This is a genomic window from Mycobacterium sp. PDNC021, from assembly GCF_048282635.1.
Lineage (GTDB): Bacteria > Actinomycetota > Actinomycetes > Mycobacteriales > Mycobacteriaceae > Mycobacterium > Mycobacterium llatzerense.
The window spans coordinates 2,057,041-2,112,882 of record NZ_CP182502.1 but is presented as its reverse complement, the minus strand read 5'-3'; the positions used below and the strand labels follow the sequence as shown (position 1 = coordinate 2,112,882).

General features: G+C 66.4%; 55 protein-coding genes and 1 pseudogene (2 of these 56 cut by a window edge). 23 read left to right on the top strand and 33 right to left on the bottom strand.

All coding sequences use genetic code 11. From position 1 onward, the window contains the following. The 6 genes in view from ACNO8X_RS09885 to hypE are tightly spaced (at most 16 nt apart) and all read left to right on the top strand, a layout consistent with a single transcriptional unit that may run on beyond the window. On the top strand, positions 1 to 315 hold the 3' portion of the coding sequence (locus tag ACNO8X_RS09885; protein WP_418005124.1) for a hydrogenase maturation protease. 213 nt of this gene lie to the left of the window's left edge; the window shows 315 of its 528 coding nt (coding positions 214-528); its start codon lies beyond the left edge, outside the window; the stop codon is at positions 313 to 315. A gap of 3 nt (positions 316 to 318) precedes the next feature. Further along, positions 319 to 567: a HypC/HybG/HupF family hydrogenase formation chaperone gene (locus tag ACNO8X_RS09880; RefSeq protein WP_418005123.1), complete on the top strand. Its 249-nt coding sequence runs from the start codon at positions 319 to 321 to the stop codon at positions 565 to 567. Continuing rightward, positions 564 to 2,852 (top strand): carbamoyltransferase HypF, encoded by a 2,289-nt coding sequence (gene hypF / locus ACNO8X_RS09875; RefSeq protein WP_418005122.1) that lies wholly within the window; start codon positions 564 to 566, stop codon positions 2,850 to 2,852. The genes ACNO8X_RS09880 and hypF overlap by 4 nt, the downstream gene beginning before the upstream one ends. Positions 2,853 to 2,868: 16 nt before the next feature. Beyond that, entirely contained in the window at positions 2,869 to 3,186 is a 318-nt protein-coding gene (locus tag ACNO8X_RS09870) for a HypC/HybG/HupF family hydrogenase formation chaperone (RefSeq protein WP_418005121.1), read from the top strand. After that, positions 3,183 to 4,283, top strand: a complete 1,101-nt coding sequence (gene hypD, locus ACNO8X_RS09865; RefSeq protein ID WP_418005120.1) for a hydrogenase formation protein HypD — start codon at positions 3,183 to 3,185, stop codon at positions 4,281 to 4,283. The genes ACNO8X_RS09870 and hypD overlap by 4 nt, the downstream gene beginning before the upstream one ends. Further along, the gene (gene hypE / locus ACNO8X_RS09860; protein ID WP_418005119.1) at positions 4,276 to 5,331 is read left to right on the top strand and encodes a hydrogenase expression/formation protein HypE; all 1,056 of its coding nucleotides are present in this window, start codon (positions 4,276 to 4,278) and stop codon (positions 5,329 to 5,331) included. Before hypD ends, hypE begins: the two co-directional genes overlap by 8 nt. Here hypE and ACNO8X_RS09855 read toward each other — a convergent pair. After that, positions 5,328 to 6,824 carry a potassium/proton antiporter gene (locus tag ACNO8X_RS09855; protein WP_418005118.1) on the bottom strand — a complete coding sequence of 499 codons (1,497 nt, stop codon included), beginning with the start codon at positions 6,822 to 6,824 and terminating at the stop codon, positions 5,328 to 5,330. The genes hypE and ACNO8X_RS09855 overlap by 4 nt on opposite strands. A 95-nt stretch (positions 6,825 to 6,919) precedes the next feature. Here ACNO8X_RS09855 and ACNO8X_RS09850 point away from each other — a divergent pair, with 95 nt between their 5' ends. Then, positions 6,920 to 7,579 carry a potassium channel family protein gene (locus ACNO8X_RS09850; protein WP_418005844.1) on the top strand — a complete coding sequence of 220 codons (660 nt, stop codon included), beginning with the start codon at positions 6,920 to 6,922 and terminating at the stop codon, positions 7,577 to 7,579. Here the strand turns inward: ACNO8X_RS09850 and ACNO8X_RS09845 are convergent. Together ACNO8X_RS09845 and ACNO8X_RS09840 are read right to left on the bottom strand one after the other, a co-directional pair. Then, positions 7,576 to 8,247 carry a hypothetical protein gene (locus tag ACNO8X_RS09845; RefSeq protein ID WP_418005117.1) on the bottom strand — a complete coding sequence of 224 codons (672 nt, stop codon included), beginning with the start codon at positions 8,245 to 8,247 and terminating at the stop codon, positions 7,576 to 7,578. The genes ACNO8X_RS09850 and ACNO8X_RS09845 overlap by 4 nt on opposite strands. Positions 8,248 to 8,251: 4 nt before the next feature. Further along, positions 8,252 to 8,725 carry a nuclear transport factor 2 family protein gene (locus ACNO8X_RS09840; RefSeq protein ID WP_418005116.1) on the bottom strand — a complete coding sequence of 158 codons (474 nt, stop codon included), beginning with the start codon at positions 8,723 to 8,725 and terminating at the stop codon, positions 8,252 to 8,254. A 92-nt stretch (positions 8,726 to 8,817) separates the two neighbouring features. Here ACNO8X_RS09840 and ACNO8X_RS09835 point away from each other — a divergent pair, with 92 nt between their 5' ends. Further along, positions 8,818 to 9,423, top strand: a complete 606-nt coding sequence (locus ACNO8X_RS09835) for a TetR family transcriptional regulator (protein ID WP_418005115.1) — start codon at positions 8,818 to 8,820, stop codon at positions 9,421 to 9,423. Here ACNO8X_RS09835 and ACNO8X_RS09830 read toward each other — a convergent pair. The 5 genes from ACNO8X_RS09830 to ACNO8X_RS09810 all read right to left on the bottom strand — a co-directional run bounded on the left by ACNO8X_RS09830 (position 9,420) and on the right by ACNO8X_RS09810 (position 13,070). Beyond that, positions 9,420 to 10,007, bottom strand: coding sequence for a DNA-3-methyladenine glycosylase I (locus ACNO8X_RS09830; RefSeq protein WP_418005114.1), 588 nt, complete (start codon positions 10,005 to 10,007; stop codon positions 9,420 to 9,422). The genes ACNO8X_RS09835 and ACNO8X_RS09830 overlap by 4 nt on opposite strands. Before the next feature lie 23 nt (positions 10,008 to 10,030). Continuing rightward, entirely contained in the window at positions 10,031 to 10,669 is a 639-nt protein-coding gene (locus tag ACNO8X_RS09825; protein ID WP_418005113.1) for an FMN-dependent NADH-azoreductase, read from the bottom strand. A 14-nt stretch (positions 10,670 to 10,683) separates the two neighbouring features. After that, positions 10,684 to 11,631, bottom strand: a complete 948-nt coding sequence (locus ACNO8X_RS09820; RefSeq protein WP_418005112.1) for an aldo/keto reductase — start codon at positions 11,629 to 11,631, stop codon at positions 10,684 to 10,686. 40 nt (positions 11,632 to 11,671) lie between these two features. Further along, entirely contained in the window at positions 11,672 to 12,379 is a 708-nt protein-coding gene (locus tag ACNO8X_RS09815) for a cysteine hydrolase (protein WP_418005111.1), read from the bottom strand. A gap of 100 nt (positions 12,380 to 12,479) precedes the next feature. Continuing rightward, a complete protein-coding gene (locus ACNO8X_RS09810) occupies positions 12,480 to 13,070 on the bottom strand; it encodes a TetR family transcriptional regulator C-terminal domain-containing protein (protein ID WP_418005110.1) in 591 nt (196 codons plus the stop codon). An 84-nt stretch (positions 13,071 to 13,154) separates the two neighbouring features. Between ACNO8X_RS09810 and ACNO8X_RS09805 the strand changes: the two genes are divergently transcribed. After that, complete coding sequence (locus ACNO8X_RS09805) at positions 13,155 to 13,535, top strand: nuclear transport factor 2 family protein (RefSeq protein WP_418005843.1); 381 nt, start codon at positions 13,155 to 13,157, stop codon at positions 13,533 to 13,535. A 24-nt stretch (positions 13,536 to 13,559) separates the two neighbouring features. Further along, the gene (locus ACNO8X_RS09800; RefSeq protein WP_418005109.1) at positions 13,560 to 14,003 is read left to right on the top strand and encodes an OsmC family protein; all 444 of its coding nucleotides are present in this window, start codon (positions 13,560 to 13,562) and stop codon (positions 14,001 to 14,003) included. Here ACNO8X_RS09800 and ACNO8X_RS09795 read toward each other — a convergent pair. Both ACNO8X_RS09795 and ACNO8X_RS09790 read right to left on the bottom strand, forming a co-directional pair. After that, entirely contained in the window at positions 14,000 to 15,100 is a 1,101-nt protein-coding gene (locus ACNO8X_RS09795) for a ferritin-like domain-containing protein (RefSeq protein ID WP_418005108.1), read from the bottom strand. The genes ACNO8X_RS09800 and ACNO8X_RS09795 overlap by 4 nt on opposite strands. A gap of 79 nt (positions 15,101 to 15,179) precedes the next feature. Then, positions 15,180 to 15,953, bottom strand: a complete 774-nt coding sequence (locus ACNO8X_RS09790; RefSeq protein WP_418005107.1) for an enoyl-CoA hydratase — start codon at positions 15,951 to 15,953, stop codon at positions 15,180 to 15,182. A gap of 80 nt (positions 15,954 to 16,033) precedes the next feature. Here ACNO8X_RS09790 and ACNO8X_RS09785 point away from each other — a divergent pair. After that, positions 16,034 to 16,865 (top strand): annotated as a pseudogene (locus ACNO8X_RS09785) (mycofactocin-coupled SDR family oxidoreductase). Here ACNO8X_RS09785 and ACNO8X_RS09780 read toward each other — a convergent pair. Further along, the gene (locus ACNO8X_RS09780; RefSeq protein ID WP_418005106.1) at positions 16,806 to 18,143 is read right to left on the bottom strand and encodes an adenylate/guanylate cyclase domain-containing protein; all 1,338 of its coding nucleotides are present in this window, start codon (positions 18,141 to 18,143) and stop codon (positions 16,806 to 16,808) included. The pseudogene ACNO8X_RS09785 and the gene ACNO8X_RS09780 sit on opposite strands and share 60 nt — an antisense overlap. Before the next feature lie 344 nt (positions 18,144 to 18,487). On the opposite strand from ACNO8X_RS09780, the gene ACNO8X_RS09775 reads away from it, so the two are divergent. The 4 genes from ACNO8X_RS09775 to ACNO8X_RS09760 all read left to right on the top strand — a co-directional run bounded on the left by ACNO8X_RS09775 (position 18,488) and on the right by ACNO8X_RS09760 (position 22,059). Beyond that, the gene (locus ACNO8X_RS09775; RefSeq protein WP_418005105.1) at positions 18,488 to 18,658 is read left to right on the top strand and encodes a hypothetical protein; all 171 of its coding nucleotides are present in this window, start codon (positions 18,488 to 18,490) and stop codon (positions 18,656 to 18,658) included. A 176-nt stretch (positions 18,659 to 18,834) separates the two neighbouring features. Next, a complete protein-coding gene (locus ACNO8X_RS09770; protein WP_418005104.1) occupies positions 18,835 to 19,398 on the top strand; it encodes a TetR/AcrR family transcriptional regulator in 564 nt (187 codons plus the stop codon). Between the two features lie 94 nt (positions 19,399 to 19,492). Next, positions 19,493 to 21,112, top strand: a complete 1,620-nt coding sequence (locus tag ACNO8X_RS09765) for a bifunctional 3-(3-hydroxy-phenyl)propionate/3-hydroxycinnamic acid hydroxylase (protein WP_418005103.1) — start codon at positions 19,493 to 19,495, stop codon at positions 21,110 to 21,112. Continuing rightward, entirely contained in the window at positions 21,109 to 22,059 is a 951-nt protein-coding gene (locus ACNO8X_RS09760; protein ID WP_418005102.1) for an SDR family oxidoreductase, read from the top strand. The genes ACNO8X_RS09765 and ACNO8X_RS09760 overlap by 4 nt, the downstream gene beginning before the upstream one ends. Positions 22,060 to 22,121: 62 nt before the next feature. On the opposite strand, the gene groL is transcribed toward ACNO8X_RS09760, so the two are convergent. From groL to ACNO8X_RS09730, 6 genes are all read right to left on the bottom strand, one after another. Next, a complete protein-coding gene (groL, locus tag ACNO8X_RS09755; RefSeq protein ID WP_418005101.1) occupies positions 22,122 to 23,741 on the bottom strand; it encodes a chaperonin GroEL in 1,620 nt (539 codons plus the stop codon). 80 nt (positions 23,742 to 23,821) lie between these two features. Then, positions 23,822 to 24,124, bottom strand: a complete 303-nt coding sequence (gene groES / locus ACNO8X_RS09750; protein ID WP_029367666.1) for a co-chaperone GroES — start codon at positions 24,122 to 24,124, stop codon at positions 23,822 to 23,824. A 229-nt stretch (positions 24,125 to 24,353) separates the two neighbouring features. Next, a complete protein-coding gene (locus tag ACNO8X_RS09745) occupies positions 24,354 to 25,136 on the bottom strand; it encodes a universal stress protein (protein ID WP_418005100.1) in 783 nt (260 codons plus the stop codon). A gap of 24 nt (positions 25,137 to 25,160) precedes the next feature. Beyond that, positions 25,161 to 26,582, bottom strand: a complete 1,422-nt coding sequence (locus ACNO8X_RS09740) for a hypothetical protein (RefSeq protein ID WP_418005099.1) — start codon at positions 26,580 to 26,582, stop codon at positions 25,161 to 25,163. 34 nt (positions 26,583 to 26,616) lie between these two features. Then, complete coding sequence (locus tag ACNO8X_RS09735) at positions 26,617 to 27,723, bottom strand: Abi-alpha family protein (protein ID WP_418005098.1); 1,107 nt, start codon at positions 27,721 to 27,723, stop codon at positions 26,617 to 26,619. A gap of 184 nt (positions 27,724 to 27,907) precedes the next feature. Next, positions 27,908 to 29,176 (bottom strand): PucR family transcriptional regulator, encoded by a 1,269-nt coding sequence (locus ACNO8X_RS09730; protein WP_418005097.1) that lies wholly within the window; start codon positions 29,174 to 29,176, stop codon positions 27,908 to 27,910. 167 nt (positions 29,177 to 29,343) lie between these two features. On the opposite strand from ACNO8X_RS09730, the gene ACNO8X_RS09725 reads away from it, so the two are divergent. Genes ACNO8X_RS09725 through ACNO8X_RS09710 form a run of 4 tightly spaced genes read left to right on the top strand, consistent with a single transcriptional unit; the run spans position 29,344 to position 34,313 of the window. Further along, the gene (locus tag ACNO8X_RS09725; RefSeq protein ID WP_418005096.1) at positions 29,344 to 30,588 is read left to right on the top strand and encodes a cytochrome P450; all 1,245 of its coding nucleotides are present in this window, start codon (positions 29,344 to 29,346) and stop codon (positions 30,586 to 30,588) included. Further along, positions 30,585 to 31,559, top strand: coding sequence for a PDR/VanB family oxidoreductase (locus tag ACNO8X_RS09720; RefSeq protein WP_418005095.1), 975 nt, complete (start codon positions 30,585 to 30,587; stop codon positions 31,557 to 31,559). The genes ACNO8X_RS09725 and ACNO8X_RS09720 overlap by 4 nt, the downstream gene beginning before the upstream one ends. Further along, positions 31,556 to 32,587 carry a Rieske 2Fe-2S domain-containing protein gene (locus ACNO8X_RS09715; RefSeq protein WP_418005094.1) on the top strand — a complete coding sequence of 344 codons (1,032 nt, stop codon included), beginning with the start codon at positions 31,556 to 31,558 and terminating at the stop codon, positions 32,585 to 32,587. Before ACNO8X_RS09720 ends, ACNO8X_RS09715 begins: the two co-directional genes overlap by 4 nt. A gap of 10 nt (positions 32,588 to 32,597) precedes the next feature. Then, positions 32,598 to 34,313: a GMC oxidoreductase gene (locus ACNO8X_RS09710; protein ID WP_418005093.1), complete on the top strand. Its 1,716-nt coding sequence runs from the start codon at positions 32,598 to 32,600 to the stop codon at positions 34,311 to 34,313. Between the two features lie 15 nt (positions 34,314 to 34,328). Here the strand turns inward: ACNO8X_RS09710 and ACNO8X_RS09705 are convergent, their stop codons facing one another. The 11 genes from ACNO8X_RS09705 to ACNO8X_RS09655 all read right to left on the bottom strand — a co-directional run bounded on the left by ACNO8X_RS09705 (position 34,329) and on the right by ACNO8X_RS09655 (position 44,629). Then, positions 34,329 to 35,276, bottom strand: a complete 948-nt coding sequence (locus ACNO8X_RS09705) for a DMT family transporter (RefSeq protein WP_418005092.1) — start codon at positions 35,274 to 35,276, stop codon at positions 34,329 to 34,331. Further along, on the bottom strand, positions 35,273 to 35,704 hold the full coding sequence (locus tag ACNO8X_RS09700; RefSeq protein ID WP_418005842.1) for a nuclear transport factor 2 family protein: 432 nt from the start codon (positions 35,702 to 35,704) through the stop codon (positions 35,273 to 35,275). Before ACNO8X_RS09700 ends, ACNO8X_RS09705 begins: the two co-directional genes overlap by 4 nt. A 5-nt stretch (positions 35,705 to 35,709) precedes the next feature. Further along, positions 35,710 to 36,735: a tRNA (adenosine(37)-N6)-threonylcarbamoyltransferase complex transferase subunit TsaD gene (tsaD, locus tag ACNO8X_RS09695; RefSeq protein ID WP_418005091.1), complete on the bottom strand. Its 1,026-nt coding sequence runs from the start codon at positions 36,733 to 36,735 to the stop codon at positions 35,710 to 35,712. Then, the gene (rimI, locus tag ACNO8X_RS09690; RefSeq protein ID WP_418005090.1) at positions 36,732 to 37,232 is read right to left on the bottom strand and encodes a ribosomal protein S18-alanine N-acetyltransferase; all 501 of its coding nucleotides are present in this window, start codon (positions 37,230 to 37,232) and stop codon (positions 36,732 to 36,734) included. Before rimI ends, tsaD begins: the two co-directional genes overlap by 4 nt. Further along, on the bottom strand, positions 37,229 to 37,852 hold the full coding sequence (gene tsaB, locus ACNO8X_RS09685) for a tRNA (adenosine(37)-N6)-threonylcarbamoyltransferase complex dimerization subunit type 1 TsaB (RefSeq protein WP_418005089.1): 624 nt from the start codon (positions 37,850 to 37,852) through the stop codon (positions 37,229 to 37,231). Before tsaB ends, rimI begins: the two co-directional genes overlap by 4 nt. Beyond that, positions 37,849 to 38,310 carry a tRNA (adenosine(37)-N6)-threonylcarbamoyltransferase complex ATPase subunit type 1 TsaE gene (gene tsaE, locus ACNO8X_RS09680; protein WP_133759674.1) on the bottom strand — a complete coding sequence of 154 codons (462 nt, stop codon included), beginning with the start codon at positions 38,308 to 38,310 and terminating at the stop codon, positions 37,849 to 37,851. The genes tsaB and tsaE overlap by 4 nt, the downstream gene beginning before the upstream one ends. After that, positions 38,303 to 39,394, bottom strand: a complete 1,092-nt coding sequence (locus ACNO8X_RS09675) for an alpha/beta fold hydrolase (RefSeq protein ID WP_418005088.1) — start codon at positions 39,392 to 39,394, stop codon at positions 38,303 to 38,305. Before ACNO8X_RS09675 ends, tsaE begins: the two co-directional genes overlap by 8 nt. Positions 39,395 to 39,399: 5 nt before the next feature. Beyond that, positions 39,400 to 40,545: an alanine racemase gene (gene alr / locus ACNO8X_RS09670; protein ID WP_418005087.1), complete on the bottom strand. Its 1,146-nt coding sequence runs from the start codon at positions 40,543 to 40,545 to the stop codon at positions 39,400 to 39,402. Positions 40,546 to 40,643: 98 nt separating this feature from the next. Further along, positions 40,644 to 42,023: a glutamate decarboxylase gene (locus ACNO8X_RS09665; RefSeq protein ID WP_418005086.1), complete on the bottom strand. Its 1,380-nt coding sequence runs from the start codon at positions 42,021 to 42,023 to the stop codon at positions 40,644 to 40,646. Between the two features lie 19 nt (positions 42,024 to 42,042). Further along, positions 42,043 to 43,455 carry an NAD(P)H-hydrate dehydratase gene (locus ACNO8X_RS09660; RefSeq protein ID WP_418005085.1) on the bottom strand — a complete coding sequence of 471 codons (1,413 nt, stop codon included), beginning with the start codon at positions 43,453 to 43,455 and terminating at the stop codon, positions 42,043 to 42,045. Positions 43,456 to 43,555: 100 nt separating this feature from the next. Next, a complete protein-coding gene (locus ACNO8X_RS09655; RefSeq protein WP_418005084.1) occupies positions 43,556 to 44,629 on the bottom strand; it encodes a zinc-dependent dehydrogenase in 1,074 nt (357 codons plus the stop codon). Positions 44,630 to 44,917: 288 nt separating this feature from the next. Here ACNO8X_RS09655 and ACNO8X_RS09650 point away from each other — a divergent pair, with 288 nt between their 5' ends. Continuing rightward, positions 44,918 to 46,825: a PTS mannitol transporter subunit IICBA gene (locus tag ACNO8X_RS09650; protein ID WP_418005841.1), complete on the top strand. Its 1,908-nt coding sequence runs from the start codon at positions 44,918 to 44,920 to the stop codon at positions 46,823 to 46,825. Positions 46,826 to 46,849: 24 nt separating this feature from the next. Further along, positions 46,850 to 47,608 (top strand): DeoR/GlpR family DNA-binding transcription regulator, encoded by a 759-nt coding sequence (locus tag ACNO8X_RS09645; protein ID WP_418005083.1) that lies wholly within the window; start codon positions 46,850 to 46,852, stop codon positions 47,606 to 47,608. Between the two features lie 9 nt (positions 47,609 to 47,617). Here ACNO8X_RS09645 and ACNO8X_RS09640 read toward each other — a convergent pair whose 3' ends face one another. Together ACNO8X_RS09640 and glmS are read right to left on the bottom strand one after the other, a co-directional pair. Further along, complete coding sequence (locus ACNO8X_RS09640; RefSeq protein WP_418005082.1) at positions 47,618 to 48,721, bottom strand: GGDEF domain-containing protein; 1,104 nt, start codon at positions 48,719 to 48,721, stop codon at positions 47,618 to 47,620. Positions 48,722 to 48,909: 188 nt separating this feature from the next. Further along, positions 48,910 to 50,778: a glutamine--fructose-6-phosphate transaminase (isomerizing) gene (gene glmS, locus ACNO8X_RS09635; protein ID WP_418005081.1), complete on the bottom strand. Its 1,869-nt coding sequence runs from the start codon at positions 50,776 to 50,778 to the stop codon at positions 48,910 to 48,912. Positions 50,779 to 50,863: 85 nt separating this feature from the next. Between glmS and ACNO8X_RS09630 the strand changes: the two genes are divergently transcribed. After that, positions 50,864 to 51,715, top strand: coding sequence for a dienelactone hydrolase family protein (locus tag ACNO8X_RS09630; RefSeq protein ID WP_418005080.1), 852 nt, complete (start codon positions 50,864 to 50,866; stop codon positions 51,713 to 51,715). Positions 51,716 to 51,822: 107 nt separating this feature from the next. Here ACNO8X_RS09630 and ACNO8X_RS09625 read toward each other — a convergent pair whose 3' ends face one another. Beyond that, a complete protein-coding gene (locus ACNO8X_RS09625; RefSeq protein ID WP_418005079.1) occupies positions 51,823 to 53,187 on the bottom strand; it encodes a hypothetical protein in 1,365 nt (454 codons plus the stop codon). A gap of 2 nt (positions 53,188 to 53,189) precedes the next feature. Beyond that, the gene (locus ACNO8X_RS09620; protein WP_052506479.1) at positions 53,190 to 53,447 is read right to left on the bottom strand and encodes a hypothetical protein; all 258 of its coding nucleotides are present in this window, start codon (positions 53,445 to 53,447) and stop codon (positions 53,190 to 53,192) included. 221 nt (positions 53,448 to 53,668) lie between these two features. On the opposite strand from ACNO8X_RS09620, the gene ACNO8X_RS09615 reads away from it, so the two are divergent. Beyond that, complete coding sequence (locus tag ACNO8X_RS09615; RefSeq protein WP_418005078.1) at positions 53,669 to 54,244, top strand: hypothetical protein; 576 nt, start codon at positions 53,669 to 53,671, stop codon at positions 54,242 to 54,244. Between the two features lie 11 nt (positions 54,245 to 54,255). On the opposite strand, the gene ACNO8X_RS09610 is transcribed toward ACNO8X_RS09615, so the two are convergent. After that, positions 54,256 to 55,842 carry the 3' portion of a putative nucleotidyltransferase substrate binding domain-containing protein gene (locus tag ACNO8X_RS09610; RefSeq protein WP_418005077.1) on the bottom strand. 267 nt of this gene lie beyond the right edge of the window, so only the last 1,587 of its 1,854 coding nucleotides appear in the window; its start codon lies off the right edge, out of view; it ends in the stop codon at positions 54,256 to 54,258.

Below are 55,842 nucleotides of genomic sequence, written 5' to 3'. Positions count from 1 at the left end.
GCGCTGGTGCTGGTCGACGCGATTCCGTGCCGCGACGCGCCGGGGACGGTACACGCCTTCGAGGCCGACCACCAAACACTCACGGCGGCAGTCGGTCTGGACGCGCACGCGATGGACCCTGCCACAGTGTTCGCGAGCCTCAACGCACTCGGTGGAGTCGCTCCCCATACCGTGGTGGTGGGGTGCGAAGTGGCCGATGTCGAGGATCGGATGGGCCTTTCCGATGCGGTGGCGGCCGCTGTCCTCGTTGCGGCCCGCGCCGTCGAAAGCGTTGTCGCAGAACTACTCAGCCGCACTCCGGTTCGGGAGGGCTGAGCGATGTGCCTGGGTATACCGGGGCAGGTCATCCGGATGTTGGACGGTTACGGCGACCAGCTCGCACTCGTCGACGTCGCCGGCGAACCACGCAAGGTGAACGTCGGGATGCTGCCAGACGAGACCTTCGACGCCGGCGACTGGGTGATCATCCACATGGGGTTCGCGCTCGAAAAGACCGACGCGGCAGGAGCCGCGGCGGCGCTCGACGGTTTGAAGTTGATGGGCAACAGTGGCGGAGCAGGGCCATGACCCGCCGACGACTACGCGTCCGCGCACACGGCGTCGTCCAGGGCGTCGGCTTCCGGCCGTTCGTGTACACGAGTGCCGCGGCCCTCGGACTGAGCGGCTCGGTGCGCAATGACAGCTCCGGGGCCATCATCGAGGTCGAAGGTGACACCAACGCCATCGGCGAGTTCCTCGACCGACTGGCGAACCATCCACCCCCACTTGCCGTCATCGAATCTGTTCAGACACAGGACATTCCGGTTCGCGGAGGCACCGGATTCGCCATTACTGACACGTCGCATTCAGCCGGTGGTCGTACCCTGGCCTCCCCCGATGTCGCGATGTGCAACGACTGCGCGGCCGAGCAGCGCGATCCGGCGAACCGGCGGTACCGGCACCCCTTCGTCAACTGCACGAACTGCGGACCCCGTTTCACCATCATCGCGTCGCTGCCCTATGACCGGGCCGCCACCACCATGGCGAATTTCCCGATGTGCCCCGACTGCGCGCGCGAATACTCTGACCCGGCCGACCGTCGCTTCCACGCACAGCCCGTCTGTTGCCCGCAGTGTGGGCCGACGCTGACCTTCCGGGATCACGACGGCGAGACGATAGACGGCGAAGCAGGCCTACTCAAGGCACGGAAACTGTTGCTCGAAGGCGGAATCCTCGCGGTCAAGGGCATCGGCGGCTACCATCTGGCCTGCGATGCCGGCAACGCAGCTGCCGTGCAAATGCTGCGCCGGCGCAAGCGCCGCGGTGACAAACCGTTCGCGGTGATGGTACCCGACCTGGCGACATCACGCGAAATCGCCGAGGTGGACGAGCCTGCAGCGCAGCTGCTTTCGGGCATCCAACGCCCGATAGTGTTGCTGACCAGACGAACATGTTCAGCGGTATCCGATCTTGTCGCACCGCATAACCCCGACATCGGCATCATACTGGCATACACCCCACTGCACGCCCTGCTGTTCGGGTTGCCGGGCGACGAACCGGGCCCACCGGTCCTGGTGATGACTTCGGGAAATCTTGGCGGTGAACCGATCTGCTTCACCGACGCCGATGCCACGGACCGCCTCGACCGGCTCACCGACGCCTGGCTGCTGCACAATCGGGCGATCCTGGTGCCGTGCGACGACTCTGTCGTCCGGATGGTGAACCAGTGCGAGGTGCCCATCCGGAGATCCCGCGGCTACGCGCCGCTTCCTGTCGCGCTACCAGTACCCGTCGCACCCACCTTGGCGGTCGGCGCCGACCCGAAGAACACTCTGGCCGTCGCCGAGGGCAAGTACGCGTGGCTGAGTCAGCACATCGGCGACATGGACGACCTGGCCACCCTGTCGGCATTCGAAGCGGCAGAGCGGCACCTGCAGGAACTGACGGGAGTGGCCCCTGAGAATCTTGTCGCCGACGCGCACCCCGGTTACCGCTCCACCGCATGGGCGCGCCGCAATGCCGACGGGCGACCGGTCCGGACGGTGCAACACCACCACGCCCACATCGCCGCCGTCATGGCCGAACACGGCCTGGACGGCAACCGTCACGTTCTTGGATTCGCTTTCGACGGAACCGGTTACGGCCCAGACGGCGCCATCTGGGGTGGCGAGGTGTTGGTCGCCGACTACAAGGGCTACCAGCGGGTGGCTCGGCTACGATACGTGCCGCTGGCCGGCGGGGATGTCAGCGTGCAGCGCCCGTACCGCATGGCACTCGCGCACCTCTGGGCCGCCGGCCTGCCCTGGAGTGCCGACCTGGCGCCCGTGCGGGCCTGCCCCGACGATGAGCGCGGGGTCCTGGCGCACCAGTTACAGACCGGACTCGGGTGCGTCCCCACCTCCAGCATGGGTCGGCTGTTCGATGCGGTGGCCGCCCTGGCCGGGGTACGGCAGACCGCCGACTACGAAGCACAGGCCGCCATCGAGTTTGAAGGACTATCACGCGGGATGGATTGTGGCACAGTCATGTACGCCTTCAACATCATTGCGGATGACCCGGCGCTGGTCGACCCAGCGCCAGTGCTCCGCGCCGTCATCGCCGACCATCGCGCCGCCATTCCGCCCGCCGTGATCGGGGCACGGTTTCACCGGGCAGTGGCGGACGTCGTCGTACGGCTCGCCGAACTCGAGTCAAAAACGGCGGGCGTACGTGTCGTCGCGTTGTCCGGCGGCGTGTTCCAGAACGCCCTGCTGCTGCAGCTGACGCTGAGCGGCCTGCACGCCAAGGGTTTTGAAGTGATCACCCACCGCCATGTCCCACCCAACGACGGCGGTATCGCGCTCGGCCAACTACTGGTGGGCAATTCGAACTGAGAAGAGGAGCACTCCTATGTGTCTGGCAGTTCCAGGGAAAATCCTGAGCCTGTCCGAGCGCGACGGCACGCTGATGTCACTCGTCGACTTCGGAGGTATCCAGAAAGACGTTTGCCTGCAGTACATCCCAGACGCGGCAGTCGGCGAGTACGTCGTCGTCCACGTGGGATTCGCCATCCAGCGGCTCGACGAAGAATCGGCCATCAAGACTCTGACCGAGTTCGAGCACCTCGGCGTGCTCAACGAGGAATTCGGGGACGGGTTCGCGATCGCGGCACGACAAGCCGGCCTGACCACACCGACAGACAGCGCGACAACCGAGGTGACACCATGAAGTATCTGGATGAGTTCAGCAATCCCGAGCTGGCAGGCAAGCTCGTCGACCAGATCCGGGCGGCCACCAGCAGACGCTGGGCGATCATGGAAGTGTTTGGCGGGCAGACACATTCGATCATCCGGCACGGTATCGACCAGCTGCTGCCCGACGAGATCGAGATGATCCACGGCCCTGGTTGCCCGGTGTGCGTGACGCCGTTGGAGATGATCGACAAGGCACTCGAGATCGCGTGCCGCCCTGAAGTGATCTTCTGCTCGTTCGGCGACATGCTGCGGGTGCCGGGCAGTTCGAAGGACCTGTTCCGGGTGAAGAGCGAAGGCGGCGACGTCCGGGTGGTGTATTCACCGCTGGATGCGTTGACGATCGCACGGGAGAACCCGGACCGGCAGGTGGTGTTCTTCGGCATCGGGTTCGAAACCACCGCGCCCGCCAACGCCATGACGGTGTACCAAGCCAAACGTCTTGGTATCAAGAATTTTTCACTACTGGTGTCACACGTGCTGGTGCCACCGGCGATCGCGGCGATCATGGAGTCGCCCACGTGTCGGGTACAGGCGTTCCTCGCCGCCGGGCACGTGTGCACCGTGATGGGAACCGACGAATATCCGGCGCTGACCGAAAAGTACGGAATCCCCATCGTGGTCACCGGATTCGAACCGCTGGACATCCTCGAAGGTATCCGGCGCACGGTGATTCAACTGGAGGCCGGCCGGCACGAGTTGGAGAACGCGTACCCGAGAGCCGTTCAGGCGCAGGGCAACACCGCGGCCAAGGCGATGCTGGAGGACGTCTTCGAGGTAGGCGACCGCGCGTGGCGCGGTATCGGCATGATCCCGAACAGCGGATGGCGCCTCTCCCCCACCTACCGCGAGTTCGATGCGGAATATCGGTTCTCGGTCACCGGAATTCACACCGCCGAGTCCGTCGTATGCCGTTCAGGCGAAGTCCTGCAGGGCTTCATCAAGCCGCACGAGTGCGCTGCTTTCGGCAAGGAATGCACACCGCGTAACCCGTTGGGCGCGACCATGGTCTCCTCGGAGGGCGCGTGCGCCGCCTACTACCTCTACCGGCGACTCGAGGTGACACATGCCTGAGATCGACATCGAGTCGTGGGTCTGCCCGACTCCCCTGCGCGACGCGCCGAACATCGTGATGGGACACGGTGGCGGCGGGGCGATGTCTGCCGAACTGATCGAGCATCTGTTCCTGCCGGCCTTCGGCCCGGCAGCCGAAGCCGCTATGGCCGACTCGGCCGTCATCGAGGTCGGCGGTGCGCGGCTGGCGTTCTCCACCGACTCGTTCGTGGTCAAGCCGTTGACGTTCCCCGGCGGCAGTATTGGCGACCTCGCGGTCAACGGAACCATCAACGACCTCGCAATGGTGGGTGCGCAACCACTGGCGCTGTCGACGGCATTCATCCTCGAGGAGGGCACCGCGCTGCAGGAGATCGCACATGTCGCGCAGGCCGTCGGCACGGCCGCGCTCGCGGCTGGAGTCAAGTTGGTGACCGGCGATACCAAGGTGGTCGATTCCGGCCACGGCGACGGCGTGTTCATCAACACCGCGGGGATCGGCATCGTGGACCCGCGTGTCGATATCCGTCCGCAGCGGGCCGCCCCCGGTGACGTGGTGATCATCAGCGGCGACATCGGCGTACACGGCATCGCGGTGATGAGCTGTCGCGAAGGGCTGACCTTCGCGACAGCGGTGGCCAGCGATACCGCGCCCCTGCACGGCCTCGTGGCCGCCATGATCGAAACCGGCGCGGACCTGCATGTGCTGCGCGATCCCACGCGCGGCGGCGTGGCCGCAACGCTCAACGAGATCGCGAAGACGGCGCAGGTCGGGATGGCCCTCGACGAACGCAGCTTCCCGATCCCGGCCGAGGTGCGGGACGCGTGCGGGCTCCTCGGGCTGGACCCTCTGCAGGTTGCCAACGAGGGCAAGCTGTTAGCCGTCGTGCCCGCCGACGATGCCGAGCGGGTGCTTGCCGCTATGCGCAGCCACCCGCTCGGCACCCGCGCCGCGGTGATCGGTCACTGTGTCGCCGAACATCCGGGCATGGTGGTCGCGCGAACGGCGCTCGGTGGCACCCGTGTGGTCGACCTGCCCATCGGCGAGCAACTCCCCCGAATCTGCTAGTCCGGCTCACCGTATTCGTCGAACCAATAGGCCAGTTTCCCGCGGCGGCTCACCGCGCGCAGTCTGCGTTCGGTGGCCTCGCGGGTGGTGCTGGTACTGACGATCAGCAGTTCATCACCGGCTTCCAGGCGGGTGTCGGGCTGCGGCACAAAGGTATTGCCCTTGCGGATGATCAACGTGATCACGCTCGGATCGGGCAGCCGCAGTTCCAGCACCGTCACGTTGTGCAGCCGCGACTGCGGCAGCACCGTGAGGGTCAGCAGCTCCGCGTCGAGCACGTCCAATGGCGCCGCTTCCACCTGAATCTCGCGGGTGACGTCGCGGCGGATGAGCCCGAGCCGGTGCGCGACCGGCTTCAGGCTCGGGCCCTGCACCAGGGTGAACACCACCACCAGTACGAACACGATGTTCAGCAGCCGCTGACTGTCGGGCACCCCGGTGACGATCGGATAGGTGGCCAGCACGATCGGCACCGCGCCGCGCAATCCAGCCCAGGACAGAAACACCTGCTCGCGCCAGGGCACGCGGAAGCCGATGAGCGACAACACCACCGACAACGGCCGCGCCAACAGCAGCAGAACCAGGCCGATGACGACGGCGGGCAGCAGGTCGTCGCCGAGCTGGCTGGGCGTGACCAGCAGCCCGAGCAGAACGAACAGCCCGATCTGCGCCAGCCAACCGAGCCCCTCGGCGAATGACCGAGTGGCTGCGCGGTGCGGCAGTCCCGAGTTCGCCAGCACCAGGCCGGTCAGGTAGGCCGCGAGGAACCCGCTGGCGTGCGTGATCCCACACGCTGCGAAGGCCACCGTGCCCAGGCCGAACGTGGCCAGGGGATACAGCCCGGACGCCGGTAGCGCGATGCGGCGCAGCGTGACGGCGCCGAGGTAGCCGCACAACACGCCGATCGCCGCACCGACCGCCAGCTCATAGACCAGGTTGACCAGGCCGTGCCCTGGATCGAAGGCCAGCGGAACCACGCTGAACATCAGGACCAGGATGACGGCGGGCGCGTCGTTCAGGCCGGACTCGGCCTCCAGGAGACCGGCCAGCCGCCGCGGCAACGGCAGCACCCGCAGGACGGAGAACACCGCAGCGGCGTCGGTGGACGACACGATGGCGCCGAGGAGCAGCGCCAGTTGCCAGTCCATGCCCAACAGCAGATGCGCACCCGCCGCGGTGACGGCCGTACTGACGGCCACGCCGACAGTGGCCATCACGGCGGCCGGCGCCAGGCTCTTGCGGACGTCGCTGAACTTGGTGGTGAGACCACCTTCGATGAGGATGATCGCCAGCGCCGCGGTGCCCAGGTCCCGGACCAGGGCGACGTCGTCGAACCGCAGGCCGATGCCGTCTTCACCGACCAGCACCCCGAGGCCGAGGAATAGCAGCAGACTGGGCAGGCCGACGCGGGTCGCGAGCCTGGTGGCCACGATGCTGGCCAGTAGCACCAGCGCGCCGATGAGCAGCACCTGGTTCAGCTGCTCCAGCGTCATCCACGTCCTCATTCCGATCGGCGGCCGAAGCAAATGTATCTGGGAACCTGCTGCGGGCTGCGGTAGGCGACAATGACTGCGTGAGCACCCGGGGCATGCGAGTCGCGATCGCCGGCGCCGGCGCGGTGGGCCGGTCGGTGGCGCAGGAACTCGTCGCCAACGGCCACAAGGTCCTGCTGATCGAGCGAGACATCCAGAAGTACGAGCCGCCGACGGTGCCCGAGGCCGACTGGCTGTGGGCCGACGCCTGCGAGGTGGCGTCCCTGGAGGAATGCAGCATCGACATGTGCGACGTCGTGATCGCCGCGACGGGCGACGACAAGGCGAACCTCGCGATGGCACTGTTGGCGAAAACCGAGTTCGGCGTGCCGCGGGTGGTCGCGCGCGTGAACAACGTGGCCAACGAGTGGTTGTTCACCGACGACTGGGGTGTCGACGTCGCGGTGTCGACGCCGCACGCGATGGCCGCCGGGGTCGAGGGCGCCATCGACGTCGGCCACCTGGTGCGGCTGATGGGCCTACGTCAGGGGCACGCGAACCTGACGAAGTTCACGCTGCCGCCGGACAGCCCGTTGATCGGACGCACCATCAGGGACCTGACCCTGCCGCCGAACACACTGTTGGTGACGGTGCAGCGCGGCAGCAGGATCATCGTGCCCAAGTCCGGAGACAGCTTCGAGGACGGCGACGAATTGCTGTTCGTGGCAGACGAATCCGTCGACGGCGACATCCGCGGCCTCATCCACGGCAGTTAGAGCGCGTAGCAGTACCTGCTGGTCGGCACCGAGTCGAGATTGGTGTGGGCGCCGAAGCGCATCACGCTCTCGACCATGAGAGTCATGCGGCGCTGCAGTTCCGCATAGTCGCCCCCGCTGCCGTAGAACGCGTGCACGTCGGTCATGGCCGCCATGTGGAACAGTTCCTCGACGACGGCGTCGACCCGCTCGGTGCCGTGCACCGTGCGCAGGACCCGGTTCTGCACGTAGCCGAACGTGTCCTGGGTGTCGATGGCGACGCTGGTGTGTTGCCCCTGCCAGATCTGGAGCCAGTCCGCCGGATCGAGATCCGCCGGGATCCGCAGGAAGCCGATCTGAGCCAATGCCGTTGTCCGAACACCGTTTTCCACGTCGGGCGGGACCAGTCGCACCGTCTCCTCGACTTCCCAGCCGGCACTGCGCGCAGAGATCGCGGCCAGCAGGTCGGAAATGGAGTCCGGATCGACGCCGGCGTCGGTCCACACACTGACCACCGCCGGCACCGGGTTGTCGAAGGTGGTGATACGCAACATCGCCGCTTCGACATCGGCGTCGTCGACGTTGATCTGCAACCGGTCCACCCCCGCGGCCTGCAGCAGTACATGTAATTGGGTCGACTGCAGGGCGGTGTCCAAACCCGAGCCCCACAGGGCGTAGATCAGCTTCACGACGTCAGCCGTGCTTCGCAGCCATGGGCGCGGCCTGCATGACACCACCGGCCTGCAGCCACTCACCCACGGCGCGCGGCGCGTCACGCACAGGGTTGTAGACGTCCTCCTCCGAGGAGAACAGGTTGTCCCCGGCGTAGACGAGGCGGGTGATGTTGGGGAAACCGAACACCTTGCCCGGCTCGGTGGGATGGTCGAGGGCATTGATGATCTCGGTGACGATCGCACCGTTCTCCTCGTCGATCGCGACCCAGGTGTGCGGGAATCGCATGTGCGGGAACGGCTTCATCACGCCGATGATCCACTCGCGGACCGCCTCGCGGCCGTGCATCTCGCCATAGGCGTGCTCGATGTAGTGCACGTCCTCGGTGAACAGATCGGCGAACGGGCCCCAGTCCCCGGTGCTCGAACAGACCTCGACGACCTTGGTGTAGTGATCGAGCGCGGCCATCAGCTCGTCCCGGGTGAAGCGTGGCATGTCCAAACCTCCAAGAGGACTAGAATCAATTTCAGTTTTGGGACTCTACCCAACATCTAGAATTCGTTCCAGACCCAAAAAGGAGCTGCAACGTGGCAAGAATCGCCGAACCGCGCCCCGCCGCCGAGCCCAGCTCGGCCGTGCAGCAGCAGCGTCGTGCCGCGATCCTGCAGGCCACCGCGGCCCTGGCGGCACAGAAGCCGGCCGACCAGGTCCAGATGAACGAGGTCGCGCGCGCAGCCGGGGTCGCGCTGGGCACCCTGTACCGGTACTTCCCCTCCAAGACCCACCTGTTCGTCGGCCTGATGGCCGACCGGGTGGACCGGATGCAGGACGGTATCCGTCGCCGGAAGGTACCGGCCGGGACCGCCGCCGATCGCGTCTTCGATGTCCTGTCGCGCGCCACCCGCCCGATGCTGCGTCAGCCTCACCTGACCGCCGCCATGCTCAACTCGCTGAACACCGCCGACGCGACGGCCGTGGTCGAGGTAGGGCACATCGACCGCCAGGTCCGCAGCATGTTGCTGACCATCTGCGGGGTGGATGATCCAGGGCCCCAGGATATTTCGTTGATGCGACTGGTTCAGCACACCTGGCACGGCATCCTGCAGTCCAGCCTCAACGGACGAATCTCCGCGGACGAGACGGAAGACGAGATTCAGCTGGCGTGCCGCTTGATCCTCGCTCCGCTCACCTAGGCCCGGAAGCAACCTTCGAAATGGCCGTTCTCGATTCCCGCGGTCTGCAGGTACGAATGTGCGACGACCGGACCGACCAGGTGAAACCCGGCCTCCCGCAACGTCGCTGACAGCCGAATGGACTCCGGGCTCGTCATCCGGCCGTCATCCCAGCTCCTGAGTCGGTGACGCTCCCGCGGTTCATGCTGCCAGGACAATCGCGAGAGCGAGTGTCTCGCCAGCAGCCGGGCATTGTGCACGGTGGCCTCGATCTTTCGCCGATTGCGAATGATGCTGGTGTCAGCCATCAATCGCTCTACGTCATCGGCGGTCATCGCGGCCACGGACGCCGGCACGAATCCACCGAACGCGTTACGCAGGCTGTTCCGCTTGTCGAATACCGCCGCCCACGACAACCCATTCTCGAAGTATGTCAATGCAAGTAACTCGAACAAGGCAGTGTCGTCGCGGGTCGGCACACCCCATTCCCGATCGTGATAGGCCCGCAAATCCCGGCCGGTCTCGGTCGCCCACCGGCACCTGGCGACGCCATCCGAAGCGGTGACCACAGTGGGTAGCGCCGCCGACATCCCGACACCGGCCATGGCCCTCACGTCACGGCCCGTCGTCAGACGTAGCCATGAGTCGCCGCAAGCTTTTCCGCATCCTCAAGTGCCTGTGCCAGATCGCCGGTCGGATTGTCGGTCAGCATCGTGGGCTGAAATCGCAACTCATCGACCTCTTGAATCCCGGCTTGATTGAGCCACATGCGCAGGTATGCCGCGTGGTGGTCAACTCCGAATGCCGGTTCGGCGACACCGTGTGCGTACACACCAGAGGTGAGGGACAGGGTGGCATGCTTGCCTGTGAGGAGCCCCCGGTAGCCGGCCTGCGGGTCCAGACTCCACAGAATCCCTGGCTGATGGACCAGATCGATGAAATGCTTGAGCCGGTACGGAATTCCGGAATTCCACATCGGCGAAGCGATGAGATACCGATCGGCGGACTTGAAGCGGTCGGCGATTGCCACGATCTCGTCCCAGGCCGACTGTCCGGCGCCATCTTGCCCGGCTCCTTTGATGACGTTCATCTTCGCGGCCGCTTTGTCGCCGTCGAATGCAGGGAGTTCTCTGTCCCACAGATCGAGGATATCGATCTCGAGGTGCGGGTTGGCCGCCGTCAGCGCGTCGAGATACGCCGTGGCGATCTGGCTCGACTTGGAATCACTTCCGCGCGGAGACGCTTGGAGGTAAAGCAATTTCGTCATGTCCAGACTTCCTTTCAGCGATCCGAAGGCACTTCGGTAAACCCGGGTTCTCCCCCGTCGACGACGGAGTTGAATCGAATACGGGTTTCCAGGCGCTCGTCGATCTCCTCGATCGCGTCGTCGGGAAGTGCTGTGACATCGAAGTTTTCCGCGATCCGGGAAGGTGTGACCGATGCCGTCAGGACTGCGCTGCCGCGTTGGATTCCCCAGGCCAGCAGGACCTGCGCGGGCGCCTTACCGAACTGCCGTGCCATCGAGACAATGAGCGGATCGTCGAGCAGTCGTGGTTCGAGGGCATGGCCGAGCGAAGCGAACGCCAACAAGATGGCGCCATGACTCTTGGCCAGCTCGTACAGTTCCCACTGCGGGTGGTACGGATGCGACTCCACCTCGACAACGGCCGGCTTGATCCGCGCGAAATCCAGGACTTCCCTGGTTCTTTCGGCACTGATGTCAGAAAGTCCGATCGCGCCGACAAGCCCTTCGTCGACGAGCTGCTCCATGGCAGCCCAGGTCTCAGCCAGGGTGACGCCGTTGTCGTAGATCACGTTCCCATGCACATCCCGAGGATCCTGATCGTCGCCGGGCTGGAATGCGAACGGCGTGTGCACCAGGTACAGGTCGAGAGTGTCCAATCCCAACCGGTTCAGGCTCGCCTGCAGCGCGGGCCTGACCCGTTCCGGGCGGTGGTTGTTGTTCCACAGCTTGGTGGTCACGAACAGGTCTTCGCGGCGGACCGTCCCGTTGGCGAACAGTTCCTTCAATGCCGCACCGACCTGCGCTTCATTGCGGTAGCGCTCGGCGGCATCGAGGTGGCGGAATCCAGCTTCGACCGCTGCGATCACCGCGGCCTCGGTCTTGGTGTTGTCGGACAGCGAGGTCCCGAACCCGAGGGCCGGGATCGCGCCGCTGCCGTTGTTCAACGGGAAGCGTCGCTGCCGCAAATCGTCGTTGAGTGTCATGATCTTTGTCTCCTTGTTCACTGACGTTGGTTCACGGAAATCATTCGGGGGCAATGTGTTCGACCGCCTCAGCGGTGGTCCATACCGCGCTGGCCAGGTAGCGGAAGTTCACCAGCGCAGCCAGGTAACCGTCGCCTTCGGGCAGGCGCGGACCCGCCGTGGCGTCCTTGACCACAGCCACCTCGAAGCCCTGTTCGACGAGTTCGCGCAGGTGCCCTTCGACGCACAGGTTGGCGGCCATGCCGGCCAGGATCACCTGCGTCACGCCGCGCTTGCGCAATTGCAGCACCAGGTCGTTCGATTCGGGACCCACGATCTTGTGGGGTGAGGTGATAACGGTGCGGCCGTCATGGATGTGGTGCCGGTACGCGGGCAGGAAGTCCGCGCCGGACCCCGCGAAGCCGTCCAGCGTGTAGGCGCCGGCGCGCGCGAACATGCCGACACCGCCCATGAACTGCTCGAGCGGGTCACCGAACTGCCACTGTCCATCGGTTGGATAGAAGTAGTGCGGCGAGACCACGACCGTGAGTCCGGCACGCTTGGCCGCATCGAACAGCTCGCCGATATGCGTCACGGTGTTGTTTTCTTGGACGCTTGCGCCGAACACCGACCATGCCACGCCGCCGGAACTGAGGAAATCGATCTGCGGATCAGTGACGACGAGCGCCGTATGCGGGTGATCGAGCGCGAAACCCGAACTCGGCAAGGCGGGGTGCCGTGGTTCGGCGTAGTTGGGGTGGTCTGCCATGGCACAGCCTTCGAGCTAGGGAACGTTGATACCGTAAGAATAGATGACCGGTCGTCTATACATCAAGAGTCGCCAAACGTGTCCTGCGCAACAGCTCGGATCAGCGCAACAACGCCGGCAGCGTGACCGTTTCAAACCGGTCGTACGGCGCGCGGCTACGGGTGACCTTGCCCCGCAACGCCGCACCCTCCCAGGCCTCGATCAACACCGAGGCCAGCTCGGATGCGCCGAGGTCTGCGGCGATGTCACCAGCACTGCGCTGCCCGGATCGCACACAGCCCGCAAGCGCCTCGTCCCAGCGATCGAGGATGCGCGTCAGTTCGGCGCGCACCGGTTCGCTCGACCCGCCGAGCTCCAGCGACATGTTGCCGACCAGGCAGCCCAGCAGGAAGTCCGCGGATTCATGTTCGTCGGCAAGCGCATGGAAGAACCGGCTGATCCGCTGACGGGCCAGACCATCAGCGTCCAACAGCGGCAGGAGCCGCTGCTCGATATCCGACCAGTAGTGCTCGAGGATCGCCGCCGCGAATGCTTCCTTACTGGGGAAATACGCGTAGAACGAACCTTTCGGCACACCCGCCGCGTCGGTGATGTCCTTCACCCCACTGGCGGCGAATCCGTGCGCATGCACCAGATCGAGCCCCGCAGCGAGCAGTCGCCTGCGGACTTCGGGATTGGCTGGACGCGGCATCCCACAATATTAGCCGACCGGTCGGCTATATTTGCTGCGAAACCGTCGGCCCACGGCTAACGTCATCGCCGAGGCGGGGAGAACATCGATGCGCGACGACGACGTGGAGGCCGCCCTGCGGGGCACTGGGCGGCATCCGACGCCAACGACTTCGCAGCAGAACACGAAATCTACCGAGACGACGCGGTTCTCGAGTATCCGCAGTCGGGCGAGCGAATCCGCGGACGGCACAACATTCAGGCATCGAGGTCCGCCCAGCCGAACGTGAAGCACTTCGCGGTACGGCGCATCGTCGGCTCAGGCGATCTGTGGCTCACCGAGTTGGTGATGACGTATGACGGGCAACCGTTCTACACGGTGAGCATCATGGAATTCTCGGGTACCGAAGTTGTGCGCGAAACCCAGTACTTCGCGGAAGCGTTCGAACCTGGCACATCTCGCGCCCAATGGGTCGAACGAATGTGATGCTGACCAGATGAGGAGACGTCCATGACCACCCCGAACGAAGGCACCGTCACCGTGGCCGAGAGCGGCGCGGGAACCTACACGCAGGAGATCATCGCCGGCGGGCACCGGTTGATCGCCGACGAGCCCCGCCCGTTCGGCGACGACGCGGGACCGTCACCCTATGACCTGCTGCTGTCGGCCCTGGGTGCGTGTACCTCGATGACGGTGCGGATGTATGCCAACAAGAAGGGCTGGCCGCTGGAGCAGGTGCGAGTGTCCTTGCGGCACGCGAAGATTCACGCGAAGGACTGTGCTGACTGCGAAACCGAGCAGGGCATGATCGACCACATGGACCGCGAGATCGAATTGATCGGCGACCTCGACGATGACCAACGGGAGAAGTTGCTGTCCATCGCCGAACGCTGCCCCGTGCACCGGACACTGACCTCGACGGTGCACGTCTCCACGACGTTGCGGCCGGCCTAGCTCGCCGCCTGCGTGATGATGTGGTCGACTTCCGCAGCGCGCACGGCCATCTCGGCGTGGGCCTCGTCGAGTGCTTCGGCCTGATCCTCGTCGGCCTTCATCATCCCCTCGATGTCGAAGCCGGCCATGTCCAGCACGCCCATGTCCGCGAACGCCTTCTGCACCTTGGGACCCCACAGCCCAATGTCCTTGACAATCGGCACGATTCGGCTGAACAGGTGTGAACGGAACTGGCTCAGCATGGGCGCTGTCTCGACCCAGTCGACACACGCTTGGACGTCAAGGCCGAGCGCCTCGTAGACCTCGTCGCCCCGGAGCCGGTCGCGCATGAGGTAACAGGCCTCCACGACGAACTCTTCGCGCTCGTTCCGCTCGGCGTCACTGATCTGGGAGTAATAGTCCTTCAACGAGATTCGGCCGAAGGCGACGTGTCGAGCCTCGTCTTGCATGACGTAGGCCAGCACCTGCTTGGCCAGCGAGTTGGGCGCCGCCAGGTCGCGCTGCACCCCGAACGCGGCGAGCGCGAGGCCTTCGATGAGCACCTGCATGCCGAGATAGGGCATGTCCCAGCGTGAGTCGCGCAGAGTGTCCTCGAGCAGCACGGACAGATTTTTGTTGACCGGGTAGACGACGCCGACCTTCTCCTGCAGGAACCGCGAGAACGTCTCGACGTGCCGAGCCTCGTCCATGGTCTGGGTCGCCGCGTAGAACTTCGCATCCAGGTCCGGCACGACCTCGACGATCTTCGCCGCACACACCATCGCGCCCTGCTCGCCGTGCAGGAACTGAGAGAACTGCCAGGCCTGCGAGTGTTGGCGCATCTCAGCGCGCCGCTTCTCGTCGGCCGACTCCCACATCGGGCTGCCGAACAGCGGATGGAACTCGTCTGGCAGGCCGATCGGGTTCATCGGATCGACGTCCTGCGACCAGTCGATACGCGACTGGGCGTCCCACTGCTTGTCCTTGCCCTTTTGGTACAGGGACAGCAGGCGCGCGCGGCCGTCGTCATACTCCCAGGTGAAGCGTGCATCGCCGCCGCTCGGAACATCCCAGGAGTAGGGGTCGGGCACCTGCGTGTACTTGTCCTTCGTGGTCACGAACGGCCGCCTCTCTGCCCCCGATGTGTCCAGATAGAAATATGACCTGTATCACAGTGCGCCGCGGGCGGCCGAGTCGTCAACTACCGGGTTGGCGTTTCTCGATGAAGGCCAGCACGCCCTCGAGTGCGCTCGGATCCATCATGTTGCAGGCCATCGTCGTTCCGGCGTCCGCATAGGCGGCTTCGATGCCGACCTCGATCTGGCGGTAGAACAACGCCTTTCCCATCCCGACCGCGACGGCGGGCTTGGCGACGATGGTCGCGACGATGGTCTCGACCTCGTAGTCAAGCGCCTCCGGGGCCGCCACCCGATTGACCAACCCCAACACCTTGGCCTCCTGCGCGGAGATGAATTCGCCGGTCACGAGCATCTCGAACGCGGCCTTCTGCGGAATGTTGCGCGATAGCGCGACTCCCGGTGTCGCACAGAACAATCCGACGTTGATGCCGCTGACCGCAAAGCGTGCGTCGTGGCTCGCCACCGCGAGATCGCACATCGCGACGAGCTGACAACCGGCAGCGGTCGCCACGCCCTGCACCCGTGCGATCACCGGCACCGGCAACCGTTGGATCGCGAGCATCACCTCGGTGCACTGCGCGAACAGATCCTGGTAGTACTCCAGTGTCGGCTCCGCGCGCATTTCCTTGAGGTCGTGCCCAGCGCAGAACGCCTTGCCGGCTGCGCCGAGCACAACGGCCCGCACCGTCCCGTCGTTGGCGAGTGCCGCGAAGGCCTCCCCCAATTCCGTGAGCATCGCCTCGGACAGCGCGTTGAAGGCCTGCGGACGGTTCAGCGTCAGCGTGACGACGCCGCGGTCGTCGCGGTCATGCCGCAGCAGCGGTTCGGTCATCGTCGGACGCTAACACCGATTTTCCAACCAGGACCGGGCCTCCGGCGCGATACTCGGATCACCGGCGGACGGAGACCCTCATGGCAGGTCAATTCGAAGGCAAGGTCGCATTCATCACCGGGGCCGCGCGCGGCCAGGGCCGGTCGCACGCGGTCCGTTTCGCGGAGGAAGGCGCGGACATCATCGCCCTCGATCTGTGCGACCAGATCGCGAGCGTCGGCTATCCGATGTCGACCCGCGAAGACCTCGACGAGACCGTCAACCTGGTCGAGAAGACCGGGCGCCGGATCGTCGCCGAGGAGGGGGACGTCCGAGACTTCGACAAGTTGAAAGCTGTTGTGGCCGAAGGTGTCGCCGAGTTGGGCCGGTTGGATTTCGTGCTCGCCAACGCGGGCATCCTGCCGGCCTTCGGGGAACAGCGGCACGAGATGGCCGCCTTCGATGATTCCGTCGCCGTGCTACTCAACGGGGTCTATTACAGCATCGAGGCCGCGCTGCCATACCTGCTGAGTCAGGGCGAAGGCGGGGCCATCGTGATCACCAGCTCGACGGCCGGCCTGAACAGCCTGTGCCCGACGCTCACGAGCCAGAGTCGCGGCATGGCGGGCTACCACGCCGCCAAGCACGGTGTCGTCGGCCTGATGCGGTACTACGCAACCTCATTGGCGGCGAACAACATTCGGGTCAACACGGTCCATCCGACCGGAGTGGCCACCCCGATGATCCTCAATGAGGGGTTCGCAGAACTGGTCGCGGAGAACCCCGGGGACGTCACCGGACTTCAGGCACCGTTGCCGGTCGCTCATCGAGGCATCCGATGTCAGCGAAGCGATGGTGTACCTCTGCGGGCGGTCAGGCCGGTACACCACCGGAATCACGCTGCCGGTGGACGGCGGCATCTCGGTCAAGTAGGGCGCCCTCGAGGAAGTACGTCGTCATGGGTCCTTTGCCTTTGACGTCGACCACCTGCGGGTCGCTGAATGCGTAGCGGTGCGCAAGGAGCGTGTGCGTGGATTCGGACACCTGGATCTGGTGCGGGCGGCCGCTCGACTCCATGCGGCTCGCCGTGTTCACGGTGTCGCCCCACAGGTCGTAGATGAACTTGCGCTGCCCGATCACACCCGCGACCACCGGCCCCGACGAGATCCCGATCCGCATCGAGATCGGACTAGGCCAGCTCGATGACAGGCGGCTGACGGTGCGTTGCATGTCGAGGGCCAGCTCTGCCATCGATGCGGCGTGGTCCTCATCGGGATTGGGCAGACCCGCAACGGCCATATAGGCGTCACCGACCGTCTTGATCTTCTCGATGCCCCGCTGGTCGCACAGCTCGTCGAACGCGCGGAACATCGCGTCCAACAGCTGCACCAGCGCCTCGGGTGTCAACGTCTCGGACACCGGGGTGAAGCCGACGATGTCGGAGAACAACACGCTGACGCTCGGCGCCGAGTCGGCGATGGTCAGCGCGCCGTCGCGCAGCCGGTCGGCGATCGTAGCCGGCAGTACGTTGTACAGAATCTCCTCGGTCCGGGCCCGAGCTTGCTCGACTTCACGCTGCCGAAGGAAGTCGATACGCCGCAGCCGCTCCAGCGCGTAGGCGATCAGAATGCTGATCGCGGCCAGTCCCGCGATCTGCGGCACCATGATGCCGAGCTCGTCCAGACTCCCCCGGACACTCGGCAGCGCCAGGCACACCGCGATGAACACCACGGCGTTGGCCAGCGCCGCGTGCATGCGCAACCGCAGCAGGCCGACGGCGCCCAGGAGCGTGACGGTGGCGGAGGTCATCACGTACTGGGTCGGGAAATCCGCGACACTTGCCAGCACCGGTCCCAACAACGCCTGGACGATCGCCAGCAGTGCGACCGTGGCGAGCTGCAGATGGTCCTGCAGCTTCCGCACCCGGCGGACCGCCACGATCCCCAGGACAAAGAAGCCGATGGTGACCGCCCGGACGATCACGGCATCCAGCACGACCCTGTGCAGGACGAGGAGATCCACCACCGCGTACACAGCGGTGAACACGATGCCGACCAACTGGGCGAAGGTAGCCGCCCGCAGCCCATTCGCGTCATCGTGCGCCCGGAACTCCCGCTCGGAGTCTTCGTCGTCGAACTCCAGCATCCACTTGCGCATATGGAGCTGGGCGTGCCGCTGCTGCACCCAGCACCGCATCGATTGCGCATCCACAGGGCGAAACTAGCCGAGACCCGAGTCTGCCGTACCACTTCCGCTTGAGCCCGATCACAATGTCGGCCTGAGAGCTCAGCTAACCGTATATAGCCTCAAGCACGCTCTCAGGCCGACACTGCGTCAGCACACGCGGCACCTTGGCTCATCACCTCGCGCGGCTGTGAGGGCTGTGCAGAGAATTCGGCGATATTCCCTGCACAGCCCTCACAGCCGACGTGCCGAGTTGGCGACAGGGTTAATTCTGCCAACCGTGGATCAAATCCTGCCGACCGGAATGTGCCTGCGACACAGCAGGTTTAAACCATCAGAGCACCAACAACAACCCAAGAAGGGGTTTCGAAATGAAGAAGTTCGGCTTTGCCACCCTGATCGCATCGAGCGTGACCGCCGCCGTCCTGGGCCTGGCCGTCCCCGCTCAAGCCACCACCGGAACCCCGATCGGACCGCACTACGGCGTCGACAACCACGACAACGTCAACACCACCAACGGGTTCTACGACCAGGCGTTCTGAACCGAATATGAGCGCACCCCCGGTCCCACCAGGACCGGGGGTGCTTCCATCTCGAGGCATCCTGGCTAGTATCCAAACCAGCCCTACGAACGACGGATGCAATGGCTGCGCCTACCGATACCGCTGACCGACCCAACCGCGCTGCCCGCCGAAAGGCTGAGACTCGCGCGCGACTCATGGGAGCTGGTCGAACTGTCATTGCACGCAAGGGCATTGATGCGGCCACGATCGGCGAGATCGCTGAATCTGCTGACGTGGGCGTCGGTTCCTTCTACAACTACTTCGCCACCAAAGAGGAGTTACTCGACGCCGTCATCGACGAAGCGCTCGAACTTCACGGCCAGGCGATGGACACGCTCACCGCCGATCTGTCGGATCCCGCGTCAATCGTCGCCGTCGCGCTCTACAGCACACTTGCCGCCGCGGCCGGCGACCCTGTCTGGGGATGGCTCGTCGTTCGTGTCGCCTTCACGCATGAATCGCTGGTGAAGAGGTTGGGCGCGCGCCTACTGACCGACGTCCGCCGCGGCATCGACGAAGGCAGATTCCGCGTCACAGACCCGGTGCTGACCGAATATGTCATCGGCGGCGCACTGATCGGCTGCCTCCTCGCCCGACTCGACGGTGAAGTCGATGCGTCTGCCGACGCCGAATTCGTTGCCTACGCATTGCGGCTGCTCGGCCTCACCACCAGCGAGGCAGCCAAACTCGCCGCTCGCTTCAACAAGCCCCGCAGCTAGCGCCTCCACCCTGCATTACCCAGTGGCCTCTTGACATTCACAAAACTGAACATATCCTCATTATTGACGATTTCGTCACTCATTGCCAGAGGCGATGCTCTCTCATCAGCGAAAGAAACACGGCCATATGAGGATTCATGACACACCGGCGATCACTGACGTCGTCATCGTCGGGCTCGGACCCGTGGGCGCGATGGTTGCCAACCTGCTCGGGCAGGCTGGAGTCAACACCGTCGTGCTCGAGCGCGACGATGCGCCGCACACCATGCCGCGCGCCGGCTCGACCGACGACGAGGTGATGCGCATCTTCCAGGCGGCCGGGCTCGCCGACCAACTGCTGCCCCACCTCGACCTCGGGCAGTCGACGCGGTTCATCTCACGACACGGCGATCCGCTGATGACGATGCGCCCGACTGGTGGCCACAACGGCTTCCCGCAGCTGGCTTTCTTCTATCAGCCCGACATGGAACGCGTACTCCACGAAGGGTTGACCCGATATCCGCATGTCACCCTGCAGAGGGGCACACGGGTCGAAGCGCTGCACGACGACGGTGACGGCGTGACCGTCTGGACCCGCACTGCCGACCGTGGGCCCCAAACTGCGATACGTGCGCGCTACGTCGTCGGGTGCGATGGTGGCCGGAGCACCGTGCGGGGTCTCTGCTCCATCGAATTCGGCGGCGCCACCTACGCCCAACCGTGGCTTGTCGTCGACGCGAAGCTCGACGAACCGTTGGCGGACGTCACCTGCTTCCAGTTCATCGGCAACCCCAATCGCCCCGCTGTGACCCTGCCGCTTCCCGGAACGCACCACCGATGGGAGTTCATGGTGCTCCCCGGCGAGGACCACGCCGAGATCGCGACCCTAGAGAACGCGCAGCGCCTGGTCTCCAAGTGGGTCGACCCGGCCCGGATCACCATCCTGCGCCACATCGTCTACACCTTCCACGCCCGCTCGGCGGAACGATGGCGCTCCGGTCGAGTACTCCTCGCAGGCGACGCGGCTCACCTGATGCCACCCTTCGCGGGGCAAGGCCTCAGCTCCGGTCTCCGCGATGCCCAAAACCTGTCCTGGAAGCTGGCGTCGGTCCTGGCCGGTGCCGCAGACGCCACCCTGCTCGACAGCTACGAGGAGGAACGCCGCCCGCATGTGGAACGGATGACCCGCCTGACACGCTTCGCCGGCGCACTTGTCCAGACGCGCAGCCCGCGTGTTGCCGGGGTCCGCGACGCGCTGCTGACCCGCACCGCGCGACTGCGCTATTTCACCGCGGGCCGGTTCAAGCCACATTTGCGCTATTCGTGCGGAGCATTCGACAGCTCGCGCGAAAGCCACAGAGCCGGAAACACATTCCCGCAGCCGACGGTTCGCACCTCCGAGGGCAGGCTTCGCCCACTCGATGACTTCCTGGGCAGCGGTTGGGCGATCATCGGCCGTGACGTCGATCCACAAGCCCACCTGTGTCAGACAGAACGACAACTGTGGACGTCGCTGGGCGCCACCTTCATCACACTCTGCACACCGGGTCATCGACTGACCAACGCCACACCCGGAACGCTCGTCGTCGAAGACCTCGATGGGACTGCCCTCGAATTCTTCGACAAGCCAGGCGAATTCATCATCATCCGGCCCGATCGCATCGTGTTCGCGCATGGGCTCGACCGCGCCTCGGCGCTCTACCGCACAATCATCGAGAGGACAGCCCACACATGATTCTCGTCATCGGAGCCACCGGAAAGATCGGCGGAGAAACCAGCCGTCTACTGACCGCTTCCGGCGCACCCGTGCGGGCCTTGGTCCGCAATCCCGCCAAGGCCGAAGGTCTTTCGAACATGGGGGCCGAGCTGGTCACCGGCGACCTCGGCGATGCAGCCTCACTCGATCGGGCGATGACGGGCGTCGAACGCGTCCTGCTCGTCTCCGCGCAGGACCTCCGGCAAGCCGAACTGCAGGGCAATGCCGTCGAAGCTGCCGTCCGGGGCGGAGTCGGCCACATCGTGAAGGTCTCCGGCATCGCCCCATCGATCTCCCCCGGCGGTCCCGCCGAAATCGGCCGCCAGCACTGGCAGACGGAACACCAGATCGAACAGACGGGCGTGCCGTTCACTTTCCTGCGTCCGGGCTTCTTCATGCAGAACCTGCTGGATACCGCCGCACCGATGGTGGCCCGCACCGGGGTGCTCGCCGCTCCCATGGGTAGCGCCCTCATCGCCATGGTCGACGCCCGCGACATCGCCGCGTCAGCTGCCGCGGTACTGACCGGCGACGACCACTACCAGCGCGTGTATGACATCACCGGGCCGCGAGCATTCGCCTACGACCAGCTCGCCGCCGTGCTGACCGACGCCACCGGACGCCCGGTGCGCTTCATCGATACACCGCCCGCCATGACGGAACTGGCACTCCGACGCCAAGGCCACCCCGACTGGTACATCCACCACCTCATCGAAATGGCCCGGATGTTCCGTGCGGGCGCGGGTGCCGCCGTGAGCACATCGGTCATGACGTTGACAGGCCGGCCGCCGCGTTCCATCGAAGAGTTCACACTGGAACACGTTGAGCAGTTCAACCAGTCCGACAACTCGTGGCTGAAACATGCCGCAGCCCGGGTGGGCATCGGAGCCATCACCCGGGCAGCCTCCGTCGTACGGGCGCGGTGAGCTAAAAAATCAACGAAAACGCCCCCGGCCCAACAGGACCGGGGGCGTTTCGTTGGAACTACCTAGTGGGCGTGGCCGTGGTGGCCGTGCCCGTGGTCGGCTTCCTCAGCCGGCTTCTCGACGATGGCCGTCTCGGTCGTCAGGATCATCCGGGCCACCGAAGCGGCGTTGAGCACCGCGGACCGGGTCACCTTGGCCGGGTCGACGATGCCGTCGGCCAGCAGGTCGCCGTAGGTCAAGGTGGCGGCGTTGAAGCCCTGTCCGAGGGGCAGCTCGGACACCTTGTTCACCACGACCGAACCGTCGAGGCCGGCGTTGGTGGCGATCCAGTACAGCGGGGCCGACAGCGCCGAGGAGAAGACCTCGAGGCCGATCAGCTCGTCGCCGGTCAGCGAGCCACGCAGGCCGTCCAGCGCGGCACGGGCCTGGACCAGAGCGGCGCCACCACCGGTGACGATGCCCTCTTCCACCGCGGCCTTGGCGGCGGCGACGGCGTCCTCGACGGCTTCCTTGCGCTTCTTCAGGTCGGTCTCGGTGGCAGCGCCGACCTTGATGACGGCCACGCCGCCGGCCAGCTTGGCGAGGCGCTCTTCGAGCTTCTCGCGGTCCCAATCCGAGTCCGAGGCCTCGATCTCGCTGCGCAACTGTGCCTTGCGGCCGTCGATGGCCTCGGCGGTGCCGCCACCGTCGACGATCACGGTGCTGTCCTTGGTGACCACGACGCGACGGGCGGTGCCCAGCACGTCCAAGCCGGCGTCGCGCAGGACCAGGCCCACGTCCGGGTTGACGACCTGACCACCGGTGACGACGGAGAGGTCCTCCAGGAACGCCTTGCGGCGGTCGCCGAAGAACGGCGCCTTGACCGCGACGGCCTTGAGGGTCTTGCGGATGGCGTTGACGACCAGGGTCGACAGCGCTTCACCCTCGATGTCCTCGGCGATGATCAGCAGCGGCTTGCCGGCCTGGGCGACCTTCTCCAGCAGCGGCAGCAGGTCGGGCAGCGAGCTTATCTTGTCGCGGTGCAGCAGCACCAGCGCGTCCTCGAGGACCGCTTCCTGGGAGTCGAAGTCGGTGACGAAGTACGCCGACAGGAAGCCCTTGTCGAAGCCGACGCCCTCGGTGACCTCGAGCTCGGTGTTCAGGGTCGAGGACTCCTCGACGGTGACGACGCCGTCGGCACCGACGCGGGTCATGGCCTCACCGACCAGCTCGCCGATCAGTTCGTCGCGCGACGAAACGGTCGCGACCTGGGCGATGGCGGTCTTGTCGGACACCGGCTTGGCCGCGGCCAGCAGGGCCTCGGATACCGCGTCGGCGGCCCTCGAGATGCCCACACCGAGCGCGATCGGGTTGGCACCGGCAGCAACGTTGCGCAGGCCGGCCTTGACGATGGCCTGGGCCAGCACGGTGGCGGTGGTGGTGCCGTCGCCGGCGACGTCGTTGGTCTTGGTCGCGACGGACTTGACCAGCTGGGCGCCCAGGTTCTCGAACGGGTCTTCCAGATCGATGTCGCGGGCGATGGTGACGCCGTCGTTGGTGACCTGCGGGCCACCGAAGGCCTTTGCCAGCACCACGTTACGGCCGCGCGGGCCGATGGTGACGCGGACTGCGTCGGCGAGCTTGTCGACACCGGCTTCCATGGCCCGGCGCGCAGCTTCGTTGAATTCAATGAGCTTGCTCATATGAGCCTTTCGCTGATACGCATACCGCCCCGGACATCACCCGTGCGGACACGGGGATTTCCGGGGCGGGACACGAATGCTTACTTGGAAACGACAGCCAGCACGTCGCGGGCCGAGAGGATCAGGTACTCCTCGCCGTTGTACTTGATCTCGGTGCCGCCGTACTTGCTGTAGATGACGGTGTCGCCCTCTGCAACGTCCAGGGGGATCCGCTTCTCGCCGTCCTCATCCCAGCGGCCGGGGCCAACTGCGACGACGGTGCCTTCCTGCGGCTTTTCCTTGGCGGTATCGGGGATGACCAGACCGGAAGCGGTCGTGGTCTCGGCCTCGTTGGCCTGAACGAGGATCTTGTCCTCGAGTGGCTTGATGTTGACTGCCACGATGGAAGCCCTCCACTTGGTTGGGGTGTCGATCCAGGGCCAATCCCCGGATGCCAGGTTGTTCGGCAAGCGTCCTGACCACACACCGTCGTCGCGGGTGCCGGAGCGCGGTTGGCCGCGTGCCACCTAGCACTCTATACACGCGAGTGCTAGCGCTCAAGGGTGGGGCAGTGCCGAATCGACCGAACTCGCCCAGGGCTGAAATCCGAGGCACACCCGCTGAGTTGCCAGGCTACCCAGCGGCCGGCGCCGTGTTGACCAGGAGCAGGTTGGACGTGGCCCGATGGGTGATGGTGTTGGCCGTCGAGCCCAGGACGCGGGCGAAGCCCGCCATGCCACGGTTTCCGATCACGACGAGGTCATATTCGGCGGCCGCGAGCACGTCGGCCGGATCACCGAGCAGCGCCTGCCGGTTCAGCGTGCCGGTGACCTCCAGTTGGCTTGCGACATTCTTGAGCGTCTCCTCGGCCGCGGCGGTGTCGCCGCCGACGGTGACCAGGACCGGCCGGACGCCGAGTGCCGCCGCCAGGTCGTACCCGGCACGCACCGCACGTACCGAGGTGTCGGAGCCGTCGGTGGCCAGGGCGATCGTCTGCACTGCCGCGATTGCCTTGCGCACGAACAACACATCGACAGGGCTGCGGTGGGACAGCTCGTTCGAGGTGCTCCCCCACAACCGGCTGGAGGTGTGGCCCAGGCCGGCCGCGCCGACCACGATCAGCGAACGGTCCGACTGCGCCGCGGCGTCGACCAGCGCGTCGAACGCACTGCCCTTCACCGGGATCTTCTCGATCGCCCTGACTCCCAGCGCGGTGAGATCCACGTCGGCGCCCTCGGCCGTCAGATCCGCCCAGGGCTGTTCGCGCCCTCCGGGCACCGAGACGCTGGGCTTCCACGCGGTCACGACGGTGACCGGGACACCGAGGGCAGCCGCCACCACACCAGCGACGGTGACGGCATCGGTCGCCTCGTCGGATCCGTCGGTGCCCACGACGATCCTGGAATAGGGCGCCATTGTGGTCCTTTCGGTCACGTGGGATCAGGCCCCGAAGACGAGGATGTGGACGGCGCCGACGAGGATGCCCAGGAGCCCGCCGTGGGCGTACAGCAACCACGCGTCCTGCTCGATCGCCGAGTACAGCATCTCGCCGAACCTGTCGGGCGGCAGCGCCCGGAACTTCTCGGTCGCGAACGTCTCGATCTTCTTGGCCTGGGTCTTGTTGAACCCGGGGTCGTAGAGAACGCTCGGGGCGAAGTCGACCAGCTTGTCACCGGCGCCGCGCTGCAGCCCCTCGACATCGACGACACCGAACGAGTTGCGGGCGACGACCAGGTACGGGCCCAGGATGCGCTCGGCCTCTTCCCCGACCGCGGATTGGATGAGCGCCCGGGTCTTGTCGGCACTGGCTCCGTTGAGCAATTCGTGCGCGAAGTTCTTGACCGTCAGAACTTGCAACGACAGCATCGTGGCGAGTTCGTGCGCCGCCTGGTGCTGACGCTTCGCGAAAAGCCCTTGCTTCCAGAGGTATTTGTAGCGCGGCTGCGGCTCCCCCGGCTCGAACACCACCTTGATCGCGATGATGTTGACGACGATGCCGATCACCGCGGCACCGCCCAGCACCCACAGCCACGTCGGCAAGAAGTGCAGGATCGAGTCGACGAATCCCGGGAGATGGATGGCGAAACCGCCATGAGCCGCAGCGTGTTCGCGCGCCTCCTCGCTGGAGTAATAGATCAGCGACAGCCACAGCGCCAGCAGGATGCCGAACGGGAAGCCCAGCGCGCCGATGCGCACCATGAACCGCAGTTCAGGCACCGCCATGCCTTTGATGATGTCCCGCAACACTTCTGGATTACGGCGCAGGAAGTTGACGGTCATCAGCTTGACGTTGAGCAGCTGGTCGATGTTCTCGCCGATCTTGGCGAAGGCGCGCTTGGAAATGGTCGGCAACTCGGCGTCGACGGTCTGCAGCACCTCGTCCTTCAACGGCTGTGGGAGCGACCGCCACATCTGCGGATGCCGGGCCTCGATGATCTCGGTGGTCAACCGGCCGATATCCGGTCTGGCGGCCACCGCTATCGCTTTGGCGAGTTTGTCGGGATTGAGTTGCTCATAGAAGTCCGAGATCTTGCCGATCCGGGCGATGGACGTATCGACGATGAGGCTGGCCATCTTCTCGGCGCGACACGGAATGAATCCCTGGAAACCCAGAATTCCGTTGGGCGCGAAGGTCGGCAGAATCTGGACCTTGCGCGGCAGAAAGGGAAATATCCGTTTCAGGCCCGGCACGTAGAACCCGGTGAACCGCACTGGCGCGAACAACATGATCACGCCGGTCCAGTTGGTTATCAAGCCGGCGATCATGCTGAAGATCGGCACGCTGATGATGTCGACGATGAATTTCGATTGTCCGGTGAGCTCCTCCCAATCAAGAAAGGGCCCGGCAGCGAGCGTTGTCATGGAATGTCCCTGGGCTGGTCGGGTCGGATCGGGGTCAGTGCTGGTGTTTATGCGCGGCAGGGTCGGGCGGGCCTTTACCGATGATCTTGTCGCCGCGCTCATCGGTGGCCCAGCCGCCGGCGTTGTAGCCGTCGGTGTCGATGCAGACCTCGCAGAACTGCTGGCCGAATTCCGACAGGTAGATGCTGCGGTACACGCTGATCGTCTTGGGTATCGACTCCGTCACCTCGAGTGCTCGCGGTTGCACTTCGAGCAGTGCGTAACGCCGGTAGTCGGCCACCGGCTCAGACGAAAAGCGCACCAGGCCAAGACGATTCAGATTCGCCAGATAGCGTTGGTCGGCCTCTGGCCAGCTGCAACCGGCCATGTCGGCGATCATGTTCACGCCGCTGACGAGACGCTCGGAGCCGACCTGGAACATCGTCTTCGTCCGGATGTCGATGGACGGCTGGACGCCGGCGACGGCCAAGAACCGCAGCATCCGAACTTCGTCCGGCGCAAGTTCGTCGAGAATGTGTCCGAACGCCGGATGCCGGTGCGCCTGTTTACGGGTCGGCTTCTGCGACTTGGCAATCAGTTCATCACCCCAGTGGCGCAGATCGGCGTCGCTGTCGTGCTTGGCGGATTTCTTGTCATCGTCGTGGTGGTCGGGCTTCTTCTTGCCGGCATTGTCGGCACCGCCGACCACGCGACGCACCGGCGTGACGGCGGCGCCGAGGACCGCCGCCGGATTCAGCGCCGACTCAGCAGCGCGCTTGAGGCCGCCGAAGATTCCCTGACTCTCGGCCGGCGACGGGTCCGGCGCCACAACGGGCAGCACAGTGGTTGGGGCACCGGCATTTTCGTCATCACCGTCAATATCGTCGTGGTCATCGGCCACTGCCGGCGCCGGCGAGATCGCCACCGGCTCTGGACGCGTCTCGCGTCCGGGTAGCCGGCTCCAAATGTTGACGACCTTCAGCAGGTCGCCCGCGGCGGCTCGGGTCGATTGGACGGCAGCGGCGATGTCCCGCGCGGTGTCGATGCCCAGTTTGGTGAGCGGATCGACTATGGCCCCCAAGGGATTACCGCTTGGTTGTTGACCGCGATCGTCGGAGGGCAGCGCGTCGTGCGCTTTGTCGGATTTTGGATCGTCGCCCATAATTCGCCTCCGTCAGACTGTGCGAGTAATTATCCAAAGGACCGGCTCGCTGACATGCGTTTCGCAGTGATCCAAAAACTAATGACGGCAGCGCAGGCAAACTACGTCGCAAACAGCCAAAGTTCGTCCTGCGCCCATGGCGCACGTTGTCGGCGGTCCACAAATGGCCGCCGCGACGAATTTGTCAGTTCAGAACTGCCTGCCCGAACCAGTGGCACAGCAGCAATGCGACCTCGACCTCGATCCGATCGTCGACAATCGGCGTGCCCCGGCGACTGATCGCGCGGTTCACCCGGTACTTGATCGAATTCGAATGCAGGTGCATTTCGTCGGCGGCCGCCTTGAAACTCGACCCGGTCCGCAGGAACACCCGCAACGTCTCGCGAAGCCGTTCGTCGTTCTCGGTGTCACTCGCCAGCGGGCCCAGGATTTCGGCCACCCACGCGCCGACCGATCCGACGTTCTCACCCAGCAGCGTCGCGACGGGCAGCCCCGGGTCGCTCGCCGCGGTGATGCGGCGTTCGATCGATCCCGACACCACTGCCACCGCGCGGGCGTCGACCGCTTGTTCGTGCGAACGCCGGAAGCCCTCGATGCCCGGTAACGAGTTGCCCATCGCGATCCACGGCGAATCCTCTTGCGCCGCCGCGAATTCGCGAATCCGATCCGCCGCGTCCTCGGCGCCGTGCGCCGACAGCGGAAGCCAGACCCAGGCGGTGAGGTGGTCGACCGACAGGAACAACGGTGGCTCATGGGTGCCCAGCGACGTGGCGAGGTGGTTCGCGAAGCGCTCCATGCGCACGAGCTCGTCGCCGCCGTTGTCATCCGGGTACCACAGCGCCAGCGCCAGGTGCACGCGCTGCAGCGGATAGCGGATTTCCTCGGTCAGTTGGTCGACGTCACCGCTGGCCGCGGTGAGGATGGCGCGCACCCGTTGGGCCCGCATGCTGTTTCGGTTCTCCACCCACAGGTCGTACTCACGCTGGTACGTGGTGAGGACCTGTTGCGAGATCCAGTCGATGTAGCCGAACGAGACCGTCTGGAAGTACTTGAAAACGTCGAGACTCCAGCGGGGATCCATGTCCGACGCGGCGATCTCGTCGAGCACGAAGTTCAGCACTTCCTTGTGTCCCAGCCGGTAGGCGCGCACCATCGCATTTGCGGACACTCCGCGCTGCGCCATGCGTCGCGCATGTTCGAGCGACTCCATCGGCGGTTCGACATCCTCGATCGGAATGCGGTGCCGAATCGAGGCGAAGACAGTCTCGACATTGGCCGCGACGGTATGGGCCTGCAAGTCGAGCAGTTGCGCGTCCTCGCTGAGCTCGGCGATTTCGGTGAGCAGGATCTTCTGGATCGACTGTGTGATGTCGCCCAACTTGCCGTCGAGGGCACCGATCATCTCCGCTGCGCGTGCGACGACCGCACTCTCGTCGACGCGTCTTTCGGGCATGAAACGACCGTAGATCACGAGGCGCCGACGTTGCTGCAAATCGGGCTTTGTCGCCGCACGACAACAACGCTGCGCAATCACCTCGACAGTTGGTCGTCCCGAGACGTCGATCCAAACCGCCCTGGTGAATAGCTTTCGTAAACATCAGACCGATAAGGAGGGCACCAGTGACTACTCTCGCCGCAGCCGAAGTGGACCTCGCCGCCGTCGACCTGGCCGACGCCGCGGTGTGGGACGACGGTCCGCCGTACGAGTTGTTCGCCCGAATGCAGCGCGAAGACCCCGTGCACTACAGCCCGCAACGCAATGTGCCCGGTGAGGGCGGCTTCTGGTCGATCACCCGCTTCGACGACGTCCGCACCGTCAGCCGCGATCACCGCACGTTCTCGTCCGAGAAGCGCGGCATCTTCAACGTCGACGACATCGGTGTCCCGCTGGATATTCAGCGCCTCCAGTTGATCTCGATGGACCCGCCCCGGCACGACCGGCTCAAGGCCCTCGTCATCAAGGCCTTCACCCCCGAACGCGTCGCGGCCCATGAAGAGGCCATCAAGCAGATCATCAACGACGTGCTCGACAGCGTCGCCGACCGCGAGAGCTTCGACCTGGTCCGCGACATCGCCCGGCCGGTGCCGGCCCGGGTGATCGGCTCGATGCTCGGCACGCCCGCCGAGGACGACGAGCGCCTCGTCTACTGGACGAACGTGTTCAGCGCGTTCGAGGACCCGGAAATCCGCAAGCAGTGGGATGACGCCGGCGCCATCGTCACCGAGATCATCATGTACCTGGGCGATCAGATGAATCAGCGCCGGGAGAACCCGCGCGACGACCTGATCACCGCGGTGATGAACGCCGAAGTCGACGGCGAGAAGCTGAACGAGCTCGAGATGGCCACGTTCTTCGCCCTGCTGATGACCGCGGGCAACGACTCGACCCGCGCCACCTACAGCGCGACGATGCTGGCCCTGATGCAGAACCCGGATCAGTTGATCCTGTTGCAAGAGAACCCCGAGCTGCTGGAGCCCACCGTCGAAGAGGGCCTGCGCTACGCGCCCGCCTTCGCCTTCATGGCGCGCGCCGCCACGACGGACGTCGAGTTGCATGGCAAGCAGATCAAGGAAGGTGACCGATTGTTGCTGTGGTACCTGGCGTCCAACCGGGACGAAACCGCATTCGAGAATCCGCACGAGTTCGACATCACCCGCGAGGGGCTGGCGGACAAGCACCAGGCCTTCGGCGGTCGCGGCAAGCACTTCTGCCTCGGCGCCAACCTGGCGCGACTGGAACTGAAGCTGTGGATTCAGGAGACCGTCCGCCGGTTCCCCGACCTCACGCTGGACGGTGACCCGACGCGCGTGCGCGCCCTGTTCCTCAACCAGTACAAGTCGATCCCCGTTCGGCGGTCGGCATGAGTAACGCCGCCTACCGGGAAGTCGAGGTCGACCTCGAGGTCCGTCGACGCGAGCAGTCGGCGGACGGTGTCGTCACGCTGACCCTCGCCGACCCCTCCGGCGCGGACCTGCCTGAGTGGACCCCCGGCGCTCACATCGACCTGGTCATGACGCCGTCGCTGACGCGGCAGTACTCCCTGTGCGGCAGCACCGCCAGCCGCAGTGAGTGGCGGGTCGGCATCCTGCTCGACCCGAACAGCCGCGGTGGCTCGCAGTTCGTCCACGACAAGCTGCAGGAAGGCACCACGATCCGGGTGCGCGGGCCGCGCAACCACTTCCCGCTCGCGAACTCGCCGCGCTACCAGTTCGTCGCGGGCGGTATCGGCATCACGCCGATGCTCCCGATGATCGAAGCCGCCGAAGCCACCGGTGCCGACTGGCAGCTGATCTACGGCGGCAGCGCCCGCTCGTCGATGGCGTACCTGGAGGCGCTGGCACGCTTCGGCGACCGCGTGACCATCTGTGCGCGCGACGAGGAGGGCGACGCTTTCCGGACGAAGCTGGCGGCGGTACTGGCAGCTCCGCAAGAGAACACGCTGGTCTACTGCTGCGGGCCCGAGGGTCTGCTGGACGCTGTCGAGAAGGGTTGCCAGGCATGGCCCGACGGCAGCCTGCACCTCGAGCGCTTCTCCGCCAAGACCGTCGAGGCGCCGTCGGACGCGCTCGACACGTTCGAAGTCGAATGCCAGCGGTCAGGCATCACCCTGACCGTTCCGCTGGACAAGACGATCTACGACGTCGCCGAAGAGGCCGGTCTCGACGTGCTGGGGTCGTGCATGGAAGGCGTCTGCGGCACCTGTGAATGCGAAATCATCTCCGGCGACGGTGATCACCGCGACTCGGTCCTCACCGATTCGGAGAAGGCCGCCAACCAAACCATCATGATCTGCGTCTCGCGCTCCCGGTCCGAAAGGCTGGTGCTCGACCTATGAGAACCAACTACCCGTTGAACTGCTGGTACGTGGCCGCGCTCAGCGATGAGGTCGGCGAAGGACTGCTGGCCCGGCGCCTGCTCGGCAGGCATGTCGTGCTGTACCGCCGCGCCTCCGGTGAAGTAGTCGCCCTGGAAGACCGCTGCGTGCACCGCGCCTATCCCCTGTCGGAGGGCCGACTCGACGGCGACCGGCTGGTGTGCGGCTATCACGGCTTCAGCTACGAGCCCGACGGCTGTCTGGCCGACGTACCGTCGCAGGAGAACGTGCCGCCCGGCGCCCGCGTCGAGGCGTACCCGATCGTCGAGACCGCGCCGTTCATCTGGATCTGGCTCGGCGAGCCGCGGGCCGCGGCCCTGCGCCCGCCGCCGCGCGTGCCGTGGTACCTGGACGGCTCCGGCTGGACCGGCTCCACCGAGGTCGGGCGGGTCGAGGCGAATTACCTTCTGCTGCACGAGCATTACCTCGATCTGACCGATGTGTTCGTCACCCGCCCCGAGATGGTGCCGCCGGACATCCAGCAGCTGCCACCGCTCAACGAGGTCGAGATATCCGAGCGCTCCGTGGCCTACACCCGGACGACTCAGCCGAGTCGCCTCGCCCCGTGGGAGTCGGCCATCACCGGTCTGCCCGAAGAGACGGTGGCCATCCGACGCGAGGAAGGGACGTTCGTGTCACCCGCCCTGCACACGCAGCACTACGCCATCGACGTCGTGGACGGAAAGTCCTACGAGCTCTTGCGAATTCATGGATTCACACCGGAATCACCCGGCGCGACGCATGTCTTCCTGCAGCTGGCTCGCAACTACGACAGCGCCGAGGACACCATCACCGAGTATCTGCGCATCATGTTCCACGAGTGGGCGCTACGCAACGCCACGATCCTGGAAACGATTCAGCGGCGGCTCGACGAACCCGATGCACGCCGGCGCGACATCAACGTCAAGGCCGACCGGGCCGCACTCCGGGCGCGGCGCATCGCCATGGACATGGTCGACGACGAAACCAGCCGTTTCACCGCCAACTGAGGAGAAGTACATGTCCAACACCGACTATGACGTGATCGTCGTCGGGTCCGGATTCGGGGGCAGCGTCACCGCGTTGCGGTTGACCGAAAAGGGCTACCGCGTAGGCGTTTTGGAAGCGGGCCGCCGGTTCACCGACGACCAGTTCCCGAAAACCAGTTGGGACGTCCGGAAATTCGTGTGGGCGCCGAAGCTGGGGTGCTTCGGCGTGCAGCGCATCCACATGCTGCGTGACGTCGTCATCCTGGCCGGCGCGGGTGTCGGGGGTGGTTCGCTCAACTACGCCAACACCCTCTACAAGCCGCCCGCGACGTTCTTCAACGACCCGCAGTGGGCCCACATCACCGACTGGTCGGATGAACTGTCACCGTTCTACGACCAGGCCAGGCGCATGCTCGGGGTGGTGATCAACCCGAGCATGACCCCGGCCGACGAGATCATGAAGTCAGTGGCCGAGGACATGGGTGTGGGCGACACGTTCGTCCAGACGCCGGTCGGGGTGTTCTTCGGCGAACCCGGAAAGACCGTCCGCGACCCGTTCTTCGGTGGCGTCGGGCCGGACCGCACCGGATGCGTCGAGTGCGGCAGTTGCATGACGGGCTGTCGCTACGGGGCCAAGAACACGCTGCTGAAGAACTACCTCGGCCTGGCCGAGAATGCCGGCGCCACAGTGCATCCGCTGACCACGGTCGCCTCCGTGCGGCAGAGCCCGAGTGGGATCTGGGAGATCGACACCGTGCGCACCGGCAGGACCCTGCGCAAGAACCGTCGCACCTTCACGGCGCGGCACGTCGTCCTGGCGGCCGGCACCTGGGGCACCCAGAACCTGCTGCACAAGATGAAGGACAGCGGCACCCTGCCCCAGCTGTCGGACCAGCTCGGTGTGCTCACCCGCACCAACTCCGAATCGATCGTCGGCGCAATGAAATACAAGGTCGACCCGGCGCTGGACCTGACGCGCGGGGTGGCGATCACATCGTCGTTCCATCCGACCAGCGACACCCACATCGAGTCGGTGCGCTACGGCAAGGGGTCCAACGCGATGGGGCTGCTGCAGACCCTGATGACCGACGGCGGCGGCCGGTGGCCGCGCTGGCTCAAGTTCCTGGGCCTGGCCGTGCAGCATCCGCGCGCGCTGCTGCGGGTGCTGACGGTCGGCAATTGGAGTGAGCGCACAGTGATTTCGCTGGTGATGCAGAACCTGGACAACTCGATCACCACGTTCACCAAGCGGGGGCTGCGCGGCAGGCATCTGTCGAGCAGGCAGGGACATGGCCAGCCGAATCCGACGTGGATCCCGGCCGGCAACGACGCGACCCGCCGGGTCGCCGAGAAGATCGACGGTGTCACGGCCGGCACCTGGGGCGAGCTGTTCAACATCCCGCTGACCGCACATTTCCTGGGCGGGTGCGCCATCGGTTCGGATGCCGACCACGCGGTGATCGACCCGTACCACCGGGTCTACGGCTACCCGACCTTGAGTGTCGTTGACGGGTCGGCGGTTTCGGCGAACCTCGGCGTGAACCCGTCGCTGACGATCACCGCCCAGGCCGAGCGGGCGGCAGCGATGTGGCCGAACAAGGGCGAGGACGACCTGCGCCCCGACCAAGGTCTGCCGTACCGGCGGGTGGACGCCGTCGCACCGGTCAAACCGGTTGTGCCCGAAGGTGCGCCGGGAGCGCTGCGCCTACCGCTCATCCCGCTCTCACCGGCCGCGAACGACGCCTAGATGCGTGCGCCGAAACTAAACGCCGGGGTCGGGGTGTCCATCGGAGACGTCACGACCAGCGGGCAACCCCACGACGGCCCCTAGGATCAGCATCGCACCAACCACCGATAGCCAGGTCGGGCGCTGCCCGAGCAGCACTGCCGCGAGCACCGCGGCCGAGATCGGCTCGACGAGAGTCACCACGGTCGCGGCTGCCCCTGGCGTCGTGCGGAGGCCGGCATAGAGAAGTGCGTACGACAACGCCAGCGTGAAAACCCCGAGATAGACCAGTAGTGCCAGCGATATCGGGTCCGACGGGAGAACCGGTTCGTCCCTCAGCACGGCTACGAGGAACAGTGGCGCCAGCGCCACCGCACCAGCAGTGGTGGTGCACGTGGCGACGACCACGGGGTCGGTCCGACTCGCCAGTTGGTGCCCCAAGATCGTCGTCGCCGCATAAGTTGCTCCTGCGGCGATGGCGAGCAGCAGCCCGGCGCTGAAATCGGTTCCGGCGCTGCCACGTTCATGCGGAGCGCCGCCGAAGGTAACCAGGCACAGCCCGGCGAGTGCAGCCGCAAGCACGACAACCTCGCGCCGCGATGGTGACGTCCGCGCGTTGACGTGCTGCCAAATCGACGCCAGGACCGGTGCCAATCCGAGCGAGACGACGGTGGCGACGGCCACCCCGACGGATAGCACCGAGGCGAAATAGAGGCCCTGATAGAGGGCGGTACCGCAGCCGACAACGATCGGGACGACGGGGCGCGACCGCATCATCATGATCGCGTGTCCGACACGGCCGGTGACCGCAACCAAGGCCACGAGTGCGACCGCCGCGAGTGCCATTCGCCATGCGCTGGCCGTCATTGCGCCCAGCCCACTCCGGTCGTGGAGGACGGTAACCACCAAGCCGCCGGTACCCCACAGCACGCCTGCTGCAGAGATCTGCAGCAAGCCCCAATGCCTTGTGTGACTGGGGCTCATTGCAGCGAGATGTTCAGGTGGTCGGACACGTCGCCGACCATCTGAACATCCACGACACGTTCGGTGAAGTACCAGCCGGCGTCGTCGCGCGCGAAGGTATCCGCGTAGCGGCCCACCACGATGGGTTGCAGCGGCACGGTATCGGCCTGCTGCACCACACAGAACGTCGACCGGGCGTGGGCGGTGTCGCCGTCGAGTTCGACGATCGGGTTGAGCACCAGATGTCGTGTCCTCGGCGTATTTCCGTGATCGGGGAACCGGCGGGTCGACTTGGCGAACAGCGCCGCGATGGCCTCCGCGCCGACGACCCCCATGAAGTTCCCGCGCCCCAGCAGGTCTCCGACGCCGTCGAAGTCGCCGGTGTCGATCGACTCGGCGTACCGGTACAGCAATTCGGTGATCTCCAGCTTGTCCGCGACGTCTTCCAGCTTGCTCACGCGATCTGTCCCTGCACCACCGGCAGACCCGGGTCGCTCGGCACATCGAGACGCGACGGCTCGGCTCCCGCCGCGATGAGATGCGCGGCGAAGGAGGCGATCATGGCGCCATTGTCGGTGCACAGCCGGGGCCGCGGTACGCGAAGCGTCAAACCCGCCTCCGCACAACGTTCTTCGGCCAGCTCCCGCAGCCGGGAATTGGCCGCCACTCCCCCGGCGATCAGCAGCGTCGACACCCCTAGGTCGGTGGCGGCTCGAACAGCCTTGCGGGTCAACACATCCGCGACGGCTTCCTGGAAACCGGCCGCCACATCGGCGTGCGACGCATCCGGGTGCTTCTCCATGTGCCGGGCGACCGCCGTCTTCAGTCCGGAAAAACTGAAGGCGTACGGGTCATCTCGCGGACCCGTCATGCCACGGGGGAACACGATGGCGTCCCGGTCGCCCGTGCGGGCCAGCTCGTCGAGCACCCGGCCACCGGGATAGCCCAGCCCGAGCAGCCGGGCCACCTTGTCGTACGCCTCACCCGCCGCGTCATCGACGGTGCTGCCGAGTTCCTCGATCGGCTCACCGAGCGACCGGACGTGCAGCAGATGCGTGTGACCGCCCGACACCAGCAGGCCGACGCTCTCTGGCAAGGGGCCGTGGTCGTAGACGTCGGCAGCCAGATGCCCGCCCAGGTGGTTCACGCCGTAGAACGGCACCCCCCACGCCGCCGAATAGGCCTTGGCCGCAGCCACACCCACCAACAACGCCCCGGCCAGGCCGGGGCCGATGGTCGCCGCGACCACGTCGGGCCGCTCGATGCCGGCGGTCGCCAGCGCCCGGTGCATGGTGGGCCCCAGCGACTCCAGATGCGCGCGCGAAGCGATCTCGGGGACGACACCGCCGTACCGGGTGTGTTCGTCGACGCTGGACGCGACCTCGTCGGCCAGCAGCGTGACGGTGCCGTCGTCCCCCAGTTCGCAGATGCCGACTCCTGTTTCGTCACAGGAGCTTTCGATTGCCAAGATGATTCTCATGAGCCTGAATTGCTCCTCACGTCCGCGTCGCCTGACCCGCTGCTCACATCCGCGTCCCGCCGCATGGTGTACGCGTCCGCGCCACTGATCCGGTAATACCGCTTGCGCACACCCATCTTCACGAACCCGACGCTTTCGTACAGCCCGATCGCCGGTTCGTTGTCGGTGCGTACCTCCAGGAACACGGTGCCGCCGTCGGCGATGGTCAACAGCCGGTCCAGCAGCTCCCGGCCGATGCCCCGACCCTGATAGGCCGGATCGACCCCGATGGTGTGCACCTCGTACTCGAACGGCGGTTTGCGGCCCAGCCGGCTGATGCCGGCATAACCCACCAGCAGCTTGCCGTCGCGCGCCGCGACATAGTGGTTGTGGTCCGAGTCGAGCTCGCGGATGAACGCCACCGCCGGCCACGGGTCGTCGCCGGGGAACAGGATCGCTTCGAGTTCACCGCACCGGTCGGCGTCGCCGACCGTCAGCAACCCATATTCGGTGATCACGAGAGGCCCCGTTCGGCAAGCGTTTTCGCGTCGGGGCGGCGCAGGTACAGCGGCACCAGCGCGGCGGGCGGTTGGTCCCAGTCGGCGGCGGTCACCAGACCGGTGACCGTCGGGTACTCGACCGCCAGCGAGGGCAACGGGAACAGCGCGGCCTGCGCTGCCGGGCCGGCGACCGCCCCCGAACCCGGCGCGACATCGGCCGCGGCACTGACCGCCGGTCCGTCGACCCGCACGCCGTCGCGGTACCGCGCCCAGTACACCTCGCGGCGACGGGCGTCGGTGACCACCAACAGCTCTCCCGCCGTTGCGGGGGCGATCGCGTCCAGGCTGCACACCCCGTACACCGGGATACCGAGTGCCTGCCCATACGCGGCCGCGGTGGCCATGCCGACGCGCAGTCCGGTGAACGGGCCCGGCCCGCAGCCGACGACCACAGCCTCCAGGTCGGCGAACGTGATCCCGGCATCGGCAACGGCGGCAACCACATTGGGCGTCAACTGCTCGGCGTGCGCGCGGGCATCGACGGTGATCCGTTCGGCCAGCACCTCGACGCCGGCGGCGGTGCGCCGGGCGACCCCCGCGGTCACCGCCGGGGTCGCGGTGTCGATTGCGAGGATCATGCGCGGCTCCAATGCCAGACAGCGGTACGGGTGTCGTCGTCGGCACGCTCCAGCCGGATGTCCAGATGGCTGGCCGACAGGCGCTCGGCCAGGCCCTCGCCCCACTCGACGACCACCACGGCGTCGTCGAGGTCGGTGTCGAGATCGAGCGAGTCCAGTTCTCCGAGCAGGTCGGTGCTGCCCGAATCGAGCAGGCGGTACATGTCGACGTGCACCATCGCGGGATATCCGGCGCGCCGGGCGGGATGCACGCGGGCCAGCACGTACGACGGCGACGTCACCGCGCCGTCGACGTCCATGCCCTGGGCAATTCCTTTGGCCAGCATGGTCTTTCCGGCCCCCAGTGGACCGGTGAGCACCACGACGTCACCGACCCGCAGCTCAGCGCCGAACCGGGCGCCGAGGGCCTTGGTGTCGGCTTCGGTCGGCAGGTGCACGGTGCCGTGCGAATCATCCATTGCGCTTGGCCTTTCCACGCAGATGCCGGGTCAGCGCCACCAATCGGGACGGGGTGGCGTGTTCGACGAAGCGCTCCAGCGCCTCGTTGATCAGTTCGGGTTGCTCCATGTGCACCATGTGTCCGGCGCCTTCGACGATCACCAGTTCGGACTTCGGCAGCTGCCGGGTCATGGCCTGGGATTTGGCCAGCGGGGTGAGCAAATCCTGGTCGCCGCAGGCGATCAGGGTGGGCACCTGTTGCAACACCGACAGCGCACCGGCCTCGTCGTGCACCTCGAGGGCGTGCAAGAACTCCACGGTGGTTCGCATCGAGGTGTCATGCATCATCTTCTCGACATACCGCGCCACCGACGGGCTGACCGCGGCATCGCCGAACGATGCGGCCTTGAGCACCGGGCCGATGACGGCCTTGGCCGCACCCCGGCCCGCACTGACCGCTCCGGGCGCGAACCGCACCGCGACCTTGGCCGCCTCCAGCGCCGGGTTCTGCAGCACCTCACCCAGCGGTGATCGGGTAACCCCTTGTGCCGCAGAGGCGATGAGCGCCACCCCGCACACCCGGGCCGGATAGTTCCGCGGGAACTGGCGAGCGTGGGACAAGACCGTCATGCCGCCCATCGAGTGACCGACCAACACCACGGGACCGCGCGGAGCCATCACCCGCATCACCGATTCGAGGTCCTGCCCCAACCGCGGGACGGTGTACGAGTCGACCGGCCCGGCCGACGAGCGGCCGTGACCGCGCTGGTCGTAGAACACCATGCGGACCTGATCGCCCCACCGCTCAGCGAGGCGGGCCCGCTGAAAATGGAAGGAGCCCATACTGTTACAGAAACCGTGCGCGAAGAGCACCGTCAATCGGGCGTTTTTCGGGCCGACCTCACGCACCGCCAGCGGCACCCCGTCGGTGGCCGTGACGACGCAGCCGCGGTCGGCGTCGAGCGTCGTGAAATCCTCACCGGCGTACGGATCTTCACCGCTGCGGCGGCGCAGCGAGCGGGCCACGCTGATCCCGGCGACCGACCCCACGGCAGTGAGACCGGCCATGCCCGCCAGCCACCGGGCATTCTTGTTGTCGCTCATGGGCGTCAGCCTGTCGACTCGCGATAGGTCCGGGCGATCCTGCCCCGTGGGCTGGTGACGACCTCGTAGTTGATGGTGCCGAGCAGTTCGGCCCAGTCCTGCGCCGTCGGCTCGCCGGCGGCACCCGAGCCGAACAGCACCGCCTCGTCGCCCACCGCGACGCCGGCACCATCGGGGCCGAGGTCAATCACGAACTGGTCCATACAGATTCGCCCGATGTTGCGGTACCTGGCGCCGTTGATGCTGACGTCGATACGTCCGCTCAGGCCGCGGAACACCCCGTCGGCATAGCCGAGCGGGATCAGTCCGACGGTGGTGTCGCGGTCGGCGATCCACGTGTGTCCGTAGGACACCCCGTCGCCGGCCTTGATCGAACGCACTGCGGAGACAGGACATTTCAGCGTCATGACGGGCTGCAGACCGAAATCGCCGAGCGCGGGAATCGGCGTCTGCCCGTAGACCGCGATACCCGGCCGCACCACGTCGAAGTGCAGATCGGGCCGGGTCAGCGTGGCGGGCGAGTTGGCCAGGTGCGCCACCTCGAAGGGCACCCCGGCGGCCAGTGCCTGTGCCCGGGCCGCAGTGAGGCGCGCGGCCTGGGTGTCGTTCATCGGGTGCTGCGGATCGTCGCCGCACGCGAGGTGGCTCATGATGCCGCGCGGGCGGACCGCACCGTCGGCGGTGGCCCGGGCGATCGCCTCGAGCAGGACCGGGTATTCGGCGGGGCTGACGCCGTTGCGGCTCAGGCCGGTGTCGACCTTGACCGTGATGGTGGCGGGTGCGCCACTGCGGCGCACCGCGTCGAGCACGTCGTCGAACTGGCGCACCGAGGACACCCCCACCTGCACGTCGGCGGCCAGCGCGGGAGCGAAGTCGGTGCCGGGCAGGTTCAGCCAGGACAGCACCGGCGCCGTGATGCCGGCCTGCCTCAGTGCGAGCGCCTCGGTGATGTTGGTGACACCCAGCTCCGCGGCCCCCGCGGCCAGCGCGGCGCGCGCCACCTGCGGCGCGCCGTGCCCGTAACCGTCGGCCTTGACCACCGCCATCACCGCGGCGCTGCCAGCGCGTTCCCGCAAAAGCCGCACGTTATGCGCAATTGCGCCCAGGTCGATGACGGCCTGGGCAGCAGGTTGGGGATTCGGCGAGCTCATATCGCTTCCGATTCTCCCAGACGCCCGCTGACTCGCGTCGAACGTCAGCTTGTGCACCACGATTTCGAAGAATCTCGAACACAGCCGACGTCCGGCGGCTAGTGCGCGAAGGGCTGCACCTCGTCGAACTGCCCCCTCGGTTTGAGCTCGTCCAGGCTGTTCAGCACGGTGATCAGGTCGTCGCGCAGGGCGCGGGCCAGGTCCGCCGAGAAACCCTCCCGGACCACGATCCGCAGCACCGCGATATCCGTCGCATCGTCGGGCATCGTGTAGGCCGGGACCTGCCAGCCGTAGGCCCGCAAGGCGTGCGAGACGTCGAACTCGGTGTAGGGCCGCTTGCCCTTGAGCCGGCAGGCGATCACCGGGATGGCCGAACCATCCGTGATCACCTCGAAGTGCTCGCTCTTGCGCAGCTCGTCGCCGATCCATCGGGCGGTATCCGACAGGCAGTGCATGATCTGCGTGTACCCGGCCCGGCCGAGACGCAGGAAGTTGTAGTACTGGCCGACGACCTGGTTGCCGGGCCGGGAGAAGTTCAGCGTGAAGGTCGGCATGTCGCCGCCCAGGTAGTTGACCCGGAACACCAGATCCTCGGGCAGGTGCTGCCCGCTGCGCCAGACCACGAAACCGATGCCGGGGTACGTCAGCCCGTACTTGTGGCCGCTGACGTTGATCGACACCACCCGCGGCAGCCGGAAATCCCACTGCAGATCCGGGTGTAGGAACGGCACGACGAAGCCGCCGCTGGCGGCGTCGACATGCACAGGTACGTCCACCCCACCGTCGGCGGCGAGCTTGTCCAGGGCCGCACAGATCTCGGCGATGGGTTCGAGCTCGCCGGTGAACGTGGTGCCCAGGATGCCCACCACACCGATGGTGTCCTCATCGACGTTGGCGAGGACCTGCTCCGGGGTGATGACGTAGCGGCCTTCGGTCATCGGCAGGTACCGGGGCTCGACGTCGAAGTAGCGGCAGAACTTCTCCCACACCACCTGGACGTTGGAGCCCATCACCAGGTTCGGGCTGCGTCCCTTCCAGTCGCCCACCTTCTCGCGCCAGCGCCATTTGAGGGCCAGCCCGGCCAGCATCACGGCCTCACTGGAACCGATGGTCGAGACCCCGCAGGCCGACGCCGGGTCGTCGTCACGCAGGTCCTCGGCGTGGAACAGGTCCGCCACCATGGACACGCAGCGGGACTCGATGGCCGCGGTCGCCGGGTATTCGTCCTTGTCGATCATGTTCTTGTCGAACGTCTCGGCCATCAGCTTTTCGGCCTCAGGGTCCATCCATGTGGTGACGAACGTCGCGAGGTTCAACCGGGAGCTGCCGTCGAGCATCAGCTCGTCGTGGATGAAGCGGTACGCGGCCTGCGGGTCCATCGGATCGTCGGGCAGCCGGAGCGATGGGATCGGCGCGGTGGACAACCGCCCGGTGTATGCAGGGCTCATGGTCGGTCCATGAACGTGCTTGCGCGACATACTGATTCCCCTTTGTTGGTCAGAGCGATGCGATGGCGGCCCGGACATGGGCCAAGATGCGGTGCGCCGACGTCGGCGCAGGATGCGGCCCGGGATCGGCCGCCGCCAGGCCCGCGGCGCGGGCATGCACGAAGGCCGCCATCGCGGCCGCTTCACCGGGTTCGATGCCAGACGCCAGCAGGGCGCCGATGACGCCGGACAGCACGTCGCCGGATCCGGCTGTGGCAGCCCAGGATTGGCCGGCGGGGTTGAGGTAGGTCGGGCCGTCGGGATCGGCGATGACGGTGACGTTGCCCTTCAACAGGACCGTCGCGCCGAGCCGTTCGGCCAGCTCGCGGGCCGCGCCCACGCGGTCGGATCCCGGCGGATGTCCTGCGAGCCGCGCGAATTCACCGGCATGCGGCGTCAGCACCGTGGGCGCCGTACGGTCGGCGACGAGATCGAGATCGGCGGCCAACAGCGTCAGCGCGTCGGCGTCCACGATCACCGGGAGGTCGGTGCCGAGCGCGAAACGCAGTGCCTCGTCACCGGCGGTGTCGGTGCCAATACCCGGACCGACCACCCAAGCCTGCACGCGGCCCGCGGCCGACGCATCCGACGCCGCAACAACTTCCGGCCAGTGCGACACCACCTCGGCGTGCGCGGTGCCGGCGTAGCGGACCATGCCGGAGGTGGCGGCGACGGCGGCGCCGGTGCTCAGGATCGCCGCGCCCGGATAGGTCGCCGATCCGGCGAGTATCCCTTTGACGCCTTGGCTGTACTTGTCGTCCGCCGGTCGCGGCACCGGCCAGCGGGTGCGCACGTCGTGCGCTTCGAATCCCAGCAGCGCCGGCTCGGGCAGGTCCAGGCCGATATCGATCAGCTCGACGCGCCCGCAGTCGGCCAGTCCGTGCACCGGTTTGAGTCCGCCGAAGGTGACGGTCAGCGCGGCCCGCACGTGTGGGCCGTCGGCCGCGCCGGTCTGCACGTCGATGCCACTGGGGAGGTCGACGGCCACGACGGGCGCGGCGTTGGCGTCGAAGACGGCGGCGGCGTTGGGCCGCAGCGGCCCGGTGGCGCCGATGCCGACGACGCCGTCGATCACCAAATCGGCTGTCGGCGGGATCGTTTCGACGACGCGTCCACCTGTCTTACGGAACGCGGCGAGCGCTGCTGCGTGAGCACGGTCCGGGTTCAGCAGCACCGCTGTAGCGCCCGCACCGCGCCGGCGCAGAAAGGTGGCCGCCCACAATGCGTCGCCGCCGTTGTCGCCCGAGCCCACCACGGCGCAGACGCTGCGTCCACTCACGCCACCCGTGCGTACCTTGAGTTCGGCGGCGATCGCCGTCGCCAGTCCATAGGCGGCCCGGCGCATGAGCACGCCATCGGGCAGCGATGCCAGCAGCGGCGCCTCGGCCGCGCGAATCTGCTCGGCGGTGTAGTAGTGCCGCATAGCTCCGAAGGTTACGCAGATCCGTGCGCCCAGCGTCGGCTTGTATGCGAACAATTGACGGAAGTTCGCACACAAGCCAACATTCAGCGCGGTCTGAGGCTCAGACGAGCACCGTGCTGGGCTCCACCGTCACCTTGATGGCCTCACCGTTCTGGACGATCGAGAAGGCATCGAGCACCTCGTCGAGGGCGATGTGCCGGGTGATCAGGTCCTTCACAGGAACCTGACCGGTCGAGATGTACTGCAGCGCGCGCTTGTTGTGCTCGGGCGCGGATCCATTGGCCCCGTGGATGTGCAGCTGCCGGTAGTGCACCACGTTCGAGTCGCACGTGATGGTCGGGTCGGTCTTGGGCAGGCCGCCGAAGAACGAGATCCGGCCGTTGCGCGCGGCCATCGCGATGGCCTGTTCCTGGGTGACGTTGGCCGCGGTCGCGGTGATCACCACGTCGGCGCCGCGGCCGCCGGTCAGTTCCATGACCCGCGCCACCACATCGGTCTCGGCCGCGTTGATCACCTCGTCAGGGTGTACCGCATCGGCGGACATCTGCAGCCGGGCGTCGTTGACGTCGACGAGGTAGACGGGCCCACAGTTGTGCACGCCGCGGGCGATGCGGATGTGCATGCACCCGATGGGGCCGGCCCCGAACACCACCACAGTGTCCCCCGGCTCGATACCCAGCAGATCCTGAGCGTTGATGGCACACGCGAACGGCTCGGCGGCGGACGCCTCGTCGTAGCCGACGTTGTCCGGAATCCGGTTCAGCCCATCGACTTTGAGCACCTGGCGCGGCACGATCATGTATTCGGCGAACCCGCCGTCGTACTGGTACCCCATGGATGTCTGGTTCTGGCACACCGCCATCCAGCCCTTGCGGCATTCGTGGCAGTCACCGCACGGCACAGCGGCGATCACCTGGACCCGGTCGCCCTCGGCCCAATCGGTGCCGTAGGCGGCATTCACATTGGCGCCCACCTCCACGATGTCGCCCGCGATCTCGTGCCCGATGGTGCGCGGCGGGGTCAGGTTCTGATGGCCGTTGTGCAGGATCTTGACGTCCGTGCCGCAGGTCGAGCAGTTGCGCACCCGGATCTTGACTTCATCGGGTCCACACACCGGTTCGGGCACATCTTCGAGCCGGACGTCCTCGGGTGCGTAGTAGCGCAGCGCTTTCATGGCGTTCCTTCCGGTACTCCGGCCTGGCCGGTGGGTGTGTCGTGGTTCACGTTGCGCCCACTCTAACCGCAAATCGGGCATAACTACAAACCTTTTTCTGCCCATTTTTGCCCATTTGCTTGCAAAGATGCCCATTTGTGGGCTTTACTCGTATCACACGGTGATGTGACGGGCATCACCTTCGCGGGCGGTACTCGGAGGTCCAGGACAGTGACTGCAACGACGGAAACACAGCGACGCAGCAGCCTGCGCGTGCGTGTACAACAGCTCGGCACATCACTGTCGAACATGGTGATGCCGAATATCGGCGCCTTCATCGCGTGGGGCCTCATCACCGCACTGTTCATCAAGACCGGTTGGCTACCCGGCCTCTTCCACAGCTTGCAGAACCCGGACGGCTGGGTGGCCCACATCGGCGGCTGGGGCGCCTATGAGAAAGGCGGCATCGTCGGGCCGATGATCACCTACCTGCTGCCGATCCTCATCGGATCCACCGGCGGCCGGATGGTGTACGGCACCCGCGGAGCCGTGGTCGGCGCCATCACCACCATGGGAGTGGTTGCGGGCGCAGATGTTCCGATGTTCATGGGCGCGATGATCATGGGGCCCTTGGGCGGCTGGGTCATCAAGAAGCTGGATGCGTTGTGGGACGGCAAGATCCGCCCCGGCTTCGAGATGCTGGTGAACAACTTCTCGGCCGGCATCGCCGGCCTGGTGATGGCCGTCATCGGCTTCTTCGGTGTCGGCCCGGTGGTATCGGCCTTCACCCGCGGCGCCGGCCACGGCGTCGACTTCCTCGTCGGGCATGACCTGCTGCCGCTCACCTCGATCTTCATCGAACCCGCGAAGGTGCTCTTCCTCAACAACGCCATCAACCACGGCGTGCTCACTCCGCTGGGCACGACCCAGGCGCTGTCCACCGGCAAGTCCGTGCTGTTCCTACTGGAGGCCAACCCCGGTCCCGGTCTGGGAATCCTGTTGGCGTTCATGGTGTTCGGTCGCGGAGCTGCAAAGGCATCGGCGCCGGGAGCGGCGATCATCCAGTTCCTCGGCGGCATCCACGAGATCTACTTCCCGTACGTGCTGATGAAGCCGAAGCTCATCGCCGCCACCATCCTCGGCGGGATGACGGGCGTCTTCATCAATGTGCTGTTCGACTCGGGCCTGCGCGCCCCGGCCGCGCCCGGTTCGATCATCGCCGTCTACGCCCAGACCGCGACGGGCAGCTACGTGGGCGTCACGCTGTCGGTGTTCGGGGCGGCCGCCGTCTCGTTCGCGGTGGCCGCGCTGCTGCTCAAGACCGACCGGGCCACCGACGAACCGGATCTGGCCGCCGCCACAGCCGAGATGGAGGCTCTCAAGGGCAAGCGGTCCAGCGTCGCCTCGGCGCTGGTCGGCAGCTCTGCGGCCATACCGATCTCCAGCGTCGTGTTCGCCTGCGACGCCGGCATGGGTTCGTCGGCGATGGGAGCCTCGGTGCTGCGCAAGAAGATCCGCGAGGCGGGGTTCACCGACGTGACGGTGGTCAACCAAGCCATCTCCAATCTCACCGACACCTATGGGCTGGCTGTCACCCACCGTGACCTCACCGAGCGGGCGCGGCAGAAGACCCCGTCTGCCATCCACGTCTCGGTCGACGATTTCATGAACTCCCCCCGCTACGACGAGATCATCGAACTGTTGGGCCGCACCAACGGGGCCGCCCCCGAGAACCCGGCCGAACCCGCTGAAATCCCCGCCGAACCCGTCGCCTCGGACACGCAACCCGATGACGTGCTGGCGCTGGGCTCGATCGTGCTCGCCGGGTCCGCCACCACCGCCGAGGCCGCCATCAGCGAGGCCGGCAGCCTGCTGGTCGCCGCGCACGCCGTCGACGCCTCCTACGTCGACGCCATGCACGAGCGGGAGAAATCGGTATCGACGTATATGGGCAACGGTCTGGCGATCCCGCACGGCACCAATGACGCCAAGGGCGCGATCCGCCACAGCGGGATCTCCTTTGTCCGCTATCCCGAGCCCATCGACTGGAACGGCAAGCCGGCGGAGTTCGTGGTGGGCATCGCAGGCGCCGGTAAAGACCACATGGCGCTTCTCACCCAGATCGCCCACGTGTTCCTGGACAAGGACGAAGTCGAGCGGTTGCGCCAGGCGAGCACACCCGAGGAGGTCCGGGCGGTGCTGAGCGCAGCGCGGTAGGTGGCGACCGCAAGAATGTCATCCGTGGATTCCGACAGCCGTCAGCGCCGCATCGTCGAGTTCGCCCGTACCCGCGGGCGGGTCGAGGTGCTCGCCCTGGCCGACGAACTGAACGTGGCGTCGGAGACCATCCGTCGCGATCTGAAGGTGCTGGCCGGGCGGCGCATGCTCAAGCGGGTGCACGGCGGCGCGATACCGCTGGAGACGGCGGCCTTCGAATCGACCGTGGAGTACCGCAGCCAGGTCGACCTGGCACAGAAGCACCGGGTCGCGGCGGCGGCCGCGGATCTGCTGCACGGAGCCGAAACCGTCTATCTCGATGAGGGTTTCACGCCGCGGCTGATCGCCGAACGCCTGGCCGACCAAGAGCTGACGGTCGTGACGTCGTCGCTGCTGGCCGCTGAAGCGTTGGCCCACAGTGAGACCGTGACGGTGCTCCTGCTCGGCGGCCGCATGCGCGGACGCACTCTGGCCACGGTGGACAACTGGGCGGTCGAGCGACTGCGCAGCCTGGTCATCGACATCGCCTATCTCGGCACCAATGGCATCTCTGTCGAGCACGGGCTGACGACCCCGGATCCCGCGGTGGCCGCGGTCAAGCAGACCGCCGTGGCCGTCGCGGAGCGCCGGGTCCTGGTGGCCGCACACTCGAAGTTCGGCGTCACCAGCTTCTGCCGGTTCGCCGAGGTACGCGATTTCCAGACGATCGTCACCGGCACCGAATTGTCTGCCGCGGACGCCCACCGCTACGAGGCGCTCGGTCCGTCGGTCATCCGATCCTGACGTTCATCGCTAAGTCCGAACCGCGTCGGGCATCGGTGGCAGATAGCTGACCGCGTCGCCGCCGCCACGCTTCGCGACGAACATCGCTTCGTCCGCACGAGCAACCAAGTCGCCGAGCAGTTCGGCGTGGTCACACCCCGAGTCGAAGAAATACTCGATTGCCGTAGCGGTGATCCCGATACTCGCCGTTATCGGCGCGTGGTCGCCGCGGCCTGACAACGCGACACGCATCCGGTCGGCCACAGCCAGCCAATCCCCCGGCTGGAGCACATCGACAACCACGAACTCCTCGCCACCGACCCGCGCCACCAGCGCACCGCCGTGCACCACCGACGCCAACCGAGCGGCACATCGGACCAGCACCTCGTCTCCGACGTGGTGGCCGAATCGGTCGTTGATGACCTTGAACCGATCCAGATCGATCACGATGACCGCAACGCATGCCGCACGCTTGTGATGGCCACGAAGCAGATCATCGATGTGCAGATTGAGACCGCGCCGGTTGAGCAATCCCGTCAACGGGTCGTTCGAGGCTTCGTTGGCTTCATTGCGCAAGGCCCAGATACCGAAATGGGCCGCTACCGGCGCCACCGCGAGCGCCCCGCCGGACAATAACTTCACAAGCGCCAGCACCGGATCGCCGCCGCTGATGATCGCGATCTCGACAGCCATCGCCGCGATCGACGCCACCGCCCAGGTGCTATGCACGGCAAGAGCTTTGGGTCCATCGAAGAAGATGATGTAGAACGACACCATGAGCAGGACGCTCAGTCCGAACATCCCGGACAGCACCCTCTCATTGAGCAGGGTCACCACCGTGACGCCGATATCGACGTTGATGATGAAGGCGTGCGACAGCCGGTACGACGGCCACGGCCGAAGCCACCACACCCAGCTCCAGACGAACATCGCCACGACGAATGCACCCGACGCGACTCGGACGGCTACACCCGCTGGTTCGACGCCGGACCACTGGGAAACCAGGGTGATCAGACCGACCACGCCGACGCCGAGTCCGACGAGGAGCTGTATCAGTCCGGTCAGCGACCGCTTGGCAAAGTACTCGACCTGGGCGTCGTAGTCGGTAGGCGTGTTCCACCATTCGCGGACCATGCAGACGGTCGCACGACGCGCAGCAGCATCCAGCAACAATCCACGGCCCTCACAGCGAACACCTTCGACTGACACTCACCCCGCGACCAACCGTGTCTCCGCAGCTAATTTCCAACAAGGTGTGCAGATGCGGTTGACCAGCGTTTTCCCATGCTAGGGCATAGACATGGAGAACGCCAGAGAAATAGCTACTCGACGGTAACGGACTTCGCCAGGTTGCGGGGCTTGTCCACGTCATAGCCCCGCTCGCGGGCCACCGACGCGGCAAACACCTGCAGCGGGATGGTCGACAGCAACGGCTGGAACAACGTCGAGGTGGCCGGGATTTCGAAGATGTAGTCGGCGTACGGGCGCACCGTCTCGTCGCCTTCCTCGGCGATGACGATGGTGACCGCACCGCGGGCCTGAATCTCGCGGATGTTGCTCAGCAGCTTGGCGTGCAACATCGCGGCGCCCTTGGGCGACGGCATCACCACGATCACCGGCAGTCCGTCGTCGATGAGCGCGATGGGGCCGTGCTTGAGCTCACCGGCGGCGAAGCCCTCGGCGTGCATGTACGCCAGCTCCTTGAGCTTGAGCGCACCTTCGAGGGCCACCGGGTAGCCGACGTGCCGCCCCAGGAACAGCACCGTGGGCGACTTCGCGAACTGCCGCCCCAGATCGGCGATCGGATCCAGCCGCTCGAGCACCTGCTCGACCAAGGCCGGCATGGCCTCCAGCTCGCGGTATTCGCGGGCTACCTCGTCGGGGTACTTGGTGCCGCGGGCCTGCGCCAGCGCCAGGCCGACAAGGTAGTTCGCGGCCAACTGGGCCAGGAAGGTCTTGGTGGCGGCGACGCCGATCTCCGGCCCGGCCCTGGTGTAGAGCACGGCGTCGGCTTCGCGGGGAATCTGCGAGCCGTTGGTGTTGCAGATGGCCAGCACCTTGGCCTTCTGGCCCTTCGCGTGCCGGACCGCCTCGAGGGTGTCCGCGGTCTCGCCGGACTGCGAGATGGCGATCACCAGCGTGCTGCGGTCCAGCACAGGGTCGCGGTAACGGAACTCGCTGGCCAGCTCGACCTCGACCGGGAGCCGCGTCCAGTGCTCGATGGCGTACTTGGCGAGCAGGCCGGAGTGGTACGCGGTACCGCAGGCGACGATGAAGACCTTGTCGACGTCGCGCAGCTCCTGGTCGGAGAGCCGCTGCTCGTCGAGGACGATCTTGCCGTCGACGAAGTGGCCGAGCAGCGTGTCGGAGACGGCCGTGGGCTGCTCGGCGATCTCCTTGTACATGAAGTAGTCGTAGCCGCCCTTTTCGGCGGCCGACAGGTCCCAGTCGATGTGGAACGGTCGAGCCCGGTCCGAGGCGTCATTGCCGTCGAAGTCCAGAACCTGGTAGCCGTCCGCGGTGATCACCACGGCCTGGTCCTGCCCGAGCTCGACGGCGTCGCGGGTGTACTCGATGAAGGCCGCGACGTCGGAGCCGATGAACATCTCGCCGTCGCCGACGCCGACCACCAGCGGAGTGGACCGGCGGGCCGCGATGATGGTGCCCGGCTCGTCGGCGTTGGTGAACACCAGCGTGAAGTGCCCCTCCAGCCGGCGCAGCACGGCCAGCACCGACGCGACGAAGTCGCCCGCCGTCGGCCCCTGCCGGTAGGCCTGCGCCACCAGATGGACGGCCACCTCGGAGTCGGTGTCGCTCTGGAACTCGACGCCGGCGGTTTCCAGCTCGGCGCGCAAGCCCGCGAAGTTCTCGATGATGCCGTTGTGGACCACCGCGAGCTTGCCGCTGGCATCGCTGTGCGGATGCGCGTTGCGGTCGGTGGGGCGTCCATGGGTCGCCCAGCGGGTGTGCCCCATGCCGGTGGTGCCTTCGAGCTCGGCGGCATCGGTTTCGGCCAGCGCCTCTTCGAGGTTGGCCAATCGGCCGGCGCGCCGCCGGATGGTCAGGCCGCCGTGGCCGTCGGCCAAGGCGAGACCGGCGGAGTCATAACCGCGGTACTCCATCCGTCGCAGCGCGTCGACCACGATGTCGCGGGCCGGCCGTTGCCCGACATAGCCGACGATTCCACACATGGTTATTCAGGGTAGTGCAGCCGCTGGGGTGCCGGACTGCGCCCGCATCGCGCACAATGCGCAGGCACTGCGCTAACGTCATCGGGTGGCCAAGACGAAGCAGCTCTTCGGTGCCTTGACGCGCCGCGGCCCGCACCGCGTTCTGCGCGGTGACCTGGGTTTTGCCGGCCTGCCGGGCACTGTCTACACCCCGGAGTCCGGGCTGAATCTGCCTGGTGTGGCATTCGGTCACGACTGGTTGCAGGGTGTCGGACGTTACAACGGCACGCTCGAGCATCTGGCGTCCTGGGGCATCGTCGCGGCGGCGCCGGACACCGAGACCGGCATCGCGCCGTCGGTGCTGAACCTGGCGTTCGACCTGGGCACCACCCTCGACATCATCACCGGGGTCCGACTGGGGCCCGGCAAGATCAGCGTGCACCCGACCAAGCTGGGCCTGGTCGGGCACGGGTTCGGGGCGTCGGCCGCGATCTTCACCGCCGCCGGGCTGGGCTCGTCGGCCAACCCGCCGAAGGCGGTCGCCGCGGTGTTCCCGACCGCCAGCAAGCCCGAGGCCGATCAGCCCGCGGCCGGTCTGCGTGTCCCCGGCCTGATTCTGAACGCGCCGGGCGCCGAGCTGACCATCCAGTCCAATGCCACCGAGCTGGCCGCCGCGTGGCGGACCGCGACGGTGCGGACCGTCGACAAAGCCGTGCCGAGTGGGCTGGCCGAGGGCTTCCGGCTGTCCAAACTGGTCGGGATGCCCGGCGCCGATCGCCGCACCCAGAAGACGGTGCGGGCCCTGTTGACCGGTTACCTGCTGTTCCAGCTGACCGGCGACAAGGCGTACAAGGATTTCGCCGACGCCGACGTGGTGCTGCCGAAGACCGTTGCGGCCGATCCCGACGCCGAGAGTCCTGCGCTGGAAGACAAGGTCGCCGCCCTGCTGAAGGGCTGATCTTCTTGTCGGCCGGCCGGCCAGCAGCGTTCACCCGGTGCTGACGGCGTCGCTCACTCGAACAAACACGCCCTGGATACAGGACCAACGGTGGTGCGCGGGCCTGTTCAGTCCCCGGCCAGCGGCAACTCATCGGCCGCGATCTGGCACGGCGTCTTGGTGGTCGGATCCTCCTGCTGGGCAACAGGTTCCACTGGCGGCGAAACCGGCGGTGGGGGCAGGGTCGACGCGGGTGGCGGCTGAACCGGGTCCGAAGGAGGTGGCTCGGCGGCCTGCTCGTCGGCTTCGGCGGCTACCTTGCCGGCGTCTTCGTCCGCCTCGTCGGTCTCGTCCGCTTCGTCTGCCTCTTTCTTCTCCTCGTCCTCATCAGGGTCCTCGTCGTCGTCCTCGGCGGAGTCGGCGTCGTCGTCCAGCCCGAGGTCATCTCCTAGACCGTCCTTGATCTCGTCGAGCCCGCCGAATCGGGACGAGTCCGGCCCCAGACCTGCCATCGAACCAAGTGCTCCCCCAACGGCATCGGCCAGCTGTTGGCCCAAACCGCCGATGCCCGAGCCCAATCCGAGGTCGCCGGGCATACCGGCGCCCGCCGGAGTCGCAGCCGCGGCGCCGAGCGCTGGTTCCGGCACCGCCGCCGTTCCGAGCGCTTGCTCCGGCGCTGCAGGCGCTCCAGTCGAGGTGGCCGGCGGCGCCGGCGGCGCCAAACTCGCTGCGGTACCCAATGTTCCGAAGGGTGTCGTCGCCGCGGCCTGATACGTCGGCGCAGCGGTCGGCTGGGACGACGGGGGTGGCACCCATTCGGGTGTCACGACGACGGGTACCCCGAACGACACACTCGCCGGGGTGACCACGGCGAGTGCCGAATCATAGCCTGCCACAACGGCTTCGGAGGCGTCCCGCAACGCGGGCAGCAAGTCCCCGGACACCACGCGAAGCACGAAGGGCTTCACCTGTTGATCGACGATCTCGCTGGCGGTCGCCACATCTCCGGCTCCACCGAGGACCGCGCGGGCCGCCGCGCTCCACTCGTCACGATGCCCCGAAGCCTGCGCATCGGCCCGCAGCACCGCGTCGACCTTGGTGTCGACGGCGCGCCACAGTTCGTCGCGCAGCGTCGTCAGTGCCTGGGCGCTGCGCTGCAGGTGCGCGACCACATCCTCGGCGGCAACCGTCAGGGTGCGCAGAAAATCGGCAGCGGCGTCGCCACCCCTACCGGACCACTGCGCCATCAGCTCCCGATATCCGTTGCCCTGCAACCGTAATGCATCCTGCGCGACGACCGCGGCAGCCTCGAGCGAGCGGGCATCGGCGGCCAGCGCGGCGAGGTCCAGGCCGCTCTCGGCGCGATACAACTCCAGCAGTGACGCCGAAGCCGGCATCCCCAGCACCTGGCACGCCGCCACATAGTCGTCAAGGGCAGTCAGCGCGCGGTCGCCCTCCGCGAGCCGCCCGGCGACGTCGAACGTCGACGCCATCGTCAGACCAACCGGCCGGCGAGGTCCGCGTCGGCATCTTCGTATCTTGCCGACGAAACCCGCAGTCCCGCTGCGGCTTCCGCTGAAGCAGACGCCCAGGCGCGAAGCTGATCGGCCGACTGATCCAGCGCGGCGCGGAGAGCGGCCGCCCGCGCGGCGTGGTCACGCCCACCGCAGAACCCGTCGAAGTACCACCGCAGCAACGGGGCCACCGCCAGGGCGTCGGCAACCGCTTCGCAGCGCTGGGCGATGTCCCGCACACCAGAGGGGTCTATCCGAGCGACGTCACGTTCTCCCATGCCTTGCTATGACGCGCGGCAGGGCCGTTCGGTTCCATCGAAACCGAAAAATCTGCGGCTTCCATCACCAGCAGGCCCACCACTTTCGCCGAAACGGCGTTCCGGCAGGCGCTTACTCGCGCTTTTCCTGCTGGAATGCCGTTTCGCGCCACTGAGACGGCCGGCGGCGATAGCCTGCAACGATGAAACCGCTGGTCTTCCTGGATACGGAGACCACCGGCCTGCACGCCGACCGGCAACCCTGGGAAATCGCCATGCTCCGGCGCGACGACGCCGGCGAATCCCGCATCGTGATCTACATCGATCTGGCCGACCTCGATCTCGACGCGGCCGAGCCCGCGGGCCTGCGCATCAGTCGCTTCGCGAGTCGCCACCCCCAGGTCGTCTACGGACCCATTCACCTGCCGCTGGTGCACCGCGAACACGAAGCCGCGGAAATCGTTCGTGACTGGACCATGGACGCCACCATCGTCGGCGTGGTGCCCAGCTTCGACACCCACTGCCTACGCAAAATGCTGGCGCGTCATCAACTGCTGCCGGGTTGGAGTCCCACACTCGTCGACGTCATCGCATTGGCCGCCAGGCACGTCCTCGACTACGGCCGCACCCCGGAAAGCGATTCGACACAGCTGTCGCGGCAGTGCGGAGTCCGGCCTCCCGGCGCCAGTTGCCGCCACACCGCGCTCGGCGATGCGCGCTGGGCGATGCGTTGGTACGACCAACTGGCAGGCCGCCTGGTGTCTCGACTCGTCCAGTAAGTCAAGCGAACTCAGCGCAATCCGGGATGCGTCCCCGATTGCCGCGCCCGCCGCTGAACCGCGGCGATCTCGCGCAGCCCGTCGCCGAGCAGACTCCGGTTGAGCGGGGACAGATCGCCGACGGTGACCACGTCGTTCGGGGTGCGCCCGTCGGCGATCAACTCGACCTGATGCGTCAACCGCATGCGTTGCAGCATGACGAAAACTTCTGTGAGAGTTCGGGAATCCCGTTCCGTCAGCGCACCGGTGCTCGCCGCCGCCGCGAGCCGGGCCGGAGTCGACGCCGAGGTCATGTCCGCGGTGAGGCCACCCCACCGGGCCAGGTTGACGATCGGCGTCACCGCGTGCGTCTTCAGGTCGAAGGTGCCTCCGCGCCGCGACAGGACATCGCGCAGGGACCAGGCACGCACCTTGCCGGACAGCGCATCCAGCAGTTGCAAGCGTAGGGCGTTCGGATGTTCGTCACGCATCCGGCGGAAGACCGTGGGCACGGTGTGCAACGCCCGGTTGCCCCACACCACGCGGCCGTCGATCAGCAGTGAGGACAGGATCAACCCCTTGCCGCGCAACGGATCATCGAGCCACCCCTCAGCGGCCTGCACCCAGTCCGAGGCCGACCGCGCGAATGCCTTGTGCGAGGCGATCGCGCCGTTGCTGTCGGCCGGTAGACCGCAACCATCGAGGATGGCGTGCGCCCGGGCGGCGATTGAACGCAACTGCGCGCATTCGGCATCGCAGCTGTCACTCCAACTCAGCGCACTGTCCACATCCGAGGACGGCATAGCCTCGCGGCGGGCGATGCTGCCCAGCGTGAGCCAGGCGAACTGATCCTGCGTCGGCCCGGGTCCCGCTTCAGCCAGAGCGAGTTCCAATGCCTTGCGTACCAAAGCATCCAGCACGATCGACGAGATGCTGCTCGCGGCCGACGCCTTCGTCCCGGTGCGAAACAGATCGACCGCAATCTGGGTCACCTCGCGGCCGTGCCGCTGCAACGCGGCGGCGTCGGGCGCCTGGGCGATCGCCCGGCGCAACACGAAGCTCTGGCGGGCAGAGGCAGCCAACAGGTCGACGTCCTCCAGGACGCCCAGCACCTCACCGCGCGGCGACATCACCGGCATATGACGCATGCCGCGCTCCAGCATGTCGAACAGCACGGTCTCGGCGGTACGGTCGGCGGTCACCGTTTGGGCCGGCGCACTCATCACCTCGGTGATCGGCACGTCGACCGGTAGCCCCGCCGCGACGACCCGAGACCGAAGATCACGGTCGGTGAAGATCCCGACACCGCCCTCGCGCAGCCGGATCAGGGCGTACGACACCCGCTGCTCGCTCATCTGCACAACAGCGTCGCGCACCGATACGCCCGGGTCGACGATCAGTACGTCGCCGCGCACCAATTCGCTGACCGATCGCGAATCGGCGGCGCGGGCCGTCGGCACCTGCGGTGTCGGCGCTGCGGACGAGGCCAGAAACCGCAGCCCGGCGGGCTTGGCGAACTGCGCGCGCACCAGTTCCCCGCGCAGCCGCAACGCTGCCGTGGATTCTATTGCGCGGGCGAGGAATTCGACTCCCCCGCCGGTGAGCATCGGAACGTAGCC

What these genes read in the sequence shown, in the direction of transcription:
- ACNO8X_RS09655 (WP_418005084.1), bottom strand. Translation starts at nt 44,629, where the DNA reads ATGAAAGCGCTGCGCTACTACGCACCCGAGGACGTCCGGCTCGAAGAT.
- ACNO8X_RS09880 (WP_418005123.1), top strand. Translation starts at nt 319, where the DNA reads ATGTGCCTGGGTATACCGGGGCAGGTCATCCGGATGTTGGACGGTTAC.
- glmS (WP_418005081.1), bottom strand. Translation starts at nt 50,778, where the DNA reads ATGTGTGGAATCGTCGGCTATGTCGGGCAACGGCCGGCCCGCGACATC.
- ACNO8X_RS09815 (WP_418005111.1), bottom strand. Translation starts at nt 12,379, where the DNA reads ATGGCAGACCACCCCAACTACGCCGAACCACGGCACCCCGCCTTGCCG.
- hypF (WP_418005122.1), top strand. Translation starts at nt 564, where the DNA reads ATGACCCGCCGACGACTACGCGTCCGCGCACACGGCGTCGTCCAGGGC.
- groL (WP_418005101.1), bottom strand. Translation starts at nt 23,741, where the DNA reads ATGAGCAAGCTCATTGAATTCAACGAAGCTGCGCGCCGGGCCATGGAA.
- ACNO8X_RS09665 (WP_418005086.1), bottom strand. Translation starts at nt 42,023, where the DNA reads ATGTCGCGCAAGCACGTTCATGGACCGACCATGAGCCCTGCATACACC.
- ACNO8X_RS09820 (WP_418005112.1), bottom strand. Translation starts at nt 11,631, where the DNA reads ATGACACTCAACGACGATTTGCGGCAGCGACGCTTCCCGTTGAACAAC.
- ACNO8X_RS09850 (WP_418005844.1), top strand. Translation starts at nt 6,920, where the DNA reads ATGCGAGTCGCGATCGCCGGCGCCGGCGCGGTGGGCCGGTCGGTGGCG.
- ACNO8X_RS09745 (WP_418005100.1), bottom strand. Translation starts at nt 25,136, where the DNA reads ATGGCGCCCTATTCCAGGATCGTCGTGGGCACCGACGGATCCGACGAG.
- ACNO8X_RS09640 (WP_418005082.1), bottom strand. Translation starts at nt 48,721, where the DNA reads ATGGTCCGCGAATGGTGGAACACGCCTACCGACTACGACGCCCAGGTC.
- ACNO8X_RS09830 (WP_418005114.1), bottom strand. Translation starts at nt 10,007, where the DNA reads ATGGCCGGTGTCGGGATGTCGGCGGCGCTACCCACTGTGGTCACCGCT.
- ACNO8X_RS09765 (WP_418005103.1), top strand. Translation starts at nt 19,493, where the DNA reads ATGCTCTCTCATCAGCGAAAGAAACACGGCCATATGAGGATTCATGAC.
- tsaE (WP_133759674.1), bottom strand. Translation starts at nt 38,310, where the DNA reads ATGGATGATTCGCACGGCACCGTGCACCTGCCGACCGAAGCCGACACC.
- ACNO8X_RS09810 (WP_418005110.1), bottom strand. Translation starts at nt 13,070, where the DNA reads ATGCCGCGTCCAGCCAATCCCGAAGTCCGCAGGCGACTGCTCGCTGCG.
- ACNO8X_RS09715 (WP_418005094.1), top strand. Translation starts at nt 31,556, where the DNA reads ATGAGAACCAACTACCCGTTGAACTGCTGGTACGTGGCCGCGCTCAGC.
- ACNO8X_RS09800 (WP_418005109.1), top strand. Translation starts at nt 13,560, where the DNA reads ATGACCACCCCGAACGAAGGCACCGTCACCGTGGCCGAGAGCGGCGCG.
- ACNO8X_RS09650 (WP_418005841.1), top strand. Translation starts at nt 44,918, where the DNA reads ATGGTGATGCCGAATATCGGCGCCTTCATCGCGTGGGGCCTCATCACC.
- ACNO8X_RS09840 (WP_418005116.1), bottom strand. Translation starts at nt 8,725, where the DNA reads ATGCCACGCTTCACCCGGGACGAGCTGATGGCCGCGCTCGATCACTAC.
- ACNO8X_RS09615 (WP_418005078.1), top strand. Translation starts at nt 53,669, where the DNA reads ATGAAACCGCTGGTCTTCCTGGATACGGAGACCACCGGCCTGCACGCC.
- ACNO8X_RS09770 (WP_418005104.1), top strand. Translation starts at nt 18,835, where the DNA reads ATGGGAGCTGGTCGAACTGTCATTGCACGCAAGGGCATTGATGCGGCC.
- tsaB (WP_418005089.1), bottom strand. Translation starts at nt 37,852, where the DNA reads ATGATCCTCGCAATCGACACCGCGACCCCGGCGGTGACCGCGGGGGTC.
- ACNO8X_RS09740 (WP_418005099.1), bottom strand. Translation starts at nt 26,582, where the DNA reads ATGACAACGCTCGCTGCCGGGCCCTTTCTTGATTGGGAGGAGCTCACC.
- ACNO8X_RS09625 (WP_418005079.1), bottom strand. Translation starts at nt 53,187, where the DNA reads ATGGCGTCGACGTTCGACGTCGCCGGGCGGCTCGCGGAGGGCGACCGC.
- hypD (WP_418005120.1), top strand. Translation starts at nt 3,183, where the DNA reads ATGAAGTATCTGGATGAGTTCAGCAATCCCGAGCTGGCAGGCAAGCTC.
- ACNO8X_RS09705 (WP_418005092.1), bottom strand. Translation starts at nt 35,276, where the DNA reads ATGAGCCCCAGTCACACAAGGCATTGGGGCTTGCTGCAGATCTCTGCA.
- ACNO8X_RS09855 (WP_418005118.1), bottom strand. Translation starts at nt 6,824, where the DNA reads ATGACGCTGGAGCAGCTGAACCAGGTGCTGCTCATCGGCGCGCTGGTG.
- ACNO8X_RS09760 (WP_418005102.1), top strand. Translation starts at nt 21,109, where the DNA reads ATGATTCTCGTCATCGGAGCCACCGGAAAGATCGGCGGAGAAACCAGC.
- ACNO8X_RS09660 (WP_418005085.1), bottom strand. Translation starts at nt 43,455, where the DNA reads ATGCGGCACTACTACACCGCCGAGCAGATTCGCGCGGCCGAGGCGCCG.
- ACNO8X_RS09825 (WP_418005113.1), bottom strand. Translation starts at nt 10,669, where the DNA reads ATGACGAAATTGCTTTACCTCCAAGCGTCTCCGCGCGGAAGTGATTCC.
- ACNO8X_RS09870 (WP_418005121.1), top strand. Translation starts at nt 2,869, where the DNA reads ATGTGTCTGGCAGTTCCAGGGAAAATCCTGAGCCTGTCCGAGCGCGAC.
- hypE (WP_418005119.1), top strand. Translation starts at nt 4,276, where the DNA reads ATGCCTGAGATCGACATCGAGTCGTGGGTCTGCCCGACTCCCCTGCGC.
- alr (WP_418005087.1), bottom strand. Translation starts at nt 40,545, where the DNA reads ATGAGCTCGCCGAATCCCCAACCTGCTGCCCAGGCCGTCATCGACCTG.
- ACNO8X_RS09730 (WP_418005097.1), bottom strand. Translation starts at nt 29,176, where the DNA reads ATGCCCGAAAGACGCGTCGACGAGAGTGCGGTCGTCGCACGCGCAGCG.
- ACNO8X_RS09775 (WP_418005105.1), top strand. Translation starts at nt 18,488, where the DNA reads ATGAAGAAGTTCGGCTTTGCCACCCTGATCGCATCGAGCGTGACCGCC.
- ACNO8X_RS09790 (WP_418005107.1), bottom strand. Translation starts at nt 15,953, where the DNA reads ATGACCGAACCGCTGCTGCGGCATGACCGCGACGACCGCGGCGTCGTC.
- tsaD (WP_418005091.1), bottom strand. Translation starts at nt 36,735, where the DNA reads ATGAGAATCATCTTGGCAATCGAAAGCTCCTGTGACGAAACAGGAGTC.
- ACNO8X_RS09710 (WP_418005093.1), top strand. Translation starts at nt 32,598, where the DNA reads ATGTCCAACACCGACTATGACGTGATCGTCGTCGGGTCCGGATTCGGG.
- ACNO8X_RS09720 (WP_418005095.1), top strand. Translation starts at nt 30,585, where the DNA reads ATGAGTAACGCCGCCTACCGGGAAGTCGAGGTCGACCTCGAGGTCCGT.
- ACNO8X_RS09735 (WP_418005098.1), bottom strand. Translation starts at nt 27,723, where the DNA reads ATGGGCGACGATCCAAAATCCGACAAAGCGCACGACGCGCTGCCCTCC.
- ACNO8X_RS09675 (WP_418005088.1), bottom strand. Translation starts at nt 39,394, where the DNA reads ATGAGCGACAACAAGAATGCCCGGTGGCTGGCGGGCATGGCCGGTCTC.